Source organism: Actinoplanes sp. NPDC049681 (assembly GCF_044465265.1).
Taxonomy (GTDB): Bacteria; Actinomycetota; Actinomycetes; order Mycobacteriales; family Micromonosporaceae; genus Actinoplanes.
In genome coordinates this window covers 429,862-485,955 of the sequence record NZ_JBITLP010000008.1, presented here as the reverse complement: position 1 = coordinate 485,955, position 56,094 = coordinate 429,862, and the positions used below count along the sequence as shown (strand labels likewise).

Here is a 56,094-nt window from a genome sequence, read left to right as displayed (position 1 = left end):
CCCTTGGTTTTTCAGTTTGTCAGGACAAAGTATTGACGTGGAAGCACTCACGTTATTACATCGAAACCAACCGAGATACCCCCCGCCGGGGTGAGACCCCCGCCTCTCCGTGCTGCCCAGCCTCTCCATCGCTCTCTCCGACCGCTCTTCGCAAGGGGGACGCATGCCCGCAGACGAGGTACTGACGATGGGACGTACCGGTGTTGATCTGTACCCACAACAGGTCGGCGTCTCGCTCCGCGAGGTCCGGACGTTCGAGAAGTTCCTCGGTGGCAGCCCGACCAACGTCGCCGTCGCCGCGGCCCGCTACGGACGCCGCAGCGCGGTGATCACGCGCACCGGTGACGATCCGTTCGGCGCCTGGATCCACGATGCCCTGCGCGGGTTCGGGGTCGACGACCGGTTCGTCAGCCCGGTGAGCGGCCCGCCCACGCCGGTGACCTTCTGCGAGATCTTCCCGCCCGACGACTTCCCCCTGTACTTCTACCGCTATCCGAAGGCGCCCGACCTTGAGATCGCCGCCGCGGATCTGGACCTCGGCTCCGTGCGTACCGCTGAGATCTTCTGGGTGACCGGGACCGGCCTGTGCCAGGAACCGTCGCGGACGGCGACGCTGACCGCCCTGCGGGAACGGGCCAAGGCCGGTATCACGGTGCTGGACCTCGATTACCGGCCGATGTTCTGGGAGTCGCGCGAGGAGGCGCGGCGCTGGGTCCAGGAGGCCCTTCCGTACGCGACGGTCGCGGTCGGCAACCTCGACGAGTGCTTCACGGCCGTCGGCGTTCGCGAACCGCGCAAGGCCGCGGCGGCGCTGCACGACCTGGGCGTCGAGCTGGCCGTGGTCAAGCAGGGCCCCGACGGGGTGCTCGCGTCCCGCGCGGGTGAGGAGGTGGAGGCGCCGCCGATACCCGTCGAGGTCGTCAACGGGCTCGGCGCCGGCGACGCCTTCGGCGGGGCGCTCTGCCACGGCCTGCTCGCGGGCTGGGAGCTGGCGGAGATCATGCGCTTCTGCAACGCCGCCGGTGCGATCGTCGCGTCGCGGATGGCCTGCGCCGACGCGATGCCGACCGAGTCCGAGGTCCGTGCCCTGCTCGCATCGGGAGGCGGCCGTGGTTGACCTGCACGACATCGTGACCGCGCGGGTCGACCGCCCGTACGCGATCGCCTCGGCCGCCAAACGCCGCCGCAAGCCACCGTCCTGGCGCGGGGAGCACGGGCGCCTGATGGTCATCGCCGCCGACCACCCGGCGCGGGGTGCGCTGCGCGCCGGCGACGACCCGCTGGCCATGGGCAACCGGGCCGACCTGCTGCGGCGCATCTGCACCGCGCTGGAACGGCCGGGCGTGAACGGGGTGCTCGGGACTCCGGACATCCTGGAGGACCTGCTGCTGCTCGGCGCGCTCGACGACAAGGTGGTCATCGGGTCGATGAACCGCGGCGGCCTCGCCGGGACCAGCTTCGAGATCGACGACCGGTTCACCGCGTACGACGCGGGCAGCATCGCCGCGTCCGGGTTCGACGGCGGCAAGATGCTGATCCGCATCGACCCGGCCGACGCCGGCACGGTGACCACGTTGGAGAGCTGCGCGCGGGCCGTGGGCGACCTCGCCGGGCGCAAGCTGATGGCGATGGTGGAGCCGTTCATCTCCCACCGGGTCGACGGGCGGGTCCGCAACGAGCTCAGCCCCGAGGCGATGATCCGGGCCATGACCGTGGCCGCCGGGCTCGGCACCACGTCGGCGTACACGTGGCTCAAGGTGCCCGTCGTCGAGGAGATGGAGCGGGTGATGGCGGCGACCACGCTGCCCGCCCTGATCCTCGGCGGCGAGGTGGCCGCGGACGCCGACGCCGCGTACGCCCGATGGGGCAAGGCCCTCACCCTGCCGACCGTGCAGGGCCTGGTGATCGGGCGCAGCCTGCTCTACCCGCCCGGCGGGGACGTGGCGGACGCGGTCGACCGGGCGGTGAGCCTGCTGTGAACCGTCTGCTGCGCCGCGGCCAGACCGCGGTCACACCGTTCGAGCTCGTCGTCACGCCGCAGAACGCGGGCTGGGGCTACAGCGGCCTGCGCGTGCTGGACTTGACGATCGGCCAGCGCGCCAGCTTCACCACCGGCGACGACGAGATGATCGTCCTGCCGCTCTCCGGCGGCTGCGACGTCACCTGCGACGACGAGCGGGTCACGCTGACCGGGCGGCGCTCGGTGTTCTCCCGCGTCACCGACTTCGCGTACCTGCCGATCGGGTCCGCCGTGACCATTCGCGCGGCCAACGGCGGCCGGTTCGCGCTGCCGTCGGCGCGGGCGACGCAGCGGCTGCCGTTCCGCTACGGGCCGGCCGAGAGCGTGCCGGTCGAGTTGCGCGGCGCCGGCCAGGCGAGCCGGCAGGTCAACAACTTCTGCACCCCCGAGTCGTTCGAGGCGGACCGGCTCATCGCCGTCGAGGTGCTCACGCCGGGCGGCAACTGGTCGTCGTACCCGCCGCACAAGCACGACGAGGCGGGCGCGGGGGAGACCGCCCTGGAGGAGATCTACTACTTCGAGGTCGCGGGTTCGCCGACGGGTGCGCCGGGGGCCGGCTTCCAGCGGGTGTACGGCCATCCGGGGTTCGACATCGACGTCTGCGCCGAGGTGCGCAGCGGGGACGTCGTGCTCATCCCGTACGGCTGGCACGGGCCGTCGATGGCCGCGCCCGGATACGACCTCTACTACCTCAACGTCATGGCCGGGGCGGGGGAGCGCAAGTGGCTCTTCTCCGACGACCCGGTGCACGCCTGGGTCCGCGGCTCGTGGGAGCACCAGCAGATGGACCCCCGGCTCCCGCTGACCTCCACCACGGAGAGGAGACGACCGTGAGGCTCACCGTCGCCCAGGCCGTCGTGCGGTTCCTGGCCAACCAGTGGACCGAGCGCGACGGCGTCGAGCAGCGCGCGATCGCGGGCACGTTCGGCATCTTCGGGCACGGCAACGTCGCCGGGGTCGGGCAGGCCCTGCTGCAGGCGCAGCGTACGGGCGAGGCCGACATGCCGTACCACCTGGCCCGCAACGAGCAGGCCATGGTGCACGCCGCGGTCGGCTACGCGAGGATGAAGAACCGCCTGTCCGCGATGGCCTGCACCGCCTCCATCGGTCCTGGCTCCACGAACATGCTCACCGGTGCCGCGCTCGCCACCGTGAACCGCATCCCGGTGCTGCTGCTGCCCAGCGACGTCTTCGCCACCCGCGTGGCCGCGCCGGTGCTGCAGGAGCTGGAGGATCCGCGCTCGTACGACGTGTCGGTCAACGACGCGTTCCGTCCACTGTCGCGCTTCTTCGACCGCGTGTGGCGCCCGGAGCAGCTACCGTCCGCGCTGCTCGCGGCGATGCGGGTGCTGTTCGACCCGGCCGAGACCGGCGCGGTCACGCTGTGCCTGCCGCAGGACGTGCAGGCCGAGGCCCACGATTTCCCGGATGCCCTGTTCGCCAGGCGCGTCTGGCACGTCGCCCGTCCCGTGCCGGAGCCCGCCGCTCTGGCTCGGGCCGCCGAGGTGATCCGCGCCGCCGAGCGTCCCCTGATCATCGCCGGCGGGGGAGCGGTGTACGCGGACGCCTCCGCCGAGCTCGACGCCTTCGCGCGTGCCACGGGCATCCCGGTCGCCGACACCCACGCCGGCAAGGGAGCACTGAGCTGGGACCATCCCAACTCGGTCGGAGGTGTCGGGTCGACGGGCACTCCGGTCGCCAACCGGCTCGCCCGCGAGGCGGATGTCGTCATCGGCGTCGGCACCCGCTACAGCGACTTCACGACCGCCTCGCGGACCGCTTTCGCCGACCCGGACGTGCGATTCGTGAACCTCAACGTCGCCGCGTTCGACGCCCACAAGGAGTCGGCGACGGCCCTCGTGGCCGATGCCCGAGAGGGGCTCGCCGCACTGACCGCGGTGCTTCGCGACAAGCGGTTCGAGCTCGGCTTCGCCGGGGACGTCGCGGCGTGGCAGGCGCGGGTGGACGAGGCGTACCACCTGGGGCACGGCCCACTGCCCGCGCAGAGCGAGGTGATCGGCGCGGTCAACGACGCCTGCGGCGAGCGCGACGTGGTGGTGCAGGCGGCCGGCAGCATGCCCGGCGACCTCCAGCTGCTCTGGCGCGCCCGCGACCCGAAGCAGTACCACGTCGAGTACGGCTACTCCTGCATGGGCTTCGAGATCGCCGGCGCGCTCGGGATCAAGATGGCCGATCCCAGCCGTGAGGTGTACGCGCTGGTCGGCGACGGTTCGTACCTGATGATGGCCCAGGAGATCGTCACCGCCGTCGCCGACGGCATCAAGCTCGTGATCGTCCTCGTGCAGAACCACGGCTTCGCCTCGATCGGCGCCCTCTCCGAGTCGCTCGGCTCGCAGCGTTTCGGTACGAGCTACCGCTACCGCGGCGCGGACGACGACTACGACGGCGGCTACCTGCCCGTCGACCTCGCGGCCAACGCCGAGAGTCTGGGTGCCGCCGTGATCCGGTGCCGCACGATCGCCGACCTGACCGAGGGCCTCAAGCAGGCCCGCGAGGCCGACCGGCTCACCGTCGTGCACATCGAGACCGACCCGCTCTCGCCCGTCCCGTCGTCGGAGTCGTGGTGGGACGTGCCCGTCTGCGAGGTCTCCGAGCTCGACAGCACCCGCGCCGCGCGCGCCACCTACGAGGCCGCCAAGCGCGGCCAGCGCCTGTACCTCTAGAAGGGACCCCCCGAGTGTCAACCATCGAACACTGGATCGGCGGGAGCCTCACCGCGGGCACCGCCACCCGCCGCGGCGCGGTGTTCAATCCCGCGACCGGCCAGCAGCAGCACGAGGTGGTGCTGGCCGAGCCGGCCGACGTCGACGCGGCGGTGGCGGCGGCGAAGAGCGCCTTCGCCTCCTGGAGCCAGGCGTCGCTCAGCGCCCGTACCAAAATCATGTTCAATTTCCGTGAGCTGGTGAACGCCCACGTCAGGGAGCTCGCCGAGATCGTCTCCGACGAGCACGGCAAGGTGCTCAGCGACGCGGCCGGGGAGGTGCAGCGCGGCCTCGAGGTCGTCGAGTTCGCCTGCGGCATCCCGCAGCTGCTCAAGGGCGACTACTCCGACCAGGCCTCCACCGGCGTGGACGTGTTCAGCTTCCGGGAGCCGCTCGGTGTCTGTGCCGGCATCACGCCGTTCAACTTCCCCGTCATGGTGCCGATGTGGATGTACCCGGTGGCGATCGCCTGCGGCAACACGTTCGTGCTCAAGCCGAGCGAGCGGGACCCGTCCGCGTCGAACTTCGTCGCCGACCTGTGGCGCCGCGCCGGCCTGCCCGAGGGCGTCTTCAACGTCGTGCACGGCGACAAGGCCGCGGTCGACGCGCTCCTCGAGCACCCGGACGTCGCCGCGGTGTCGTTCGTCGGATCGACGCCGATCGCCCGCTACATCCACCAGCAGGCGTCCGCGACCGGCAAGCGGGTGCAGGCGCTCGGCGGCGCCAAGAACCACGCCATCATCCTGCCCGACGCCGACCTCGAATACGCCGCCAACCACCTCGCCGCCGCGGCGTTCGGCTCGGCCGGCGAGCGCTGCATGGCCATCTCCGCCGCGGTCGCCGTGGGCGATGCCGGCGACGCGCTGCGCGACATCATGACCCGCAAGGCCCACGACGTCGTGGTCGGTCCCGGCCGGGACCCCAGGAGCGAGATGGGCCCGGTGGTCACCGCGGCGGCCAAGGAACGCATCGAGAGCCTCATCGGTACGGGCGAGCAGCAGGGCGCCGAGCTGCTCGTCGACGGCCGCGGGCTGAAGGTGCCGGGCTACGAGAACGGCTTCTTCGTCGGACCGACCGTCATCGACCGCGTCGAGACCGGCATGGACGTCTACACCGAGGAGATCTTCGGGCCGGTGCTGTCGGTGGTGCGCTCGGACACCGTCGACGCGGCGATCGAGCTGATCAACGCCAACCCCTACGGCAACGGTACGGCCATCTTCACGAACAGCGGTGAGGCGGCACGGCGGTTCCAGCGCGGGGTGAACGTCGGGATGATCGGCATCAACGTGCCGATCCCCGTACCGATGGCCTACTACTCCTTCGGCGGCTGGAAGGACTCGCTCTTCGGCGACAAGCACATCCACGGCCCGGAGGGCGTCTCGTTCTACACGCGCGGCAAGGTCGTCACCTCCCGGTGGCCGCACGTCGAGGCCGCGCACGGCGCCTCCATGCACTTCCCGACGGCGAGCTGAGGCAACCCATGGCATCCCCGATCCGCCGCCTGAAGCTCGGCAGCTGTCCCGACTCGTGGGGCGTCTGGTTCGCCGACGACCCGAAGCAGACGCCGTGGGACCGGTTCCTGGACGAGCTGTCCGGTGCCGGCTACCGCTGGCTGGAGCTGGGTCCGTACGGATATCTGCCGACCGACCCGGCCGAGCTGCGCGACGAGCTCGCCAAGCGCGACCTGACCTGCGCCGGCGGCACCGTCGCCGGCGTCGGCGGCCCGCACAAGGACTTCGACGCGGTGGTGGCCGAGACTCGCAAGGTCGCCGAGCTGACCCGGGCCCTCGGCGCCGAGAACCTGATCTTCGTGCCGGTGCCGGGCTACCGCGACGACGTCACCGGCGCCTACCACGAGCCCGCCGAACTGAGCCCGGAGCGGTGGCGGGCGCTGGTGGGCAACAGCAACACCCTCGGCCGGATCCTCGCCGAGGAGTACGGCCTGAAGATGCAGTTCCACCCGCACGCCGACTACCACGTCGAGACGCAGGAGCAGACCGAGCGCTTCCTGGCCGACACCGACCCGCGCTACGTCTCGCTCTGCCTCGACACCGGCCACCTGGCCTACCGGCGGGCCGACGTGCCGGCGATCATCCGCACATTCCCGGAGCGGATCGGCTACGTCCACATCAAGCAGATGGACCCGGCCGTGGCGGCCCGTGCCGTGGCCCAGGACCTGCCGTTCGGCCAGGCCGTCGCGCAGGGCGCCAGCGTCGAGCCGCCGGCCGGGGAGCCGGACGTCCCGGCGGTGGTCGAGGCGCTGCACGAGCTGGACGCCGACCTCTTCGTCGTCGTCGAGCAGGACATGTACCCGGTCGACTTCGACGTGCCGCTGCCCATCGCGACCCGTACCCGTACCTATCTCCACTCCGTTCTCGACACCCCGGAAAGGGGAGCCTCATGACGACCCGTCGATCCCGTGGCGTACGGCTTGCCGCGCTCGCTGCGGTGGTGGCCCTGGGGGTCACCGCCTGCAGCGGCGGCGGCCGCGAGAAGACCGACGACACCACGAGCGGCGGCGGTAACGCGGCCGGCAGCTCCGGCTACACGATCGCCTTCATCACCCACGAGACGCCCGGCGACACCTTCTGGGACAAGATCAAGGCGGGTGCCCAGCAGGCCGCCAAGGATGAGGGTGTCACGCTCAAGTACTCCAACGACCCGGACGCCTCCAAGCAGGCCGTGCTGATACAGAACGCGGTCGACTCGAAGGTCAGCGGCATAGCCACCACCCTCGTCACCCCCAACGCCCTGGCCGGTGCGGTGAAGTCGGCGACCGACGCGAAGATCCCCGTGGTGGGCCTCAACTCCGGGATCGACCAGTACAAGCAGCTCGGGGCCCTGATGTACTTCGGCTCCGACGAGACGCTCGCCGGGCAGACGGCGGGTCAGCGCATCGCCCAGGCCGGCGGCAAGCACCCGCTCTGCGTCATCCAGCAGGCCGGGTCGGTCGCACTCGAGGCCCGCTGCGCGGGCGTCAAGAGCGCCGTTGCGGGCACCGAGAACATCCAGGTCAACGGCGCCGACGACGCCGCGGTCACCTCGACCCTGCAGGCGAAGCTGTCGCAGGACAAGTCCATCGACTACATCGTCACGCTGGGTGCCCCGCAGGCGATCGACTCGATCAAGGCCATCGACGCTTCCGGCAGCAAGGCCAAGCTCGCCACCTTCGACCTCAACCAGGAGGCCGCCCAGGACATCCAGGACGGCAAGATCGAGTTCTCCATCGACCAGCAGCCGTACGTCCAGGGCTACATGGCCGTCACCTCGCTCTACCTGTATCTGAAGAACGGCAACGACATCGGCGGCGGCAAGGCCGTGCTCACCGGCCCGTCCTTCGTGGACAAGGACAACATCGCCACGATCCTGCCCTTCACCAAGAACAACACACGCTGACCCGGCTTGGCGGGAGGCCGCCGTCCGCTCCTCGGCGGCGGCTCCCGCACTGCATCGATCGGAGTTGTCATGAGCCATAGCGTGCAGGCCGCACCACCCCGTAAGGCACCGTCCGAAGCCTCCAACCGGGTGACCCTCGGCCTGTCCAACCGCGTCCTGGCCCGCCCCGAGGTGGGCGCGCTCTTCGCCGCCATCCTGATCTTCATCTTCTTCCTCGCCGCGGCCCCGGCCTTCCGGTCCGCCGAGTCGTTCTTCACCGTCCTCTACCAGTCGTCCACGATCGGTATCGTCGCGGTCGGTGTCGGCATGCTGATGATCGGCGGCGAGTTCGACCTGTCCGCGGGCGTCATCACCACCACTGCGGGCCTGGTCAACTCCATGTTCTGCTGGTACTTCGGGGTCAACCTGTGGATCGGCGCGCTCCTGTCGCTCGCGTTCTGCCTCTTCGTCGGCTTCGTCAACGGCTATCTGGTGATGAAGACCGGGATCCCCAGCTTCCTGATCACGCTCGGTACCTTCTTCGTCCTGCAAGGCGCCAATCTCGGCGTGACCAAACTGGTCACCGGCTCCGTGTCCAGCACCGACATCAGCCAGATCGACGGGTTCGGCTCGCTCGGCAAGATCTTCTCCTCCAGCTTCAAGATCGGGCCTGTCACCGTGTGGATCACGGTGATCTGGTGGATCCTCTTCGTCGCGCTGGCCGCGTGGATCCTGCAGCGGACCCGGATCGGCAACTGGTTCTTCGCCGTCGGCGGGGCCGTCGACAGCGCCCGGGCAGTCGGTGTGCCGGTGGTCAAGACCAAGATCGGCCTGTTCATGACCGTGTCGTTCCTGGGCTGGTTCGTCGGCATGCACACGCTGTACCGCTTCAACACGCTGCAGGCCGGCAACGGCGTCGGCAACGAGTTCCTCTACATTATCGCCGCGGTGGTCGGCGGCACGCTGCTCACCGGCGGCTTCGGCAACGCGATCGGCGTCGCGATCGGCGCCTTCATCTTCGGCATGACCAGCCTCGGCATCGTCTACGCCGGCTGGGACCCCAACTGGTTCAGGGCCTTCCTCGGCGTCATGCTCCTGCTCGCCGTGCTGGTCAACCTCTACATCAAGCGGATGTCGACCACCCGGAAGGTGGGCTGACCCATGACCGACACCCTCGCGCACCACGCCGACAGCGGCCTGCAGAAGGGCGAACCGCTCATCGAGATGAGCGACGTCGGCAAGTCGTACGGGGCCATCCGGGCCCTGCGCGGCATCGGCCTGCGGGTCAACGCCGGCGAGGTCACCTGCGTGCTCGGCGACAACGGCGCCGGCAAGTCCACCCTTATCAAGATCATGTCCGGGTTGCACCCGCACAACGAGGGCACGCTGCGGGTCGACGGCAAGGAGCTGACCTTCTCGTCCCCCCGCGAGGCCCTGGACCACGGCATCGCGACCGTGTACCAGGACCTCGCGGTGGTGCCGCTCATGGAGGTCTGGCGCAACTTCTTCCTCGGCTCCGAGGTCACCGCCGGCCGGTTCCCGCTGGCCGGGCTGAAGATCAAGGAGATGAAGCGGATCGCCGACGAGGAACTGCGCAAGATGGGCATCGTCGTCAAGGACATCAACCAGCCCATCGGGACCCTCTCCGGCGGCCAGCGGCAGTGCGTCGCGATCGCCCGCGCCGTCTACTTCGGCGCCCGCGTCCTGATCCTCGACGAGCCGACCGCCGCGCTGGGCGTCAAGCAGTCCGGTGTCGTGCTCAAGTACGTCGCCGCGGCCCGCGACGCCGGCCTCGGCGTCGTCTTCATCACCCACAACCCGCACCACGCGTACCTGGTCGGCGACCACTTCGTGATCCTCAAGCTGGGCGCCACCGTGCTCGACAAGACCCGCAAGGAGGTCACGCTCGACGAGCTGACCGCCCAGATGGCCGGCGGCGACGAACTCGCCGAGCTCTCCCACGAACTGGGGCGATGATGCTGAAGGTCGGGGTCGTCGGCACGGGAATGATCGGTCAGGACCACATCCGGCGGATGACCACGGTGCTCGCGGGGGTCGAGGTCGCCGCCGTCACCGACGTGGACATGGAGACCGCCAAGAAGGTCGCGGAGGGTCTGCCCGGCGCGACGGTGCACGGCAGCGGCGAGGACCTCATCGCCGACCCGGAGGTCGAGGCGGTCGTCGTCTGCTCCTGGGGGCCGACGCACGAGCAGTACGTGCTCGCCGCCATCGCCGCCGGCAAGCAGGTCTTCTGCGAGAAGCCGCTCGCCACCACCGAGCAGGCCTGCCGGCGCATCGTCGAGGCCGAGTCCGCCGCCGGCAAGCGGCTGGTCCAGGTCGGCTACATGCGACGGTACGACGAGGCGTACCGCGCGCTGAAGGCGGTGGTCGACAGCGGCCGGATCGGTACGCCGCTGATGATGCACTGCGCCCACCGCAACGCGTCGGTGCCCCCGCACTACGCCGCGGACATGGCGATCACCGACACCGCGGTGCACGAGATCGACATGGTGCGCTGGATGTTCGGCGAGGAGATCGCGGCGGTGCGGGTGCTCGTACCCCGCAAGAGCCGCAACGGCGGCGACCTGCAGGACCCGCTGTTCCTCATCCTCGAGATGGCGGGCGGTGCGCTCGTCGACGTCGAGATCTCGGTGAACATCCGCTACGGCTACGACATCCGCGGCGAGGTGGTCGGCGAGGACGGCACGGCGGCCCTCGGCGAACCGAGCCCGGTCGCGGTCCGCGCGGCCCACCAGCTCACCGCGCCGGTGCCGGCGGACTGGCGCGAACGGTTCCTCCGCGCGTACGACGTCGAGCTGCAGGAGTGGATCGACTCCATCGCTGGGGGCGGCGCACCGGTCGGGCCCAGCGCCTGGGACGGCTACGCGGCCGCGGTCGTGTCCGACGCCGGCGTGGCGGCCCTGCGCGGCGGTACCCGCGTCGAGGTCTCGCTCATGCCCCGCCCCGCCCTCTACGAGGTGTCCCGATGAGGATCGCGCTCGACCCGTACATGCTGCGCAAGGTGCCGCTGCTGGAGCTGCCCCGCCGGGTCGCGGAGCTCGGCTACCACCATATCGAGCTGTCACCCCGCGACGACTTCCTGCCGTTCTTCCTGCACCCGCGGGTGGACGACGCCACGGTCGCGGCATTCAAGCGCGCGCTGGCCGAGGCCGAGGTCTCAGTGACATCGGTGCTGCCGCTCTACAAGTGGTCCGGGCCGGACGAGGACGAACGGCAGGCGGCGGTCCGCTACTGGAAACGAGCCATCCAGATCACCGTCGACCTCGGGGTAAACGTGATGAACTCCGAGTTCAACGGCCGCCCGGAGGCGGCGCCGGCCAGCGAGGCCCAGTTCTGGCGCTCCCTCGAGGAACTCCTGCCCGTCCTCGAACGCGAAGGCGTCCGCCTGGTCCTCGAACCGCACCCGGACGACTTCGTCGAGGACGGCATCGAGGGCGTGAACCTGGTCCGCGGCATCAACTCGGACCTGGTGTCGTTCCTCTACTGCGCCCCGCACACCTTCCACCAGGGCGGCGACCTGGCGGCGGTGATGCGCCACGCGGGGCCGCTGCTGACCCAGGTGCACATCGCGGACTCGTTCGACCATCGCGGCTCGTCCGGGCTGCGCTACATCGTGAACCCGCCGGGCTCCACGGCGCGGATCCACCAGCACCTGGACATCGGGCAGGGGGAGGTGGACTGGGATCTGTTCTTCCGTACGCTGCACGAGGTGCGGTTCGACGGGATCGCCACGGTGTGCGTGTTCGCGTGGGAGGAGCGCGCCGAGGACAGCTGCCGCCACAACCTCGCGCAGATCAACCAGTACGTGGACAAGTACCTTCGCTGACCGTTCAGCCGGCCAGGGGCGGCGGCGAGCAGGACCGTCTCATGAGACCTGCTCACCGCCGCCGGTCATCATCCCAGCAGCTCCGGCCGCCGCCACTGCTCGCCGCGTACGTGGTGTGCCAGGAACGCGAGCACCGTGGCGTACCAGATCTTGGCGTTACCGGGCTTGAGGATCCAGTGGTTCTCGTCCGGGAAATACAGGAACTTGTGGCGGCTCGACCCGTCGTCCTCCTTGGACCGCGACAGCAGGTCCCACCACAGCCGCAGCGCCTCACCGATCGGCACCCGGTAATCCTTGTCGCCGTGGATCACCAGCATCGGCGTCGTGACCGCATCGGCGAACCGGTGCGGCGAGTGCGCCTCCAGCCGCTCCCGCGTCATCTCGCGCGCCCAGTAGTACGGTGCATCGGTGGTGGTCATCATCTGATCGAGCGCCCACAGCGACGCGTGCGTGACGATGGCGGCGAACCGATCGGTGTGCCCGGCGATCCAGTTCGCCATGTAACCACCGAACGAACCACCCATCGCTGCCGTACGTGCCGCATCGATGTCGGCCCGTTCCTCGGCGGCGTCGGTGATCGCCATCAGGTCGGTGTAGGGCGCGTCGCCCCAGGTGCCCCAGCCGCGCTTGATGAACTCGTAGCCGTAGCCGGTGGACAGCGCGGGATCCGGCATCAGCACCGCGTAGCCGTGCGCCACCGCGATCCACGGATTCCAGCGCCACGACCAGGCGTTCCACGAGTGAACCGGTCCTCCGTGAATCCACAGCAGCAGAGGCGCGGGCGCATCCACGGTGGCATCCCGCGGCAACGCCAGCCAGGCCCGCAACGGAGTCCCGTCGACGGCCGTCGCGGTCACCTCCTCCACCCGCCCGGGTACGTCGAGGGCGGCAGCCGGCCCCCGCAGCGGCTCCGGCCCCGCGGACCCGTCCAGCGGCACCCGTACGGGCGCCGGCGGACTGTCGACGGCATTGCGCAACGCGTACACCCACCGGCCGTCCGGCGAAACCCGGATGTCGGTGTACGCGCCGTCGTCCGTCGTGAGCCGGGTGACCTCCCCTGTCGCTGCGTCGACCCGCCACAGCGGCGAGCGTCCGTTGTCGTCGGCCGCCACGACGAGCGCCGCACCGTCCGGCGTCCACCGAACGCCGTTCGGCCAGCGATCCCAGTCGCCGGCCAGGGCCCGCACCGGGCCGCCGGCGAGCGGCACGACGGCCAGCCACGCGTCACCGGGACCCTCCGGAGTGGACCGCTGTCGCACGATGAGCGCCACGCTCGCACCGTCCGGCGAGATCTGCGGCGACATGTAGTCGTGATCGGCGTCGTCCGCGAGAGCACGCCGCTCGCCGGTCGCCACATCGACAGCAGTTACCGTGACCCGCTGCGACCCGCCACGCTCGGCAACCGTCCAGCCGGCGACCACGGTACGACCGTCCGGCGCGATGTCCCAGACGGCATCGTCGTCCAGCGCCCGGCCGACGTGTCCGGTGACGTCCCGGAGCTCGAGCTCGGCATCCCCGAGGGCAACGGCGTCGGTGAGCTCGGCGGACAGCAGGCGGGGCCGTTCCGGTCCCAGGTCGTGATCCCAGAACCGGACGGGATACTCCTCGTGCAGGATCGCCGAAACGCCGGCTTCCTTCCGCCTCTTACGGACGTCCTCGTCGGTGTGCCGGTCGGTCGCCGACGGCAACAGCGCCGAACCGGTCACTACCCTCCCGCTCCGGCTGACCAGGACACTGTGGACGCCGCCGGGCAGCTTCGCAATCACCCGGGCGTCGCCGCTACCGGCCGGCTGCAGCCACAGCGCGGCCCGGGCATCCTTGGACTCGTCCCCGTCCGGGGCCGGCCGCGCCGAGGTGAACAGAAGGTCGCCGGCGGGCGTGAAGGCGGCGGCTGACTCACCCTTGCCGCTGCGGGTGAGGCGTCGTGCCGGCCGTTCTCCGTCGGGGTCGATCTCCCAGAGGGCGGTGCTGTAGCGGGTGTTCTCGCGATCCGGTGTCGCTACGCCGACGACGAGCCTGCGGCCGTCCGGGGAGAGCCAGAGGCCACCGAGTCGGGGGAGGCTGACGTAGGTGTCGAGGTCGAAGAATGGGTCGGGGGTCTGCTCGTCCGAGCCGGTATCGACGGTCACCGAGCCTTTCTACCATTGGATCCGTCAGCGGGGGCGCCCCTCGGTCGTGGCCGACGGGATGGTCCGGGACGGCTTGTGGGTGGTTGCCGCACGGCCACCACGCCCTTGCCGGGTCGCGGGCCGGGACCGCGCCGCATCGCTTCATGACTGCACGGGGTGGTTACCCGGCCTTGTGGCCGGCTCGGCACGGTGGCGTTGCTCTGCGGCCTGCCGCACGGTTGCCGCTGCTGCATAGGCGCTGCACGGCTTCCCGGAGCCGGACAGGTCCGGGTGCCGACGAGGGTGCCCCGCCGTGCGGCGTCGTTGCTGCACGGCTTGTCGTTGCCGCATGGCTTTAACGCGCTGCGGTGGGGGCGCGGCCTCAGCTTCATGCCGCGGGCTCCGGTGGGGTCAGTCGTCACCTCCGAGGCCCGCGCTGCGCGCCGCGGTGAGGAGGTTTTCCGCTGCCAGGCGCAGGCCTTCGATCTGGTCGAACGCCTGGTCCTCGTGTTCGATGTTCACCGCGATGTCCGGGTCGACGGCGTGTAGGGCCTGGAGGAACGGCACCCAGAAGTCCTCGACGCCGTGGCCGCGGCCCACTGCTACGAATTCCCAGGACGGGTTGGCCGGCCATTGGTTGAGGGTGTTCCTGCCGCCGAGGTTGACCGGGTTCCGATCCGGTGGCGTACGCGTGAAGCGGTCGTCCAGCACGCCGTAGAGCCTCGCGTGGGCGGGGTTGATGCGGGTGTCCTTGGCGGCCGCGTGGAAGACGAGGTCGCCGAGGAATTCGACGCAGGCTACCGGGTCCATGCCTTGCCAGAAGAGGTGACTGGGGTCCATCTCGGCGCCGACGTGGGTGGCGTCGGTCTGCTCGACGAGGCGTTGGAGGGTCGGGGGGTTGAAGACGAGGTTGTGGGGATGCATCTCGATGCAGACCTTGATGTCGGCGGCGGCCGCGCGGGCGTTGATGTCTTTCCAGAACGGGACGGCGACGTCGTTCCACTGGTAGTCGAGGACGTCGAGGTATTGGCTGTCCCAGGGGTTGACCACCCAGTTGGCCGTGATGTCGCCGGGGTGGCCGTGCGGCAGGCCGGACATCGTCACGACGCGCCGGACGCCGAGAGCGGCGGCCACGTCGATGGCGCGGCGCAGGTCGGCGGCGTGGCGGGGGCCTACCTGGGGGTCCGGGTTGAGCGGGTTGCCGTTGACGTTGAGACCGGTCAGCGTGATGCCCGACTGGGCGAACCGGCCGAGGTAGTCCTCGCGGGCGCCGGCGCTGGCGAGCAGGTCGTCGATCGGCAGGTGGGGTGCGGGGACGAAACCGCCGGCGTTGATCTCGGCGCCGGTGAGCCCCAGCTCGCCGAGGATCTTGAGGGTTTCGTCGAGGGAGCGGTCGTGGAGGCAGGCGGTGTACGCGCCGAGCTTCATGAGCGGACCTTCCGGGAGGGGCCGGGGCGGGGCGTGGCCGGCGGGGGACCGGTCACAGCTGGACGGGCTTGTCGGTGGCCGAGACCACGGCGTCGAGGACGCGCAGGTTGTGCAGGCCGTGTGCCAGATCGGGGCACGGCGGCAGCTTGTCCTCGCCGGCGATCTGGCCCAGGAACGCGCGGGCCTGATAGACGAAGAAGTCGTTCTGCCCGTGGCCGACCGTGGGGAAGTCCATGGGCAGGCCGCGGGCGACGTACGGATGCCACGGGCCGATGAACACCTGCCGGGCGCCGTTGACGGCCTCGCCGGGTGTGCCGTCGATGATGCTGAACTCGGCGGGACGCGTCATGTCGAACGAAGCGGTGCCGTTCTCGCAGAAGAGGTCGAGCCGCAGGGTGTTCGCATGCCCGTACGCCACCCGCGACAGCGAGAACGTGCCGAGCGTCCCGCCGTCGTAGGCGGCGGTGAACGTACATATGTCCTCGTTGCCGACCGGGACCCGCTCGTCGCTGAGCTGGACCCCGCCGGCGTGCCCCACCGCGACGCCGAGGGGTTTGGGCCGGGAGGTGATGAGCGTGGTCATGGACGTGCCCTGCACGCCGGTGGTCGGGCCGCAGAAGAACTCGGCGAGGTCGACGAGGTGGCTGCCGATGTCGGCGAGCACGCCGGAGCCGGGGCCGCCCTGGTAGCGCCAGCTCATCGGGCGATGGGGGTCGAAGCCGTAGTCGGTCCAGTAGTTGCCGACGATGTGCCGCACGCGGCCGAGGCGGCCGCTGATGATCTCCTCGCGGATGGCGTTGATAGCGGGGGAACGGCGGAACGTGAACCCCACGGCGCCGACCCGGTCCGTGGCCGCGGCGGCGTCCACCATGGCCTGGGCGTCGGCGATGCTGGGTGCGAGCGGCTTCTCGCAGAGCACGTGCTTGCCGGCGGCGAGGGCCGCCTCGGTGATCTCGCGGTGGAGCTCGTTGGCGACGGCGACGCTGACCGCCTGGATGTCGGGGGCGTCGACGACGGCTCGCCAGTCGGTCTCGGCGCGCTCGAAGCCGTAGCGCCGGGCGGCGTCGACGGCGAACGGCTGGTGGACGTCGGCGATGGCGACCAGGCGCACGGCAGGCAGGGTGCTGTCGAAGATGGTGGAGGCGTTGCGGTAGGCGTTGGCGTGGGCGCGGCCGACCATGCCGGCCCCGATCACCGCCACGCCGATGGACGGGTGGGTCATGCGAGGACCTCCGGGAAGGGGTGCCCGGTGCGCTTTTAAAGCGCTTTAATTGCCAGTACTATCCAAGTCGATCTCGATGTCTGTCAAGGGGTGCTGTCAGTGGATCAACGACCACGGCTGGAGGACGTCGCCGCCAGGGTCGGCGTCTCCACGGCATCGGTGTCGCTGGTGCTGCGGGGGGCGCCCGGTCCGAGCGCGGAGACCCGTCGCCGGGTTCTCGAGGCGGCCGCTGAGCTGGGCTATCGGGCCGATCGCACGGCGAGCATGCTGGCCCGCCGCCGGCGTCATCTGCTCGGTGTGATGCTCGACATACGCAACCCCTTCCACGCCGAGCTGGTGGAGGAGATCCAGGCCGAGGCCGACCGGGTGGGATACGAGGTCGTGCTCTCGACGCTGACCCGTCATCGCGGCGAGGAGAAGGCGGTGGAGACGCTGCTCGACTTCCGGTGCGAGGCGGTCCTGTTGCTGGGACCGGATTTCCCGGACAAGCGGCTGGGTGCGCTGGCCGGTCAGGTTCCGGTCGTCACCATCGGCCGCCGGGTGGCGGACCCCGACGTCGACGTGGTGCGTTCGGCGGACCACCTCGGTGTCGCGGAGGCCCTCACCCATCTGATCGAACTGGGACACCGGCGCATCGCGTTCGTCGACGGCGGTCGCGGTGCGGTGGCGGCCGCCCGCCGCCGCGGATACCGCGACGCCATGCGCCGGGCCGGGCTCCAGGACGAGATCAGGATCATTCCCGGCGACCACACGGAGGAGGGCGGCATCCGGGCCGGGCGGCTGCTCGCGGCCGCCGCCGACCGCCCGACGGCGGTCGTGGCGAGCAACGACCGCCTCGCCGTCGGTCTCATGGATGCGTTCGTCCGCGCCGGTGTGGACGTTCCCGGCCGGCTGTCGATAGTCGGGTACGACGACAGCACCCTGGCCCGCCTCGCCCACATCGACCTGACGACGATCAACCAGGACGCACCCGCGCAGGCGAAGTTCGCGGTGAGCGCCGCGGTCCAGCGCCTCGACGAGGAGAGGAAGGAGCGGGTGGAGATGGTGCTCACGCCCCACCTGGTGATCAGGGGCAGCACGGCACCGCCGCCCTGACCGGTCAGTCCTTCGGGCGCTCGTCGACGATCCGCCGCATCTTGCCCATGGACCGCTCCACGCCGTCCGGGTCGATCACCTGGATGCCCACGCTGACCCCGATCGTGTTCTTCACCAGGGTGGCCAGCTCGCGTCCCGCCGCCTCGGCCGCCTCCTGGCCGACCCCGTGGCGGCGCTCCACCTTGACCGTCAGCGTGTCGAGGCGCCCCGAGCGGCTCAGCACGCATTGGAAGTGGGGCGCCAGCTGGGGCGTACGCAGAATCAGCTCTTCGATCTGGGTCGGGAAGAGGTTGACCCCGCGCAGGATGATCATGTCGTCGGTGCGGCCGGTGATCTTCTCGATCCGCCGCATCGGGCGAGCCGTGCCGGGCAGCAGCCGCGTCAGGTCACGGGTGCGGTAACGCACGACGGGCATCGCCTCCTTGGTCAGCGAGGTGAGGACCAGCTCGCCGACCTCGCCGTCCGGCAGCACCTCGCCGGTGGCCGGATCGATGATCTCCGGATAGAAGTGGTCCTCCCAGACGTGCAAGCCGTCCTTCGTCTCCACGCACTCCGTCGCCACCCCGGGACCCATCACCTCGGACAGCCCGTAGATGTCCAGCGCGTGGATGTCGAGCTGCTCCTCTATCTCCGTACGCAGATCCTGCGTCCACGGCTCCGCGCCGAAGATGCCCACCGCGAGCGACGTGCCGCGCGGGTCGACGCCCTGGCGGCGCATCTCGTCCACGATGGCGAGCATGTAGCTGGGCGTCACCATGATGATGTCGGGCTTGAAGTCGTTGATCAGCATCACCTGGCGCTCCGTCATGCCGCCGGACACCGGGATCACCGTGCAGCCGAGTTCCTCCGCGCCGTAGTGCGCGCCGAGGCCGCCGGTGAACAGGCCGTATCCGTACGCGACGTGCACGCGATCTCCCGGGCGCCCGCCGGACGCGCGGATGGAGCGCGCCATCAACCGGGCCCAGGTCCTGAGGTCTTCACGGGTGTAGCCGACGACGGTCGGGCGGCCGGTCGTCCCGGACGACGCGTGCAGGCGGGAGATCCGCTCGCGGGGCACCGCGAACATGTCGAACGGGTAGTTGGCCCGCAGGACCGCCTTGTCGGTGAACGGGAACGTGGCCAGGTCGGCGAGCTCGCGCAGCTCCTCGGGGTGGACCTGGCGCTCGTCGAACATCTTGCGGTACTGCGGGACGTTCTCGTACGCGTGCCGCACCGACCATTGCAGCCGCTGGAGCTGCAAGGCGCGGAGTTCGTCGATGGAGGCGCGCTCGACGGGGTCGAGGTCCTCGGGACGGGGGGAGCGGTCCTGCATCGCTGCTTCTCCTAACGGAACCTCACTGCCGCGTGCGCAGGCCGTGGAAGGCGAGCGCGCTGACCGTGACGGCCAGCTCGTGGGCGCCGCCGCGCTCCGGGCTGTACCACTCGATGAGTGAGTTGACCATGCCGAAGACCAGGCGGGCGGCGGTCGGCGGATCCACGTCGGCGCGGATCGACCCCTCGGCCTGGGCCTGTTTGACGAGCGCCGTCACCTGCTGGTCGAAGAGCCGGCGGCGGAACAGCGCCTCGGTCTCGACGTCGGTGTTGCCGCGCACGCGCAGGAGCAGCGTCACGTACGGCAGGCGCTGGGCCAGCACCACCACGCTCTGCTCGATCAACGCCTCCAGGCGCTCGAGAGCGGTGGCCTCGGTCATGGCCTGGACCCGCGCCATGGCCTCGTCGAGCCCGTCGAGCGCGTGATCGACGGCGAGCCGCAGCAGCTCCTGCTTGCTGCGGACGTGGTGGTAGACGCTGGACTTCGTGATCTTGAGCCGTTTGGCCAGGTCGTCCATGCTGGTGGCGTCGTACCCGCGCTCGTTGAAGAGCTCGACGGCGGCGGTCAGCACGGCCTCCAGGTCGTGACCGGGCCGGCCACGGCGGGTCCGGGCGGCCTGCTCGATCAGCTGCCCGAATTCCTCCTCCATGCTCATTGCGGCCGTCCCGGGTTGATCATGCGGCTGCGCCCCCGGAACTCCGCCACCACGTCGCCGTCCCGGGTCACGGTGACGTCGTAGATCCCGCTGCGGCCGCTGGTGGAGCGTTCCCGCGCCTGCGCCTCCAGGCGGTCGCCGGCAGCCGTCGGCCGCAGGAAGGTCACGTCGGCGCCGGCCGCGACGGTCACCGGTCCGCGGCTGTTGCAGGCACACGCGAAGGCCGTGTCGGCCAGCGCGAAGACAAAACCCCCGTGGGTCATGCCATGACCGTTCACCATTGAGTCCGTGACCGTCATCCGTACGACCGCGGCGCCGTCACCTGCCGAAACGAGCTCCATGCCGAGCTGCTGGGAGGCCTGGTCCCGGGCAAACATCTCATGCGCCGCCGTCTGTGCCATCACGCTCCGCTCCTGATAACAGCCTGATCTTGACCCGGGGCTTGATAACCGACCGAATGGACGGTAAATATTATGCACACCCAATCGCAAAGGAGCGCCGGTGACAACCCCCGCCGAGTTCTACGAGACGCACCGCGAGCTGCTCGACAAGGCGATCGAGGCAGCCGGTGCGCGTGATCACTGGTCGGCCTATCCCGAGTCGCCGAGCAAGTCCGTCTACGGGGAGGACGCCGCCGGCGCCGGCGAGCAGGCCTTCCAGGCGCTGCTGGGCAAGGACTTCCCGATCGAGGTGCCCGGCGCCACCACGTCCGTCGCCACGGAGCGGTCTCCGTACGGTATCGACCTGGGCATCCGGTATCCCAAGGGTGAGCCGGGCGACCTGATCGCCGCGGCCCGCGCGGCCCTCCCGGGCTGGCGGGCCGTCGGACCGCAGGGGCGCGCCGGTGTGGCCGCGGAGATCCTCAAGCGCATCAACGCACGCATTTTCGAGATGGCGCACGCGGTGCAGCACACGTCGGGCCAGGCGTTCGTCATGGCGTTCCAGGCCGGAGGCGCGCACGCGCAGGATCGCGGGCTCGAGGCCGTCGCGGTCGCTCTCGCCGAGTCGACGCGGATTCCCGCCACCGCCACCTGGACGAAGCCCCAGCGCGGCGACGCCCTGCGGCTCGAGAAGACCAGCACCGTGGTCGGCCGTGGGGTCGCGTTGGTCATCGGCTGCAACACCTTCCCCACCTGGAACGGTTACCCGGGGCTGTTCGCGAGCCTCGTGACCGGCAACCCGGTCATCGTCAAGCCGCACCCGGGCGCGGTGCTGCCGCTCGCGATCACCGTCCAGATCGCGCGGGAGGTGCTCGCCGAGGCCGGGCTGGACCCGAACGTGGTCACGCTCGCCGTCGAGGAACCGGGCGACGGCATCGCCGCGACCCTGGCGACCCACCCCGACGTGCGCATCGTCGACTTCACCGGCTCCAGCGAGTTCGGCAACTGGCTCGAGGTCAACGCCAGGCAGGCCGTCGTGTACACCGAGAAGGCGGGCCTCAACACGGTCATCGTCGACTCCACCGACGACTACCAGGGGATGCTGCGCAACCTGGCCTTCTCGCTGTCGCTCTACAGCGGCCAGATGTGCACCACCCCGCAGAACCTGCTCGTTCCCGCGGGCGGCATCGAGACCGACACCGGGCACCGCAGCCCCGACGAGTTCGCCGCCGACCTCGGTGCCGCGCTCGACAAGTTGCTCGGCGACCCGAAGCGGGCCGCCGGCACGCTCGGCGCCATCGTCAACGACGGCGTCCTGGCGCGCCTGACCGAGGCCGGCTCCCTGCCGAGCGTCGTCCACGGCTCCACCGAGGTAGCCGACGAGCAGTTCCCGGGCGCGACGATCCGCACGCCGGTGATCGCCCGTCTGGACGCCGCGGACGAGAAGGCGTACACGCGGGAGTGGTTCGGGCCGATCTCCTTCGTGATCACGACCGAGTCCACCGAGCACAGCCTGCGCCTGTTCACCGAGACGGTGAGCCACCACGGCGCCCTCACCGCCTCGGTCTACTCGACGTCCGACGAGGTCCTCGCCGCCGCGCGGGAGGCCGCCCTGGACGCCGGGGTCCACCTGTCGCAGAACCTCACCGGCGGTGTCTTCGTCAATCAGACCGCGGCCTTCAGCGACCTGCACGGCACCCCGGCCAACCCCGCAGCGACCGCGGCGCTCAGCGATGCCGCGTTCGTGACCGGCCGCTTCTTCACCCTGCAGTCGCGGCGCCACGTCAGCGAGGAGAGCAATGCCTGAGGCGTTCCTGGTCGGCGGCGTCCGCACCCCTCAGGGCAAGTACGGCGGCGCGCTGTCCGGCGTGCGCCCGGACGACCTCGCCGCGCTGGTGGTCGGCGAGGCCGTCCGCCGCGCGGGCGTCGCCGCCGAGGCGATCGACGAGGTGATCCTCGGCGCCGCCAACCAGGCCGGTGAGGACAACCGCAACGTCGCCCGGATGGCCGTGCTGCTGGCGGGCCTGCCGGAGACGGTGCCCGGCTACACGGTCAACCGGCTCTGCGCCAGTGGCCTGACCGCGATCGTCTCCGCTTCCCGCGCCATCCGCAGCGGCGAGGCCGACGTCGTGGTCGCCGGCGGGGTCGAGTCGATGACGCGGGCCCCGTGGGTGATGGCCAAGCCCGGCACCCCGTGGGCGCGGCCCGGGGAGATCTTCGACAGCTCGCTCGGCTGGCGCTTCACCAACCCGAGGTTCAGCGCGCAGCAGACGCTGTCCATGGGGGAGACCGCGGAGGAGGTCGCCGCCCTCGACGGCATCACCCGCGCGGACAGCGACGCGTTCGCCCTGCGCAGCCACGAACGGGCGGTCGCGGCGATCGACGCGGGACGCTTCGACGCCGAAATCGTCCCGGTCCCCGTCAAGGACGGCGAGGTCACCCGGGACGAGGGCCCGCGCCGCGGCAGCACCCTCGAGCGCCTCGGCGCGCTCAAGCCGGTCTTCCGCAAGGACGGTCTGGTCACGGCCGGATCGTCGTCACCGCTGTCGGACGGCGCGGCGGCGATCCTCGTGGCCAGCGGCGAGGCCGTCGAACGGTACGGCCTGACGCCTCGTGCCCGCATCGTCGTGTCGGCGAGTGCGGGCGTGTCCCCGCACATCATGGGCCTGGGGCCGGTGCCCGCCACCGAGAAGGCCCTGGCCCGCGCCGGATGGGGCGTCGGTGACCTGGACGCCGTCGAGCTCAACGAGGCCTTCGCCGCGCAGTCGCTCGCGGTCATCCGCCGGCTCAAGCTCGACGACGACCGCGTCAACGCCGACGGTGGCGCGATCGCGCTCGGGCACCCGCTCGGCTGCTCCGGGGCGCGCCTTGCCGTCACGCTGCTCGGCCGGATGGAGCGCGAGGACGCCCGCCGCGGCCTCGCCAGCCTCTGCGTCGGCGTCGGGCAGGGCGTGTCCATGCTGGTGGAGCGCGTCTGATGACGGACACCCTGCAGATCGAGGAGCTCGACGACCGGGTCGTCGTGACGCTGCGGCGCCCCGGGTCGCACAACGCGATCAACGCGGCCATGGTGCGGGAGCTGCACGACGTGTGCGGGATGCTGGAGGAGCGGCCGCGGCTCCTGCTGCTCACCGGCGACGGTGGCACCTTCGCCGCCGGGGCGGACATCGCCGAGCTGCGGGAGCGCGGCCGGGAGCAGGCGCTGCAGGGCATCAACAGCCGGCTGTTCGACCGCATCGCACGGCTGCCGCTGCCCACGCTCGCCGCGGTCGACGGGTGGGCGCTGGGCGGCGGTGCCGAGCTGGCGTACGCGTGCGACCTGCGGATCGCCTCGCCGACCGCGGTGTTCGGCAACCCGGAGCCCGGGCTCGGCATCCTCGCCGCGGCGGGAGCCTGCTGGCGGCTGCGCGACCTCGTCGGCGCCTCCGTGGCCAAGCAGGTGCTCCTCGCCGGCCGCCGGCTCGACGCCGAGGACGCGTGCCGGCTCGGCCTGGTCGCCGAGGTGGTGCCCGCCGGTGACCTGCTCAAGCGGGCCCATGCGCTGCTCGACCGGATGGCCCGCTCCGGGCCCCTGGCCCTGCGGCTCACCAAGCTCGTGGCAGACGCGCCGGGCGGGCATCCCGTCACCGACGACCTGGCACAGGCGATCCTCTTCGAGTCCGACGACAAGCGTTCGCGGATGGACGCCTTCCTGGCAGGAGAACGGCGATGAGCGGGGTGCCCAAGCGGGTCGGCGTCATCGGCGGCGGGCGGATGGGCGCCGGGATCGCCCAGGTCTTCGCCGCGGCCGGTGCCGTCGTCACGGTCGTGGAACGCGACCCCGCAGCTGCCGCCGCCGCGCGGGAGCGGGTCGCGATCGGCCTGCGGCGGGCCGCCGAGCGCGGCAAGCTCGCCGAGGACGCCGCGGTGGTGCTCGAGCGCGTCGAGCTGTCCGGTGAGCTGCCGGGCGACGCCGGCCTCGTCGTCGAGGCCGTTCCGGAGGATGCGGCGCTCAAGGTCCAGGTGCTGGCCGCCGCGGAGACCGCCGTCGGCGAGGGAGCGGTTCTCGCCACGAACACCAGTTCACTGTCCATCGCCGGGCTGGCCGAGGGGCTGCGCCGGCCGGAGCGGTTCGTCGGCATGCACTTCTTCAACCCGGTGCCGGCCAGCAGCCTGGTCGAGATCGTCGTCGGCCCGCAGACCGGGGAGGCCGTGCGGGACGCGGCGGCGTCGTGGGCGGCCGAGCTCGGCAAGACCGCCGTGGTCGTACGGGACTCGCCGGGGTTCGCCACCAGCCGCCTGGGCGTGCTGCTGGGCCTGGAGGCGATCCGGATGCTCGAGGAGGGGGTGGCCGACGCCGCGTCGATCGACCGCGCGATGGAGCTCGGCTACCGCCACCCCATGGGACCGCTGCGCTCCACCGACCTCGTCGGCCTCGACGTGCGGCTGGCCATCGCCGAGCACCTGCACCGCGAGCTGGGCGAGCGGTTCGCGCCACCGCGGCTGCTGCGGGAGAAGGTCGCCCGCGGCGAGCTGGGCCGCAAGACCGGGCAGGGCTTCTACGGCTGGGAGGCGTCATGAACGACGAACAGGTCTTCGCCGACACCATCGCGAAGGACCAGCGGGTCGAGCCTCGCGACTGGATGCCGGACGGCTACCGCAAGACGATGATCCGGCAGATCGCCCAGCACGCGCACTCCGAGATCATCGGCATGCAGCCCGAGGGCGAGTGGATCACGCGGGCGCCGTCGCTGCGCCGCAAGGCGATCCTGCTGGCCAAGGTCCAGGACGAGGCGGGGCACGGGCTCTACCTGTACTCGGCCGCCGAGACGCTGGGCGCCGACCGCGGCGACCTCACCCGGCGCCTCATCGAGGGCCGGCAGAAGTACTCGTCGATCTTCAACTATCCGACGCTGTCGTTCGCGGACGTCGGCGTCATCGGGTGGCTCGTCGACGGCGCGGCCATCTGCAACCAGGTGCCGCTGTGCCGCAGCTCGTACGGGCCGTACGGGCGGGCCATGATCCGTATCTGCAAGGAGGAGTCCTTCCACCAGCGGCAGGGCTACGAGCTGCTGATGACCATGATGCGTGGCACGCCGGCCCAGCGGGAGCTGGTGCAGGACGCCGTGAACCGCTGGTGGTGGCCCTCGCTGATGATGTTCGGGCCGCCCGACGACCAGTCGCCCAACTCGGCGCAGTCGATGGCCTGGAAGATCAAGCGGCACAGCAACGACGAGCTGCGCCAGCGCTTCGTCGACATGTCCGTGCCCCAGGCGGAGGCGCTGGGCGTCACGCTGCCCGATCCGGAGCTGGCCTGGAACACCGAGCGCGGCCACTACGACTTCGGGACGCCGGACTGGGACGAGCTCAAGCGGGTGATCTCCGGGGACGGGCCGTGCAACGCCCAGCGGATCGCCCACCGGCGCAAGGCGGACGAGGACGGCGCCTGGGTGCGCGAGGCAGCCGCGGCGCACGCGGCGAAGAGAGCGGGAGTGCCGGCATGAGCGGCGAGATCAAGCACGAGTGGCCGTTGTTCGAGGTGTTCGTGCGGGCCAAGCGAGGGCTCAACCACGTCCACGTCGGATCGCTGCGCGCCGCCGACCACGAGATGGCGCTGCACCACGCGCGCGACCTCTACACCCGGCGCAACGAGGGCGTGAGCATCTGGGTCGTGCGCTCCGACGACGTGGTCGCTTCCGGCCCCGGCGACAAGGAAGCGTTCTTCGCTCCGAGCGGCGACAAGATGTACCGCCATCCGACGTACTACGCGATCCCCGAGTCCGTACCGCACATCTGAGGGGATCACCATGTCCTTCGACGCCGCCTACGAGGCGCTGACCGACCACGACGACGATGCGCGGTGGGCGTACGGCACCGGGTTCGCCGACCCGCTCGCCGGGGTGGACACGGCCGTGCCCGCCGGCGTGGACCGGGCCGAGCTGGCCGCGTACTGCGTGATGCTCGGCGACGACGCGCTGATCATGTCCCACCGACTGCAGCAGTGGATCACGCGCTCGCCCGAGCTCGAGGACGAGCTGGCGATCGCCAACATCGGCCTGGACCTGCTGGGCCAGGCCCGGCTCCTGCTCAGCCGCGCCGCCGAGGTGGAGGGCGCCGGCCGCGACGAGGACGCGCTCGCCTACCTGCGCGACGAGGGCGAGTTCCGCAACGTACGGCTGACCGAGCGCGCGGACGCCGACTTCGCCCATCTGGTCGCCCGCCTGCTCGCCTTCGCCACGTGGCGCCTCGCGCTGCTCGACCGGCTCACCGCCTCGCTGGACCCGGTGCTCGCGGCGATCGCGGCCAAGGGCGTCAAGGAGGTGACCTACCACCGTGACTACGCGGCGCAGTGGGTCGTCCGCCTGGGCGACGGCACGGATCTCTCCCATGAGCGCATGCAGGCGGCCATGGACGCGGTGGTGCCGCTGCTCGGCGAGCTGTTCGTGGCGCACGAGACCGAGCTGCGACTGGCGGAGGCCGGGGTCGCGGTGGACCCGTCGGGGCTGCGCGAGGAGTTCGATGCCGTGTGGGCGCAGGTGATCGAGGCCGCGAAGCTGCGCCCCGCCGGAGCGGCCGGGATGGGGCCCGCTGCGGCAGAAGCGGGAGCGGCAGCGGATGTGGCGGCGCCCGGCACCGGATCGGAGAAGGGCGGCCGGCACGGGCTGCACACGCCGGGCCTGGCGGAGATCCTCACCGAGCTCCAGGCGATCGCCCGCTCACTACCCGGAGGCTCGTGGTGACCCCGGCCCCCGCGTCCGCCGCGACCAGCGCCCGTGAGGTCGCCGGCCGCGTCGCCGACCCCGAGTTGCCGATGCTCACACTCGCCGACCTCGGGATCCTGCGCCACGTCGAGGAGACCGCGGACGGCGTCGTCGTCACCATCACGCCGACCTACTCCGGGTGTCCCGCCATGGATGCGATCCGGGACGACCTCACCGCCGCCCTGCGCGGGGCCGGGTATGCGCGGGTCGACGTGCGTACCGTGCTGACCCCGGCCTGGACCACCGACTGGATCACCGCTGCCGGGCGGGAGAAGCTCGCCGCCGCCGGGATCTCGCCGCCCGGGCCTGCGCCGCGCCGGGCGGGCGGGCCGGTGCCGCTGACGCTCGGGGCGCCGCGGCGGTCCGTGCCGTGCCCCCGGTGCGGGCACCCCGGCAGCGAGGAGATCGCCGCGTTCAGCGCCACCGCCTGCCGTGCCCTGCGGCGGTGTCCCGCCTGCCGGGAGCCGTTCGAGCACGTGAAGGAGATCTGACCGTGGTGGTGCGGGAGTTTCATCCGCTGCGGGTCGCGGCCGTGGAGCGGCTCTGCGAGGACGCCGTCGCCGTCACCTTCGACGTGCCTGGGGGTCTCGCCGAGCGGTACGCGTTCCGGCCGGGGCAGTCGCTGACCGTGCGGCGTACCGGTGAAGGGGTGGACGAACGGCGTACCTATTCGATCTGCGCGCCCGCGGGGGGCCGGCCGCGGATCGGGGTGCGCGAGGTGCCGGGTGGGGCGGTGTCCTCGTGGCTCGTGCGCGAGGTGCGCCCCGGCGACGAGGTGGAGGTGGCGCCGCCCAGCGGGACGTTCACCCCGGACCTCGAGGCCGGCGGGCGGCACGTGCTCATCGCCGCCGGCTCGGGGATCACCCCGGTGCTGTCGATCGCCACGTCGCTGCTGCAGCGGCCCGGCGCCCAGGTCACCATCCTGTACGGCAACCGCCGCGCCGACACCGTCATGTTCGCCGAGGATCTTGCCGACCTGAAGGACGCGTACCCGTCGCGGCTGGAGCTCGTGCACCTGCTCTCGCGGGAGCCGCGTGAGGTCGAGCTGCTGACCGGGCGGCTGGACGCCGGCAAACTCCGTACGCTGCTGCCGCTGCTGATCGACGTGCCGGCCGTGGACCACTGGTGGTTGTGCGGACCGTTCGGCATGGTCACCGACGCCACCGAAGTGCTGGGCGGGTTCGGCGTGGCGCCCGAGCGGATCCACCGGGAACTGTTCTGGGTCGACGAGGCCCCGCCCGAGCCGCTGCGCGACGAGCGCGAGCCGTCCGGCCCGAGCAGCGACGTGACGGTCGTCCTCGACGGGCGGTCGACGACGGCGGCGGTGCCGGAGGGCCAGACCATCCTCGAGGGCGCCCAGCGCTCCCGGCCCGACCTTCCGTTCGCGTGCAAGGGCGGGGTGTGCGGCACGTGCCGGGCGAGGGTCGTCGAGGGCGACGTGCGGATGCGGCGCAACTTCGCCCTCGAACCGGCCGAGGTGGCCGCGGGGTTCGTGCTCACGTGCCAGTCCGTGCCGGTGTCCGCCAAGGTGGTCGTGGACTTCGACGACTGAGGCGGGTGGGACAGCATGCTGCCGAGCACGGGGGTGCGGTAACTCAGGGACAGCCGCGCGCTTTAGCTGCACGGATCCCGCAACGCCATGTGATCGACCGCATACCCGGGGTGCCGAAGTTCTCACACCCCGGCGGCAACCGCCGATGGTGCAGGGCGTGCAACGGGTCGAGATCGACGACCACACCGTGGAGTACTGGGCGCGCCAGATCCGGATAGGCGCGTTCATCGCCGCCGGTGTGACGCTGCTGGGCAGCATCCGCGTTGCGGCGTCCTGGCCGCCGCAGGCGCGGTGGTGGATGCTGCCGTTGATCGTGGCCGCCGTGGTGCAGGCCGGGGCGGTGGGCCTGCCGTGGGCCAGGTACGTGCGTAGCAGCCGTACCCGCCGGTGGCTGGTGCTCTGGTGGGTCGCCGAGCTGCCCGCCATCTGGCTGTTCGGGGCGACCGACGCCGAGGGCCCGATGGCCTACCTGCCGTGCGTGGCCCTGGTGCTCGTCACCTCCGCGGCGCTCTACAAGCCGCGGGTCGTCGTGGGGCTGGGCGTGGCGTCCGTCGGCGGGTATCTGGTGCTGCTACCGCTGCGTACCCAGGTCGACCTCATCGCGATGGTGATCTTCACGGCGATCATGGCCAGCGTCGCGGCCGTGTGCGCGGTCAACGCGCAGAGCCGGCGGCGGCTGGACGCCCGGCGGCGGTCCAGCGAGCGCCGCACGGAGCTGCTCCTCGAGGCGTCGTCGGACGCCGTCTTCGCCGTCGACGTGCACAACAAGGTGCGCTTCGCCAGCAGCTCGGTGCGGTCGATCCTCGGCCTGGCGCCGGGCGAGCTCACCGGGCCGATGCTCGGTGAGCTCCTCCATCCGGACGACCTGCCCGGTGCCCGGGCGTGGCTGCACGCGCTGTTCGCCGCGCCGGCCGGGCACACGTCGCGCACCGAGGTGCGCATGCGGAGCGCCGACGGGGCGTGGGTCTACCTCGACGTCATCGGGACGAACCGGATCCACGATCCGGACCTGCGGTCGGCGGTCATCAGCCTGCGCGACATCGGTACGCGCCGCGCGCTCGAGGAGCAGCTGACCCGCCAGGCGTTCACCGACTCGCTGACCGGGCTGCCCAACCGGGCGCTCTTCCGCGACCGGCTCGAGCAGGCGGTGGCCCGGGTACGCGGCACCGACGTGGCCGTCCTGCTCATCGACCTGGACGACTTCAAGCTGGTCAACGACGACCTCGGGCACAGCCTCGGCGACGAGTTCCTGGTCGCCCTCGCCACCCGGCTGCGGCGTGAGATGCGGCCCGGCGACACCCTGGCCCGGCTCGGCGGCGACGAGTTCGCCGTGCTGCTCGAGGACATCGACGAGCCGTCGGCGGTCAGGCTGGCCGAACGCCTGCTGCGGGCCGGCCGGGACCAGGTCCGGCTGGGCAGCCGGGAGGTGAGCTGCTCGCTGAGCATCGGCATCTCGGGTGGTACCCGCCCCGCCGAGCAGCTCCTGCGCGACGCCGACCTCGCCATGTACGCCGCCAAGCGCGCCGGCCGCAACGGCTACGCCGTGTTCGACCCGTCGATGTCGCGCTCGGTGCTGGAGGAGGCGCAGCAGCGGGTCGACATGGAACGCGGGCTTGCCGAGAACCAGTTCCTCGTGCTCTACCAGCCCGTCGTCGACATGCGGACGCAGCAGCTCACCGGTGTGGAAGCCCTGGTGCGGTGGGAGCATCCGGAGCGGGGTCTGCTGGGTCCGTACCAATTCATCGCGAACGCCGAGGCGAACGGCCTGATCGTGCCGCTCGGCCGGTGGGTCCTGCGGCAGGCCTGCGCGCAGCTGGCGCGCTGGCGCCGGGAGACGCCGGCGGCGGCCGATCTGCGCGTCAACGTCAACCTGTCGGCCCGGCAGTTCCAGTACGAGGGCCTGGTGGACGACGTGGCCGCGGCCCTGGCCGACGCGGGGATCCCGGCGAGCTCGCTCACCCTGGAGATCACCGAGTCGATGCTGATGGAGGACGTGGCCGCGGCGATCGAGACGCTCGGCGCGCTGCGGCGCCTCGGCGTGCGCCTGGCCATCGACGATTTCGGTACGGGCTACAGCTCCCTCAACTACCTCAAGCAGCTGCCGGTCGACATCATCAAGATCGACCGTACGTTCGTGGAGCAGGTCGACACCGACGCGGACGACGTGGCGCTGGTGGACGCGGTGGTGGGCCTGGGCCAGGCGTTGCGGCTGCAGACGGTGGCCGAGGGCATCGAGACGGACGGCCAGTGGGAGATGCTGCGCCGGATCGGGTGCGACCAGGGCCAGGGATACCTGTTCGGCCGGCCCGGCGATCCGGCCTCGGTGAGCGCGCTGCTCGCTCGGCAGACCGGCGTCGCGGCCCTCAGCTGAAAGCCCGCCTCACTCCGGGCGGCGGGCGAGGACGAAGATCTGGCTCTCCGGCGGGCCGCCCGCCGGGGTGAAGTCGACCGTCTCGGCGCTCTCGACCACGAGACCCGCCTCGGTGACCCGGGCCGCCAGCTCGTCCTGGGGATATCCGGAAACGGTGACCGGCACGCCGAGGAACTCGATGGGAAGGCTGTCGGCGTCCAGGTTGACCATGCCGAGGCCGAAGTAGCCGCCCGGCTCGAGCCAGCCGGCGATCTTCGCCAGGGTCCGTTGGATGTCCGCGCGACTGAGCATGAGCAGCGAGAAGAAGGCGGTCACGGCGCCGTACGTGCCGAAGTCGCCGGGCAGCTCCCGCACGTCGGCCTTCACGAACTCGGCCGCCGGCACCTGGTCGCGGGCCAGCTTCAGCATGCCCTCGGAGATGTCCACGCCCACCACCCGGTGGCCGGACTCGGTGAAGATCTTGGCGGTGGGGACTCCGGTGCCGCAGCCCAGGTCGAGGATCGCGGCCGCCGCGGGCACGAGCGAGTCGATCCGCTCGATCAGCGCGGCCTGGTACGGGTTGTGGCTGTGCTCGCCCTGGTAGAGCTCGGCGAGCTGGTCGAATGCCTCCATGGGGCGCAACCTACCGGGTCGCCCGGACGGGAACCATGGTCCCCCTGTCCTCTTCGGACGGCCGTCCGGCGTACCGGGGGAGCGAAACGGCCGGACCTGCCCCCGAGGGGCGCGGCCCGGCCGTCTCGTGCGTACGGTGATCCCGGTCAGTCCTCGCGCATCTCCGCCCGGCGCTTGCGCGTCGCGCTGAGGGCGAGCAGGCCGGCGAGGATGAGCACCGCCCCGCCGAGGCCGACCGTCATCACGTTGGCGCCGGTCAGCGCCAGCCGGTTGCCGCCGGACGCCTGGACGTCGCGGACCTCGGTGGTCTCGGTCGCCTCCGGCTCGTCGGGAGCGCCGGTGTCCTCCTCCTCGTCGCCCGCGGCGGTCGCCGCCTGCGAGGACTTGGCCGGCTTGGGGGCGGCGGTCTTGCCGGACTCGTTGCGCACCGGGGAAGCGTCCGAGCCGGACTCCTCGTCGTCCGCGTCCGCCGGGGCGGTCGTGGTCTTCGCCGGCTTCGGTGCCTTGGTCGGCTCGTCGTCCTTCTTCGGCGGGATGGTCACGGTCGGGGCCTTGGGCGGGGTGGTGCCCGTCTCGGTCTTGGGCGGGGTGGTGGCACCACCGTTGCCGTTGTCGCCCTGGCCGCCACCGTTGTCGCCCTGGTCGCCGTTGTCGGCCGGCGGGGTCGTGGGCTGATCCTGGCCGCCGCCGTTGTTGCCGCCCTGGTCGCCGCCGTTGTTGTCGCCGTTGTTGCCACCCTGGTCGCCGTTGTCGGCCGGCGGGGTCGTGGGCTGATCCTGGCCGCCGCCGTTGTTCCCGCCCTGGTCGCCGCCGTTGTTGTCGCCGTTGCCGCCGCCGTTGTTGTCCCCGCCGTTGTTGTCGCCGCCCTCGACGAGGACGCGGACCGCGTCGATCGCCGGGGTCTGGTTGGCGCGCTGCATCATCGGGACCCGGTGCGATCCGTCACCGGCCCAGGACGCGCACTGGGCGACGCCCGCCTGCGGCATCCCCGGCACCTGGATCGTCACCGTGTCCGGCTGGGCGCCACCCTTCTTGTCCTCGGTGGCCACGAAGAACGCGGGCACGGGAGCCGGGTCCACCGCCTCCTTCGTGCTCTGCAGCATCCGGCAGGCGGTGTGGAAGTGGCCGCGGACCAGGCCCTGGTCGGTGAGGACCGAGCTCTCCACGTAGTAGCCGCCCTGCCCGGCCGCGAGGAAGCGGTCCCGGACGAGGTTGCGGGTGCTCACCTTCAGCGTGAAGGGCTCGCCGACCTTGACCTGCCGCGGGAACTCGGTGATCAGCAGGGTCGGGTTCTTCGCCGCCTCGCCCACCTCGCCGAACTCCGTGGACACGCAGCGGTTGCCGTTCTGGAAGCCGTCGTGCGGGGTGAGGCGGCTGTCCGCGCACGTGTTGGTGGTGATCTCGAGGCCGTTGACGGTCTTCTTGACGGTGTTGCCGTCCTTGCACTCGCCGGCCGGCTCGGGCGCGCCGGCTTGTTCGCCCTTGGCGAGCTGGCCGTCGCCCTTGTGCTGGACATCGCCGTCCTTGTCCGTGTAGGTGCCGACCCTCGGGTCGGTCGCCGCCTTCGAACCGGTGGGTGCCGCGGTGCCGGCGGCGGGCGCGCAGGCCGCGACCTTGTTCTCGCCGGCGTTCGAGATCTGGGTGATGCCGATGACACCACCGAAGGCGACGAGGACCGCCACCGCGGCGATGACACGACGGTCGGGGCCCCGGCGGGTAGCGGCCCGGCGGTAAGACGACCTTCGCATGGGTGATACCTCTTCTGTAGTCTCACGCTCATCGTCAGCAACCATTCGCATGACTGCCGACGCCGTTTCCGGCCCCCTTCTGAGCTGGCCCCCAGACGGTAAGTTCCGAGGCATCGGAAAGCCATTTGCGGCCATATTTTTCAGGCATTCTTAGGGACGAATTAAAGAAGAAATATGGGGTCGTCCCAGAACCGGGGGCATCATCCGAACGGATGATGCCGGGGGGTTCAAACCCGGGCCGACTTTTTTCGCGGATTCGCCGGCCACCAGAAGCGGTCACCCAGGAGGGTGGCCAGGGCCGGGACCAGGAGGGTACGCACGAGCAGCGTGTCCAGCAGCACCCCGAGGCCGACGATGACTCCGATCTGGGTCAGCGTGATGATCGGCAGAACGCCGAGCACCGCGAACACCGCCGCGAGCAGGATTCCCGCACTGGTGATGACCGCGCCGGTCGCCGAGAGGGCGTGAATCATGCCGTCCCGGGTGCCGCGGTCGGCCGCCTCCTCGCGGGCGCGCGTGACCAGGAAGATGTTGTAGTCGACGCCGAGCGCCACCAGGAACAGGAAGGCGAACAACGGCACCTGGTTGTCGAGGCCGTCGCGGAACAGCAGGGACCCCGCGCCGAGCGCCGCCGCGAAGCTCGCGATGACGGTGGTGATCAGCAGCAGCGCCGCGACCGCCGCGCGGAGCAGCAGGCCGAGCACGAGCAGGACGACGAGCAGGATGGCGGGCACGATGACGGCGAGGTCGTGCCGGGACGCGTCGCGGTTGTCCAGGTCCGTCGCCACGCTTCCGCCGACCAGGGTTCCGGGTACGGCGTGGACGGTGCTGCGCAGCGTACGGACGGCGGTGTAGCTCTCGGGCGTGCCCGGCGCCGCCGTGAGCACCGCGTCGATCCGGACCACCGACGGGGTCTGCTCGGCGATGCGGGACTGGGCCACGCCGGGCGTGGAGGCGACCGCCGCCTGCACCTCCCGGGCCCGCTCCGGGGGCGTCAGGACGACGACCGGGCTCGCGGCGCCGGCCGGGAAGGAGCGGCTGAGGGTGCCGAGGCCGTCCACCGATTCCGCCTCGACGCGGAACTGTTCCGTCTGGGACAGGCCGAGGCTCGTGCCGGGGATGCCCGCCGCCAGGGCGCCCAGGACCACGATGGACACCACCGTCACCAGGCCCGGACGGCGGGCGACCGCGGTGCCGGCGCGCGACCAGAGGCCGTGCGAGAGCGGTGTGCCGGTGCGGGGGACGAAGGGCCAGAACAGTCCGCGGCCGCACACCACGAGCGCCGGGGGCAGCACGATCAAGGCGAAGAGCGCCGCCACGCCGATGCCGAGCGCCGCGGTGACGCCCAGCGCGACCGTGTCGCCCAGGCGCGCCAGCAGCAGGGTGAGCAGGCTGAGCACGACCGTCGCCGCGCTCGCCGCGACGGCGGGACCGGCGCCGCGCAGAGCCCGCCGCATCGCCTCGCGGCGGTCCTCGTGCCGGTGGAGCTCCTCGCGGTAGCGGGAGATCAGCAGCAGGGCGTAGTCCGTGCCGGCGCCGAAGACGAGCACGGTCACGATGCCCACCGTGGAGTCGCCGATGGTCAGGCCGGTGTGCCGGGACAGCACCGCGACCAGGCCGCTGCTCACCTGGTCGGCCAGGCCCACCACGGCGAGCGGTACGAGCCACAGCACCGGGCTGCGGTACGTGACGAGCAGCAGCACGGCCACCACGACCACGGTGACGATCAGCAGGTTGGTGTTGGCGCCGGTGAAGCTGTCGGCGATGTCCGCCGCGAATCCCGCCCCTCCGGTGACCTGCGCGGTCAGGCCCGCGGGCAGGCCGGCCTTCGCCGTCTGCCGCAGGGCGCCGACCTCGGCGATGAGCTTGTCGGCGGCCAGGTCGGCCGGCAACGGTACGGCGATCAGCGCCGCGTCCCGGCCCGGCGAGAACACCGGCGGGGAGGAGGCGCGCAGGGCGCTCGCGTCCGCGGTGATCTTCCGCGTGTCCGCCTCGGTCAGGGCCGCGCCGCCGCGGCTGTAGACGATCAGCGCCGGGTTGCTCTGCCCCGACGGCAGCTGGCGTTGCAGGGCGGCGACCCGGGTGGACTCGGCCCCGGCGGGCAGGGTGGCGGTCGGGTCGTGGGACGTACGGACGTCCCCGGCGAGACCGATCACCGCCCCGGCGGCCAGCACGGCGACCAGCAGCACGAGCCAGGCCGTCAGGCGGCCGGTGAGCGTACGCAGCACGGTAAATCCCTCCACCACAAAGTATCTCGACAATCGAGATTCTCCGCGACGGAGCCCGGATCTGCAACACTGGCGGTGTGTACCGAGCGAGAGAATCGGAGCGCGACCGGCTCCGGGAGGAGATCGTCACCCTGCTGCGGTCGTACAGCGTCGAGGCGCAGCAGGTCGGGCATGCCTTCGCCCAGCGGCACGGGCTGCATCCGACTGACCTGCAGGCGCTCATCGCGGTGATGCACGCCGAGGGGCGTGGCGATCCGCTGACGCCGGGGCGGCTGGGCGAGGAGATCGGGCTGTCCTCGGGCGCGACCACGGCGGCGATCGACCGCCTCGAGCGCTCCGGGCACCTGCGGCGCAGCCGGGAGAGCACGGACCGCCGGGTGGTGCACCTGCGCTACGGCGAACCCGGGATGGCGCTCGCGACGGCGTTCTTCGGCCCGCTGGGGCAGCGTACGGATGAGGTCATGGCCGGATTCGACGATGCGGAACTGACCACGGTGCACCGCTTCCTCGCCGCCATGAACGAGGCGCTGGCGGCACACCACCACGAGGTACGCCAGGCCGGCTGACCCCTCAGTCCAGGACCTCATCCAGCGGCCGCCGCGGCGTGACCCGCCCCGCCTGCCCGAAGCCGATCCGCAGCGCGATCTGCGGGATGCCCGTGCGGCCCAGCGACCGCCGCAGCTGTTCGCGCGCCGCGGGCACCTCGATCGGCTGGGAGATCATGGAGGTCGCCAGCCCGGCGTCGGTCGCGGTGAGCAGCACCCGCTGCAGTGCCTGGCCCGCCGCCACCTGATCCACCGGCCGGTCCGCGGCCGTGCCCAGCACGGCCAGCAGTGGCTCGGGCTCGAAGTCCCGGCCGGCCGCCCGCCGGCGCTCGGAGTACGGGCGCTGCGGCAGCAGGTCGTGCGACTCGACGGCCGGCGCGCCCGCGGTCACCGGCACGCCGTCATGGGCGGCGTCGGCGTGCGCCCAGGCGAAGAACTCGGCCTGGTAGTGCGGATCCCGGCGCAGCACCCGGTCGGCGCTGCGCGCGATCTCGCCGAACGCCGTCAGCGCGGTCCCGCCCACCAGGAGGTCCAGCCACGCCGCCTCGGCGCGGGCCGCCTCGATCAGCCGTACCCGGATCTCGGACGGCACCGCGTCCGGCCAGAAGGGACGCCGGTTGCTGAAGCGCCGCGGGATCGCCGCCGCGAGATCGGCCTCCGGGTAGGTCGCGGGCCGCGGCGTGGCCGGCGTGAGCCGGGCGATGAGATCGCCGTGCGGGTGCAGCAGGACCTCCGCGGGGCGGCCGGCCACCACCAGCGCCATCCGGGCGTTGAAGGTCGCCGCGCCGCAGGCGATACGCACCGCCCAGCCGGTCGAGTCGGCGACGGTCAGCTGCCGCGAGCGGTCCGCCAGTACCTCGATCACCCCGTCGTGCAGCCGGAACCGCCAGGGCTGCGAGTTGTGCAACGAGGGTGCGCGGACCGCTGCCGCGGCGGCGGTGCGCAGGTCGTCGGCGGTGTATCCGGTCATGGCCGTACTTTCTCGATCACGTCGGACGGCTCGCGCCGCGGCGCGGCGGGCGGCGGCGTGGGGGACTCGGCATAGCCGATCCGGACGCCGATGTAGGGCTCGCCGATGCCGGCGAGCAGGCCGCGCAGCAGCTGCCGAGGCCATTCGACCTCCACCGCGTCGCTGAGCGGGGACGTCGCCAGGCCGTCGGCGGTGGCGGCCAGCAGCAGCGCCGACATGGCCTCGCCGCCGCGCAGGACGTCGGCGGGCCGGTCGGTGAGGCCGAAGATGATCACGTACGCGGTGCCGGCGTCGTACCCGGTGCCCGCCTCCAGCCCCGCTTCGCCGTCCGGCACGAAGTCGCGCACCGGGACGCGCCGCAGCGCGGGCCGCACCGCCGTGGCGGCGGGCACCCCGTCGCCGGAGCCCTGCGGCCGGTTCGTCCAGTGCCGCAACTCCTCCCGGTACGCGGGGTCCAGCTCCTCGGCGTCCCCGGCCAGCTGGGCGGAGATCGCCAGCATCGGCATCTGGTCGCGGCGCACGACGTGCAGGTACGCGGCCTCGGCCTCCACGGCCCGGCGGAGCGTGGTGAGCTGGGCGTCGGTGACGGGGCGGTCGGCATACGCACGCCGGTCGGTGCGCCGCCGGGGGGCCGCGTCCCTGAGCCGGGCAGCCACCGGGTCGGCGGGCTGCTCGCCGGTGACGGTGATCCGGGCGAGCAGGTCCGGCTCGCCGGGGTCGCAGAGGCGCTCGACCCGCACCCGGTGCCCTGCCGCCGCGAGGGCGACCCGGGCGTGGTGCAGGGCGGCGCCGCAGCTCAGCAGCAGGAGGCGGCCGTCCGGGTCGGTGGCCGCCAGCGCGCGGGAGCGGTCGGCGTACAGGGTCATCGTGTCGCCGCTGATCCGCCACTTCCACGGCTGGGTGTTGAACACCGAGGGGGCGTAGAGCGAGATACGGGCGGCTGCTTCGAGGTCGGTCACCCCACCACGATCCGGCCTGGGGCACCGGGCCGTTCAGGGCCGAAGGTCCCGACCTCAGGCCCCCAACGGCACGCGCCAGCTCAGCACGGTGCCGCCGGCCGGTCCCGGACCGATCTCGAAGGTGCCGCCCAGGTCGCGGGCGCGCTCACCCATGTTGACCAGGCCGCCGCGGGCGGCCGCCGGGTCGGTGCCGACGCCGTCGTCCTCGATGCGGATCGCCACCTCGCCGTCGGCGGTGCGCACCGACACGCGTACGGCGGAAGCCTGGGCGTGCCGCGCGACGTTCGACAGCGCCTCCCGCACCACGGCGAGCAGCTCGGGCACCACGTCGTCGGGCACCGCGCTGTCGACCGGGCCGGACACGTCGAGCGCCGGGCGGAAGCCGAGGGCGGCCGAGGCGGCCTCGACCGCGTCCCGCAGCTCGGTCCGCAGCGACGCCCCGACCGGCGCGCGCAGTTCGAAGATCGACCGGCGGATGTCCCGGATGGTCGCGTCGAGGTCGTCGACCGCGGCGTTGATGCGCTTGGCCGCCTCGGGGCGCAGCGCGTGCGGCGCCACGCCCTGCAGCTGCATGCCGGTGGCGAACAGCCGCTGGATGACGACGTCGTGCAGGTCCCGGGCGATGCGTTCGCGGTCCTCGAGCACCACGAGCTGCTCGCGTTCCTCCTGGGCGCGGGCACGCTCCAGGGCGAGCGCCGCCTGCCCGGCGAAACTGGACAGCAGCGCCGTGTCGTCGACCCCGCCGATCGCGGCCCCGGCGACGATGAGCACGCCCTGCGGCATGTCCGCGCCCGCCAGCGGCGCGGCGGTGGCCGGGCCCTGCGGCACCGGCCCGGGCCAGTCGGCGACGTCGGCGAGGCTCGTCCCCTCCGAGCCGAGAGCCTCGAGGTCCACGGAGAGTGTCTTGCCGACCATCGCGTCCGCGCCGTCGGCGACCTCGATGGTGTAGCGCGCACCGTCGGCGTCGGCCAGCAGCACGAGCACCAGCTCCGCCTCGGCGATCTCGCGGGCCCGGCGCGCGATGAGCTGGAGGGCCTCCTTGCGGCGTACGGTGCCGAGCAGCACGGAGGTGATCTCGGCGGCGGCGGCGAGCCAGCGTTCGCGGCGTCGCGCCAGGGCGAAGAGGCGGGCGTTGTCGATGGCCACGCCCGCGGCGGCGGCGAGGGCGACCACGATCTCCTCGTCGTCGTCGGTGAACTCGTCGGCGCCCTGTTTCTCGGCGAGGTAGAGGTTGCCGAAGATCTGGTCCCGGGTGCGTACGGGTACACCGAGGAAGCTGTGCATGGGCGGGTGGTGGGGCGGGAAGCCGTACGAGCGCGGGTGCTGGGTGATGTCGGGCAGGCGTACCGGGTGGGGGTCGGTGATGAGCAACCCGAGCACGCCGCGGCCGTGGGGCAGGTCGCCGATCTTCGCGTGGGCGGCGGGGTCGATGCCGTGGGTGATGAAGTCGGACAGCTCCCGGCGGTCGGGCGCCAGCACACCGAGGGCGCCGTAGCGGGCGCCGACGAGCGCGCAGGCGGACTGGACGATGCGCTGCAGGGTGCTGCGCAGGTCGAGGTCGGTGCTGATGCCGACGACGGCGTCGAGCAGGGCGCGCAGGCGCTCGCGGCTGGTGACGACCTCGCCGACGCGGTCGAGCATCTCCTGCAGCAGCTCGTCCAGGCGGACCCGGGACAGGGGGGTGAGCCCGAGCGACGGCGGCTCCTTCATGACCCGATGCTATCGAGGGGTCGCGGGGCGGTCCGCCTGCCACGCTCGATCAGCACGGGGCATCCGGCGTGGTGGGGCTTCTCCTGCCACGGCGCGAGCCCGTGCTCCAGGCGGTCGCGTTCGTGTTCCTCCGCCGCCGCCGGCGGAGGACGACCACCGGACCCTCCGCACGGGTGGCGACGCGCTGGCTCACCGAGCCGAGCAGCAGGCTCGCGAAGCCGCGGCCCTGCGCCCGCGCCGCGTCCAGCGGACGGCGGCCTCGCCCGGTGTGGTGCCGCCGGTGCCGACGACGATCGGTGACGTTCTCATGCCTCGATCGTCGCGGGCGCCGTTCCCGCGCGGCAGGGCTGCGAGGCCCCGCGACACGGGACCTAGGACCCTTGGTGGCCGGGACCCGTGGCGGGTAGGAAGGAGACATGATCCGTGTCTTCCTGCTCGACGACCACGAGGTGGTCCGCCGCGGCCTCGCCGACCTGTTGCACGCCGCCGGGGACATCGAGGTGGTGGGCGAGTCGGGCTCGGCGCAGGAGGCGACCCGGCGGATTCCCGCGCTCCGGCCCGACGTCGCGGTGCTCGACGCCCGGCTGCCCGACGGCAACGGCATCGACGTGTGCCGGGACGTGCGCGCCGTCGACTCGTCGATCAAGGGACTGATCCTCACCTCGTACGAGGACGACGAGGCGTTGTTCGCCGCCATCATGGCCGGGGCTTCCGGGTACGTGCTCAAGCAGATCCGCGGCACCGACCTGGTCGACGCCGTACGCCGGGTCGCGGGCGGCCAGTCGCTGCTGGACCCGGCGGTGACCCAGCGGGTGCTGGAGCGCATCCGGCACGGCGTGGAGCAGCCCCGCGAGCTGGCCTCGCTCACCGACCAGGAGCGGCGCATCCTCGAGTACGTGGCGGAGGGGCTCACCAACCGCGAGATCGCGGGACGGATGTTCCTCGCCGAGAAGACGGTGAAGAACTACGTCTCCAGCCTGCTCGCGAAGCTGGGCCTGGAACGCCGGACCCAGGCCGCCGTCCTCGCCACCCGGCTGCTGGGCGAGCACCCGCGCTGAGGTCAGCTCCCGGCGAGGATCAGCCGGCGCAGCGCCGGACCGGCCGGCTCGGTGAGCGACAGGACGACCCGGGTGCGCGGCGCCGCGTCGGGGTCCTCGGCCACCTTGCCGCGCAGCGACTCCGCATCCACCCGCAGCCCCAGCAGCGGCGCGTCGGCGGGCGTCACCGCTCCGGTCAGCACGGCGGCGGCGAGTGGGTCGTGCAGCGGCACCCGCCGCTCACCGAGCACGGGCTCGTAGTAGTCGAAGTACGCCGTCAGCATTTCCGCCAGCGCGGTGCCGAGCGGCGTGCCGTGGGCCCGCAGCGCCTCCTGGTCCTCGGGGACGAAGCAGTGCTGCATCGTGACGTCGAGCGGCACCAGGGTCACCGGCCAGCCCGCGGCGAGCACCTCGGCCGCGGCCTCCGGGTCGGTGGCGATGTTGGCCTCGCCGTGGCCCGTCACGTTGCCCGGCACCCGGACGGCGCCGCCCATCACGGTCACGTCCCGGACCAGCTCCGGCAGACGCGGCTCACGGCGTACGGCGATCGCCAGGTTGGTCAGCGGCCCGGTGGCCAGCACCCGCAGCGCGCCGGGGCGGGCGCGGGCCAGCGTGATCAGCAGGTCCGCCGCGGCGACCGGGACGGGGTCGGCGGCGGCGCGGGGCAGCACGACCCCGCCGATCCCGTTGCCGCCGTGCACGCGGTCGGCGCCGCCGCCGAAGAGGCCTCGCAGGGGATGCCGGGCGCCGGCCGCCACCGGTACGTCCCCCCGCCCGGCCAGGGCCAGCAGGTCCAGCGTGTTGCGCGCCGCCTGGTCGGCGCCGGTGTTCCCGCTGACCGTGCCCACGCCGAGCAGGTCGGTGGTGCCGAGCAGCAGGGCCAGCGCGAGGGCGTCGTCGACGCCGGTGTCGCAGTCGAGGTAGACGGGTCCGGTCATGGCGTCACGCCGTTCCGGAGAGGCTGTTGTAGTCGGGTGCACGCTCCTGGCCGGACAGCGCGGCGATGGCATCCATGATCTGGTCGGTGGCCTCGCGCCGCGCCCGGCCCGGGCTGCCCGCGGGCGGGCCGAAGCGGATCGGCTCGCCGAACCGGACGGTCACCCGGCCGGGCCGCGGCAGCCGTGCGCCGATCGGCTGCACCCGGTCGGTGCCGATCACCGCCACGGGCACGACCGGTGCGCCGGACGCCAGCGCCAGCCAGGCCACCCCGGTGCGCCCGCGGTAGAGCCGGCCGTCCCGCGACCGGCTGCCCTCCGGATGGATGCCGAACGCGTGCCCGTCCTTGAGCACGGTCAGGGCCGTCTCCAGCGACTCCTGTGCCGCCCGGTGGGTGCCGCGCGGTACGGGGATGGCGTTGACGGCGGTCAGGGTGGTGCGGCTGAGGAAGCCGCGTATGCCCGTACCGGTGAAGTATTCGGCCTTGGCCAGGAACGCGACCGGGCGCGGTGCCATCAGGGGGATGAGGAAGCTGTCCAGGAAGGACAGATGGTTTGCGGCGAGGATGACCGGCCCGTCGCCGGGGATGTGATCTCGGCCCTCGACGACCGGGCGGAACATGAGCCGCGAGACGGGGACGAGCATGGCGCGGGCCAGGCGGGGCAGCAGCATCAGGCCTCCAGATAGGCGTCGACGGCCGTCCGCAGCAGGAGGTCGGCGTCGTCGGTCCCGACCACCTCGAGGCTGCCCCAGAGCGAGAGCTGCGCGATGCCGTGCAGGTTGGCCCAGAAGGCGCCCGCCGCGGCCGGCTCGCCGGAGCCGAGCAGTCCGGCGAGGACCGCGAACAGCGGCCTGCTGGCCTCGCGCAGTCCCTCCCTGTTCCCGCTGAGCAGCTCGTGGCGGAACATCAATTCGAACATCCCGCGTTCGGTACGGGCGAACTCCAGGTACAGCCGGCCGAGGGCGAGCAGGCCGTCGCGCGGGGCGCCGCCCAGGTCGAGGGCCGCGACCCTGGCGGAGAACCGGTCGTAGCCGACCCGCGCCACGGCGGCGAGCAGGTCGCGATGGGTCGCGAACCAGCGTCGCGGCGCACCGTGGGAGACCCCGGCGCGGCGGGCGATCTCGCGCAGGGACAGGGCGCCGGTGCCGCGTTCGGCGACGAGTTCCACGCCGGCGGCAACCAGGCGGGCGCGCAGGTCGTCGGGCATAGACAGTGTCTACCAGGGTGCGTAGACAGTGTCTATGCCGTTCTCACCGGTCGAGCAGCTGGGCCAGGTGCAGTGCGGGCCGCTCCCGCAGGTCGGCGACCTGGGTGCGGCAGGAGAACCCGTCGGCGAGCACGATCGCGTCCGGAGCGGCGTCGAGGGCCGGCAGCAGGTTCTGCCCGGCCACGGCCACGGAGACCTCGTAGTGGCCGATCTCGACGCCGAAGTTGCCCGCCAGGCCGCAGCATCCGGCCAGCCGCCGTACCCGGGCGCCGGCCGTCTCGAGCAGGTCGGCGTCGGCCTTCCAGCCGAGCACGGCGTGCTGGTGGCAGTGGGGCTGCGCGACCACGTCCACACCGGACAGGTCGGGCGGCGTCCAGCCGGGCGTCTGCGAGAGCAGCTCGGCCAGCGTGCGTATCGCCCCGGCGACAGCCGCCGCGTCCTCGTCGCCGGGAAGCAGCTCGTGGACGTCGGAGCGCAGCACCGCCGTGCAGGACGGCTCGATACCGACGATCGGGACGCCCTCCCGCGCGTCAGGGGCAAGAGCCGCGACGGTACGGGAAAGGATGCCCTTCGCCGAGTCGAGCTGTCCCGTGGTGATCCAGGTCAGGCCGCAGCACACCGACCCGGACGGCAGCCTCGGCTCGTACCCGGCGGCGCGCAGGACCCGTACCGTCGCCTCGGCCACCTCGGGTGAGAAGGCGTCGGAGAAGGAGTCGGCGAAGAGGATCACCGGCTTGCCGCCGGGCGCCGGGCGGAAGGTACGCCGGAACGGGCGCCGCGCGAAGGCCGGCACGGACCGGCGCCGGTCCACCCCGGCCAGCCGCAGGAGGAGGCCGCCGAGCACGGGCAGGCGGACGCTCAGGTTCGCCAGCCGCGGCGTCCATCCGGCCAGGCGCGCCCAGAACGGCAGCCTGCCCAGCGTGTAGTGCGAGCGCGGCCGCAGCCGTCCGCGATAGGTCTGGTGCAGCACCTCGGACTTGTACGTCGCCATGTCGATGCCGGTCGGGCAGTCCGAGGCGCAGCCCTTGCAGGACAGGCACAGGTCCAGGGCGTCGTGCACCGCCGGGTCGGACCAGTCCAGCTCGCCGCGGACGACCTCCTGCAGCACCCGGGCACGTCCCCGGGTGGAGTCCTTCTCCTCGCGCGTCGCCAGGTACGAGGGGCACATGACGCCACCGGCCGCGGAGTTGTCGGCGCGGCACTTGCCCACCCCGGTGCACCGGTGCACGGCCTGCGCCAGGTCGCCGTCGTCGTGCGGGTACGCCAGGGCCAGGCCCTTGAGCGGGAAGCGGCCGGCGGGCCGGACGTCGGCGTCGACCGGATCCGGGTCGACCAGCACGCCGGGGTTGAGCAGGTTGCCCGGGTCGAAGGCGTGCTTGATCCCGCGGAACAGCGCGATCGCGTCGGGGGAGTACATGTGCGGCAGCAGCTCGGAACGGGCGCGGCCGTCGCCGTGCTCACCGGAGAGCGAGCCGCCGAACTCGCCCACGAGCCGGGCGGCGTCGGTGAGGAAGTCGCGCATCACCTTCGTGCCGCCCGGCTGATCCAGCGGGTAGTCGAGGCGTACGTGCATGCAGCCGTCGCCGAAGTGGCCGAAGGGTGCCGAGGTCATCCCGTACGCGGAGACGAGCTCGTCGAACCGGGCCAGGTAGGCGCCGAGCTTCTCCGGCGGGACGGCGGCGTCCTCCCAGCCCGGCCAGGCCGGCCGGTCCGACGGGGCGCGACCGGCCAGGCCGGCGCCGTCCTCGCGGATCCGCCACAGCCGGGCCTGGGTGGCGGGGTCGGCGACGACCAGCGCGTCCTCGCCGATGCCGTCCGCGGCGAGCCCCCGAGCCCGGGACTCGACCTCGGCGGCGTCGTCCCCGGCGAGCTCGACGAAGAGCCAGGCCCTGCCGCGCGGCAGGGGCGGGACCGCGTCCGGGCCGCGACGGGCGCGCAGCACGTCGAGCAGGCGGGAGTCGAGGCCCTCGCAGGAGGTCGGGCCGTGCGCGACCACCGCCGGGGCCGCCTCGCCGGCGGCCACGATGTCGCGGAAGCCGAGGACCACCACGACGCGTACGGGTGAGTCGACGACCAGCTTGACGGTCGCCCGCGTGATGACCGCGAGCGTGCCCTCCGAGCCGACCAGCGCCTGCGTGAGGTCGAACCGCTCCGGCAGCAGGTGCTGGACGGCGTAGCCGGAGACCTGACGGCCGAACCGGTCGAACTCGGTGCGAGCCGTGGCCAGGTGTTCGCCGACGACCGCGCGTACGGCGTCGACGACCGGCCCGGCGCCCCGCACGCCCTGCGGCCCGGTGGTGAGCTTGTCGCCGGCCGCGGTCAGGAGCTCCAGCCCGGCCACGTTGTCGGACGTCCGGCCGTACGCCAGGGAGCGCGAGCCGCAGGCGTTGTTGCCGATCATCCCGCCGATGGTGCAGCGCGGGTGGGTCGACGGATCGGGCCCGAAACGGACGCCGTGCGGCGTGACGGCCTTCTGCAGGACGGCGTGCACCGTCCCGGGCTCCACCACCGCGGTCCGGGCCTCCGGGTCCACCTCGAGGACCCGGTTCAGGTGGCGGGAGAAGTCCAGCACGATGCCCCGCCCGACCGCGTTCCCGGCCACCGAGGTTCCGGCGCCGCGGGAGGTCAGCGGTACGCCGGTCTCACGGGCGACGGTGAGTGCCGCGGCCACCTCGTCGGCGTGCCGTGGCCGCACCACCGCCAGCGGGGGGATCCGGTACAGCGAGGCGTCGGACGCGTACATGCCGCGGGTGCCCGCGTCGGCGCGCACCTCGAGCCCGGCCGCTTCGAGGGCCGCCACCACTCCCTGTTCCATGAGTAACATGTTACTCATGCGCGCGCTCAGTATGCCCGCCGAGGCGCCCTCGCTCGCCGACGCCGTCGCCCAGGCGGTGCGGGACGGCGTCGCGGCCGGTGAGCTGGTGCCCGAGCGGACGTACTCGGTCTATCAGCTGGCCGACCAGCTCGGCGTCTCCCGCAGCCCGGTCCGGGAGGCGATGCTCCGGCTGGCCGAGGCGGGGCTGGTGGAGATCCGGCGCAACCGTGGCTTCCGGGTCCTGCCGCCCCGCGCGCACGACGTCGAGGAGATCATCGAGATCCGCCTGGCCCTGGAACCGGCCGCCGCACGTAAGGCGGCTCTCCGCGGCACCGACGCCCAGCACGCCGAGATCCGGTCGGCCCTGGACGCCATGGCGGCCGCGGCCGCCCGCGGTGACGACGCGTCGTTCTGGCCCGCCGACCGGACCCTGCACGACCTGCTGCTGCGGGCCTCCGGCAACGCCCGTGCCGCCGCGGTCGTCGACCGGTTGCGCTCGGCGACCGCCCTGCTGGGCCCGCCGACCACGGCCCGCGGCCGCACCCTGACCGAGATCCACGCCGAGCACGAGGTGGTGGTCGCCGCGGTCCTGGCCCGCGACGGCACCGCGGCGGAGGCGGCCATGCGTGCCCACCTGGAGGCCACCGGACGGCTACTGATCGCCCACCTGCGGCCATGACGGTTCTGGCACTCGGTGCCATACTGGCGGCATGACCCTGCGGGAACGTACGCGTCAGGCCGTCCAGGCCGACATCGCCGCGACCGCGATGCGGCTGTTCCTCGACCGCGGGTTCGACGCGACGACGATGGAGCAGATCGCCACCGAGGTCGGCATCTCCCGCCGGTCGCTCTTCCGCTACTTCGCCACCAAGGAGGACATCGTCGTCGGCGACCTGGTCGAGCGGGGCCGCCGGGTGCAGGCGGCCCTCGAGTCCCGGCCGCCGGACGAGGGTCCGTGGGAGGCGCTGCGCGCGGGGCTGGAAACCCTGGCGCGCGACCCGGCGTACTCGACGGAGTGGGCGAGCAAGGTGTTCAGGATGCTGGCCGAGACCCCGTCGCTGCGCGCCCGCCAGCTGGAGAAGCGGCTGCAGTGGCTGGAGATGCTCGTGCCGGACATCGAGCGCCGGCTGGGCGTGGCGCCCGGCAGCCCCGGCGACCCGCGGGCGGCAGCGATCGTCTCCAGCGCGCTCGCCTGCCTGGACGTGGCCGTGGAGGCCTGGACCCGCGGCAGCGGCGAGAGCTCGATCGAGGACCTCTACGACGCCGCGGTCGCCGCCGTGCGCGGCTGAAGGTCGAGCTGGTAGAGCACCGAGCGGTGGGTGGGGACGTACCCCAGGACCTCGTTGATGCGCCGCATCGCCACGTTGTTGTCGGCGGTGTCCGTGAGCAGGCCGGCGATCTGCGGGTGAGCCTCGTGGACGTGCAGGATCGCCGCCGCCTTCATCCAGCGGGCGAGGCCCCGGCCGCGGTGCTCGGGCAGGACCCCGGTGCCGTAGTGCTGGGCGTCACCGCCCTTCCCGCACGGCACGACCAGCTCGGTGAATCCCGCCACCGAGCCGTCCGTCTCGCTCACCGCGGCGACCGTGCAGAGCAGGTCGCCGCGCTTGTCCACGGCGGCCGCGATGGCGCGGACCCGGTCCACGTCCCAGGTCTCGGCCGCGACGTCGGCCTCGTCCATCGGCATGTCGTCCATCGCCCGCCGGGAGGCGGCGAAGCTCGGCGCGAGATCGCCGGCGACCGTACCCTCCCAGCTGATCAGCCGGTAGCCGGGATGCGCCTGCTCGACGAGGGCGGTCATCCGGGGCACGTCCGTCTCGGCCACCGGGAGCCGCGCGAAGGTCAGGTGCAGCACCGGCCGGAGCCCGAGACTCACCAGGAAGGGTGAACCGCCGGCTACCGGCCCGGCCGTCACGGACCGGCGGCCGAGCTCCCGCGCCGCTCCCACCGCGGCTTCGAACAGCGCCGTGCCGATACCCCGGCGGCGCTCCGCGGGATGCACGCGCACGTCGGCCTCGGCCCGGTGGGTCGCGCCGGGCGCGGTGAAGACCCGCAGGTAGGCGACGCCGAGCGGGTCGCCCTCAGCGCCCGTGGCGATCCAGGACAAGCGGTAGGACGACGATCCGGGCTCGGGCTCCCGCCACGGCGTGATCAGCACCGTCCCATTATCCGACGGGCGGGGCCCACCCCGGACGCCGGATCAGGCAGAAGGGGTGCCCGGCCGGATCGGCGAAGACGTCGCCGCCGAGCGGGCGGGCCCCCAGGGCGACCACCGCCCCGGCCGCGGCCGCCGGGTCGTCGACCATCACGTCGAGGTGCATCTGCTGCGGCGTCGCCGGGTCGGGCCAGGTGGGCGCCCGGTGGTCCGGCGCGCGCTGGAACGCGATGCCCGAGGTGCGCTCGTCCGCCGAGACGACCACGAAGTCCTCGTCGCGGTAGGTGATCGGCCGGTCGAGCAGGCGGCTGTAGAACGCCGCCAGCGCCTCGGGGTCCGGGCAGTCCAGGATCAGATGGTGCAGACGACCGATGGCCATGCGGGGGATTATGCCGGGCCGGCCGGTCGGATCATCACCCCTCCGGGTGCGGCGAGAGATCCGGGCCGTGCTCGCCACGGCGCCGGCCGGGCCGTTCACGGGTCCTCAGCATGTGCGCCGGCCAGGGCCGGGACGTGATCGGAGCGCTGACCGGTCATCCCCGGGCCACCGACCTGCGGGCGCGGCTGGTCGAGCTCGATCCGGATGATGTGGACCGGGCGCGGCGACGATCGACGCCTGCGCGGCACTGTGCCGGGTGACCGTGGCCGGCGAGAGCTTAGGGGCCGGCGTCCACCAATGCGAGCAGGACCCTCCACCCCGGATGATGTCCGCCTGCTCGCCTTCGACATAGCGTCGCGGCCACACCTCGGGCGAGGAGAGCCGCAGATGAGGTCCTGGCGCCACCACTGCCGGACGGGTGTCGCCGCCGTCCTGGCAGGGTTTCTGGTCGGCGCCGTCGTGGGGTTGGCCGCCTGCGACGGCGGCGAGAGCGCCTCCGCCCCGCCCACGGCCCGGTCCTCGGAACGGTCCACCGGCCGGGCCGCGTCGGGCGAGCCGGCGGCCACGCGGTCACCGCAGTCCGGCCGGACGACCTCACCGACACCCGGCCAGGCGAGGACGCGGGAATCGTCGCAGGAGCCTGCCCGGGCGACGTCACCGGAGTCTCAGCGGACGACGGAGCCGGCCGGGGCGGCGACCGGGTCGCCGACGAAGACCGCCGTCGTGGCGCCTCCGCCGGCCCGCACCACCACACCGGCCGCGACGACGCCCGCTGCTTCGGCTTCCGCTGCGGGGGCAACCACCGGACCGTCGCACGTCGGGCCGTTCGGATGGGTCCTGCTGATCACGTTGACCGCCGCGGCGGTCATCGGCGGAATACTGGTCCACCGGTCGCACCAGCGGTCGGTATGGGACACCGAGGCCCGGGCCCTGGAGTCCGAGACCCGCGGCTTCACGATCACCAGGCTCGCGCCGGTGCTGAGCACGACGACCACCGGCCGCAGGGGCCTGGCCTGGCCTCCGGTGCGGGCCGGCCTGGCCGATCTCGTAGTGCGCTGGACCGCCCTGGCCGCCCGGGCTTCCGGCGAGGACCGGAGAAGCTGGTCGCTGCGCGTCGAGGCACTGCTGGAGGACCTGATCGCGGCAGTGGACGCCGAGAACGAGGCGCTGGCGGCAGGGCGTGACTGGATGCTCCTGCGTACCCGGGTCGATCGGGCCGAACAGGCTCTGGTCGCGGTTCTCTCGGGACAACCGCAGCCCGAACCACCCGCGGCGGGGGAGCCGGGGCCGTCGGCGTTCCCGACGTGACGACCCCGATCAGGAACCCGGTGCGTCCGCCCACCGCTGGTCGGCGACGCGGGGCGTACCCACTCCGGCCATCCGCAGGGCCGAGTACGCCCCAGCCACTTCGGCCGGCACGTCCACGTGGGCGATGAAGCCCCGCCCCGCCGGCCCGTACCCGTCCCGGTCGTCGGTGAGCCGGGGAATCTCGCCCATCAGCAGGGAGACGTAACGATCCAGCGGCCACATGCCCTCGGGCGGCGACCGGAAGCCCAGCTCGCCGTCGATCAGGTCGACGTACGTGCGGTGCGCGGCGAAGTTCACCACCCGCGCGGCGGGAGCGAGCAGGCGGAAGCCGGCGTCCATACGCCGCTGCATCGAGGCGTCCTGAATGATCAGGATCCGCCGGTGCGGCACCCCTGCGGCGGCGAGCAGGTCCAATGTGTGCCGTACGTTGCTGCCACAGTTCGTCGACTCGTGTTCCAGCAGGTCGACGTGGATGTCGTACCGCTCACGGAGGTAACGGTCGAAGAGGGCCGCCTCGGTCCGGCCCGCCACGTCGTTCCAGCCCATGCGGCGTCGCATCGCCGCACGCAGCACGTCGGTGGAGTGGCCCTGACCGCCGACGATCATGAAGCGGGCGGCGATGTCGTCGGCGACGGCCCGGGCGAACAGGTCGCCCCCGGCGAGGATGCTGCCGCCGAACAGGACGGCCACCTCCACCCGGCCGCCGGCGGCTTCCTCGACCGCGTCGCGGCTGAGCACTGCGGCATCGCGCTGCGCGCAGAAGTCGACGAGGATGTTCAGGTCCGCGGCGATGTCCGTTCCGGTCACGGACCAGAGGCTAGCCGCGGCCGGCCGGCAAGAGGGACGGATCGACGGAGGAGCGGAGCATCGATGCGCGCCATCTGGATCACCAAGGCGGGCGGGACCGAGGTCCTGGAGGTACGCGAGACCCCCGACCCGCAGCCCGGCCGGGGAGAGGTGCGCATCGCGGTCCGCGCCGCGGGGCTGAACTTCGCGGAGGTCATGGCCCGGCAGGGCCTCTACCCGGACGCGCCCAAGCCGCCGTGTGTCGTCGGCTACGAGGTGGCCGGCGTCGTCGATGCCCTCGGGGCGGAGGTCAGCGGCCTCGAGATCGGTCAGCGGGTGCTCGCCCTCGTGCGGTTCGGCGGTCACGCCGACACCGTGTGCGCGCCCGCCGAGCGGGTGCTGCCGATGCCCGACGACCTCAGCTTCACGGAGGGGGCGGCGCTGCCGGTCAACTACCTCACGGCGTACCACATGCTGTTCCGCGTGGCGAACCTTCGCCCCCGGGACCGGGTGGTGGTGCACATGGCGGCCGGAGGCGTCGGGATCGCGCTGCTCCAGCTGTGCCGGACCGTCCCGGACGTCGTCACGTTCGGCACGGCGTCCGCCGGCAAGCACGACGTCCTGCGCGAGGAGGGCTGCACCCATCCCATCGACTACCGCACCGAGGACTACGTGAAGCGGGTGCGCGAGCTCACCGGCGGTGAAGGCGTCGACCTCGTCCTCGACGCGCTCGGCGGCCGGGACTGGAAGCGGGGGTTGCGGCTGCTGCGCCCGGTCGGCCAGCTCGTCGCGTACGGCTTCGCCAACCTCAGCGGCGGTGAGCGGCGCAGCGTCCGCCGGCTGGTCGGTCAGCTCAGCGGCGTGCCGCTGCTGACGCCGTTCGGGATGATGGACCGCAACCACACCGTCAGCGGCGTCAATCTCGGGCACCTGTGGGACCGCTCCGACCTGCTGCGCGAGGAACTGGCGGCCCTGCTCGACCTGTGGCGCAAGGGCGCCGTCCGGCCGCGCGTCGACGGGGTGTACCCGTTCGAGGAGGCCGCCGCGGCGCACCGGCGGATCGGCGAGCGCCGCAACATCGGCAAGGTCGTCCTGGTTCCCTGACGCGGCTAAGGTCCGGAGCCCGGCGCGCCCGCAGGAGTACGCCGGGGCCGACGGGCCTTCTGTTCGTAGAGGCGCGCGTCCGCGTGGCCGTACAGGGTGTCGAAGTCGTCGCCGTGCCGGCCGAACGCCGCGGTTCCCACGCTGGCCGGAGTGCGCCGGGCCAGCGCCCGGCGCAGATCCTCTGCCGTCGGCTCGGCGCCGCCGTCCGGGTCGGCGCCGGTCAGGACCACGAATTCGTCGCCGCCGAGCCGGCCGACGAGGTCGTGCCGTCGTACGCCGGCCTGCAACGTCGCGCCGACCCAGCGCAGCAGGTCGTCGCCCTCGGCGTGCCCGGCCGTGTCGTTGAGCTGCTTGAACCCGTCTAGATCGAAGATCATCAGGGTGGGGCGGGAGCCGGCCCGGTGGGCGTCGCCGATCGCGGCCGTGAAGCGTTCGGTGAAGCCGCGCCGGTTCAGGCAGCCGGTGAGGGCGTCGCGTTCCGACAGGCGGGTCACCAGCGCCCGCTGCCGGGCGGCGGCGAGGCCCTGGGCCGCGCAGGCCGCCGACACCACCACCATGCTCATCAGGTGGATGACGACGTACCAGGTGCTGGGCGCGCCCTGGACGACGGCCATCACGACATACGCCACGCAGACGGAGAGGAAGATCGGCAGGGCGGCGCGCAGCCTCGTCCCGAGCATGATCAGGGGGATGGAGCACAGGAGCCCGGCGGCGAGCGGGGAGCCGACGCCTCCGTCCAGCGCCGCGACCGCCGCGGCACTGCCGTACCAGCACAGCGCCAGGCCGGTCATCACCGCACGGGCCCGTCCCGACCGGCTCAGCCGGTCCGCCAGAGCGACGGCCAGGACACCCAGGATGATCCCGTCCAGGGCCAGCGCCGCAATGGCCACCTGGTGAGGATGCTGCGGCGCGAAGACGAGCAGGTAACTCATGGCGACGGCACCCTTGAGGGCCGACACCAGCCCGGTGTCGGCGATCGAGTGCCGGCGACGCTCGAGCCGGGACACGCTGGCCGGCGTCTGCACGGGCAGACGGGCGCATGCTTCGGCCACGGCCCCCGCGGTCGGCGTCCGGCGCTCGCGGACGGCCTTGTCGCGGTAGAGGCGCACGTCGGCGAGGCGGGTGAGGTCCGCGGCCGTGACCCCGTCGGCCGGCGCGGCCGCGATCCCGATACTCGCCGGCGCCGCGACGCCGAGCGCGGCACGCAACCGCCGGACGACGACGGCCGCGTCCTCCGGCGCCGTGTCCGGCAGCAGGACGGCGAACTCGTCGCCACCCAGACGGCCCACCACGTCGCGCCGGCGCACCCCCTGACGCAGCGTGTGCCCGACCCAGGTGAGCAGGTCGTCGCCGGTGCGGTGCCCGTACGAGTCGTTGATCTCCTTGAACAGGTCGAGGTCCACGAGCACCAGCGTGAGCGGCGTTCCGGCAAGGTCGGCGGCTGCGAGTTCCTCGGCGAACCGCCGGTCGAAGCCCCGACGGTTCAGGCACCCGGTCAGGGCGTCCGTCCGCGAGATCTCCGCCAGCCGGCGTCGCAGCGAGGCCAGGGCCCCGGCATGGCGCAGGGCCAGCAGCGCCACGCCGGCGAACGCGATGCTGCAGAGGACGGGATACGCGGGTGGGACGGGCCGCCCGGTGCCGGCCACCACCGCGTATGCGGCGAGGTCGAGAGCGCCCGCCACGAAGAAGACCCGGGGCGGGACCAGAACTGCCAGGTAGATGAGGTAGAACGGCAGCAGTTCCCCGAGCGGTGTGCCGGCACCTCCGTCCAGCACGCCGAGCGCCGCGAGCCCGGCGATCGTCGCGACGATGCCGAGCACCTGCGCCGGGAGGCGCCACCGCGAGGGGGCGATGACCCGGGCGGCCCACCAGCCGACCGCCAGCACGGCGAGCATGCCGCCGATGACCGCGAGCATGGCCGACCGATGGCGGTGCTCGGGGCTCGCCAGCAGGTACGCCGCGGCCATGAGCGGCCCGGCCGCGCCGAGCAGGGCGCTCGTGCGGATCGCGCGCGAGCGGCCGGGGCCCGGCGCCGACAGGGCGGGGCTCGACAGGGTGGTCATGTCAGACGCTCACGGGCTCCTCTTGGCGGTCCTCCTCTCATCGGCGGGGTCCTGCGGGAGATGAGAGAAGGGCGCAGTCAGGCGAGCCGGGCGAGAATGTGCGCGCCGTGCAGCTGGGCAGTGCCTTCCGCGGGGCGGCCGTGATGGGCCGCCCACAGGGCGGACTCCACCTTGCGGGCCACGCACCAGGCCGCGATCCGCGCCGGATCGAGGTCGAGCTCACCGGCCAGCAGCGCGATCCGGTCGCGCAGGATCCGGGCCGGATCCGGGTACGCGTACGGGTCGTCGACCTGGTCCAGCAGCGGCCACAGGTCGTACGCCGGATCACCGATCATCGGCTTCGGGTCGATCGCCAGCCAGCCGCCGCCCGTGGCCAGGATGTTGCCGGGGTTGAAGTCGCCGTGCACCACCACCTCGTGCGGCGCGGACGCCGGCAGGTCGTGCAGCAGGCGGGCGCCCTCGGCGACGAGGCCGGGGTCGTAGCCGGGACGCAGCCGCGCCATGCGTTCCTCGACCAGGTCCGCCCAGTCCGCGGTCACGTCGACCAGCGACTCGATCGGGTCGGCGGGGGAGGCCTCCGGCAGTCCCGCCGACCACAGCAGGCGCAGCAACCCGGCGCCGACGCGCAGGCGCTCGGACGCCGGCCGGGCGTCGTCGGCGAGGCGGCCGCCCGGGTCGCAGCGCTGCAGGATCAGGGCGTGGCGGCCGGGGTCGTGGCCCAGCAGGCGGACCGCGCCGCGGCCCGCCCACAGACGCAGGGCGGCGGGCTCGGCGTACATCTCGCGGTGCGGCCAGCCGATCTTGACGATCGCCGGGGTGCCGTCGGGCAGGGTCGCCGGCGCCACCCAGCTGCAGCTGCCGCCGTCCAGGGCGGCACCGAGGGTCAGGCCGAAACGGTCGCGTACCTCGTCGATGAGCCCGGGCAGGGCGGCCAGCCAGCGCCGGGCCTCGGGGTTGCGGGACAGCTCCCGCACCACCGGCAGATCCGGGGGGACGGTCACCATGCGATCGGCGCGTAGTCCTTGAGGAAGCAGCCGTACAGGTCCTCGCCACGCTCGCCGCGGACGACCGGGTCGTACACCCGGGCGGCGCCGTCGACCAGGTCCAGCGGGGCGTGGAAGCCCTCGTCGGCGAGGCGCATCTTGGTCGGGTGCGGGCGCTCGTCGGTGATCCAGCCGGTGTCGACGCTGGTCATCAGGATGCCGTCGGCGAACATGTCCTCGGCGCTCGTACGCGTCAGCATGTTCAGCGACGCCTTCGCCATGTTGGTGTGCGGGTGCCCCGCGCCCTTGTAGCCGCGGTTGAACACGCCCTCCATCGCCGACACGTTCACCACGTACCGGCGGGGGAACGGGGAGCGGGTCATCGCCGCGCGCAGGCGGCTCACCAGGATGAACGGGGCGGTGACGTTGCAGAGCTGCACCTCCAGCAGCTCCAGCGGGTCGACCTCGTGCACCCGGTCGCTCCAGCTGTTGGTGGGGGCCAGGTCGGGCACGAGCCCACCGGCGTCCACGGCGGTGGCGGCCGCGATGCGCTCGGGGCTGGCCGAGCCCCCGGTCAGGGCGAGCGCCGTCAACGCGTGCGGGCTGAAGGTGGCCTGATCGACGGCGCCGGTGAGCGCCTTGGGGTGCAGCGCCGGGTCGTGGCCGCCCAGGTACTCCAGCTCCGGCAGCGGGCCGCCGGGCAGCGGCGCCGACTCGGCCGCCACCAGGGCACCGTACGAGCCGGGCGAACGCCGTACCGTCTGGGCCGCGTTGTTGATCAGAATGTCGAGCGGGCCGCGGGCCGCGACCGCATCGGCCAGGGCGACCACCTGGGCGGGGTCCCGCAGGTCGATGCCGACCACCCGCAGCCGGTGCAGCCAGTCGGCGCTGTCGGGCATGGCCGCGAACCGGCGGACCGCGTCGTTGGGAAAGCGCGTGGTGATCGTCGTGTGGGCGCCGTCGCGCAGCAGCCGCAGCGCGATGTACATGCCGATCTTCGCGCGGCCGCCGGTGAGCAGCGCCCGCCGCCCGGTCAGGTCGGTCCGCGCGTCGCGCCGCGCGTGGTTGAGCTCCGCGCAGGCCGGGCAGAGCTGGTGGTAGAAGGCGTCGACCTGGGTGTACCGCTGCTTGCAGATGTAGCAGCCGCGCGGCTGCTTGAGCGTGCCGGCGACGCGGCCGGTGGTCGCGGTCGTCAGTGCCAGACCCGCGGTCTCGTCGTCGATCCGGGTGGGTGCGCCGGTCGCGGTCGCGGCGGTGACGGCCCGGTCGTTCGCGAGTACGGCGTCCCGGCGGTCCCGGCGGCGGCGCAGCTTCACCGTCTTGAACAGGCCGGCGGTGGCCCGGCGTACGGCGACGGCGTCGGGGTGCTCGGGATCCAGCGCCTCCGCCTCGGCGATCACGGCGAGGCAGTCCGCGAGGCGCGCGGGGTCGATGCCGGGCGCGCGCTCGTCTCCCGCGGCGTGCGGCGGCGCGGCTTCGGCGCGTCCGCTGGAGGCAGCGGTCTCGTCAACTGTCGCGGTCATGCTCATCCCGTTCGGTAGTACCCCAACACTCGCAGGGCACTGTACTGACCCGGCCGCCCGAACGGCTCCTCGGTGGGGGAGGAATGGTGCCTTTCCGCCCGTATCGACCGGACTGCGGGTCAGGGTGCGGGGTCACGGTGGTCGGCGAGATCGGCGGTACGGCCCTGTCCGCCGGTCCCGGACGTCTCCGGCGCCGTGGC

General features: G+C 72.5%; 50 protein-coding genes. 28 read left to right on the top strand and 22 right to left on the bottom strand.

The genetic code is table 11. The features are described 5' to 3' along the window. Window positions 1–163: 163 nt before the first annotated feature. The 11 genes from iolC (at window position 164) to ACIBO8_RS29770 (ending at window position 11,965) form a co-directional block, all read left to right on the top strand. Window positions 164–1,117 carry a 5-dehydro-2-deoxygluconokinase gene (gene iolC, locus ACIBO8_RS29820; protein WP_396118668.1) on the top strand — a complete coding sequence of 318 codons (954 nt, stop codon included), beginning with the start codon at window positions 164–166 and terminating at the stop codon, window positions 1,115–1,117. Continuing rightward, the gene (locus ACIBO8_RS29815; protein ID WP_396118667.1) at window positions 1,110–1,979 is read left to right on the top strand and encodes an aldolase; all 870 of its coding nucleotides are present in this window, start codon (window positions 1,110–1,112) and stop codon (window positions 1,977–1,979) included. The genes iolC and ACIBO8_RS29815 overlap by 8 nt, the downstream gene beginning before the upstream one ends. Then, window positions 1,976–2,854: a 5-deoxy-glucuronate isomerase gene (gene iolB / locus ACIBO8_RS29810; protein WP_396118666.1), complete on the top strand. Its 879-nt coding sequence runs from the start codon at window positions 1,976–1,978 to the stop codon at window positions 2,852–2,854. Before ACIBO8_RS29815 ends, iolB begins: the two co-directional genes overlap by 4 nt. Beyond that, window positions 2,851–4,704 carry a 3D-(3,5/4)-trihydroxycyclohexane-1,2-dione acylhydrolase (decyclizing) gene (gene iolD, locus ACIBO8_RS29805; RefSeq protein ID WP_396118665.1) on the top strand — a complete coding sequence of 618 codons (1,854 nt, stop codon included), beginning with the start codon at window positions 2,851–2,853 and terminating at the stop codon, window positions 4,702–4,704. The genes iolB and iolD overlap by 4 nt, the downstream gene beginning before the upstream one ends. A gap of 14 nt (window positions 4,705–4,718) precedes the next feature. After that, the gene (locus ACIBO8_RS29800; protein WP_396118664.1) at window positions 4,719–6,215 is read left to right on the top strand and encodes a CoA-acylating methylmalonate-semialdehyde dehydrogenase; all 1,497 of its coding nucleotides are present in this window, start codon (window positions 4,719–4,721) and stop codon (window positions 6,213–6,215) included. 8 nt (window positions 6,216–6,223) lie between these two features. After that, window positions 6,224–7,147, top strand: a complete 924-nt coding sequence (locus ACIBO8_RS29795; protein WP_396118663.1) for a TIM barrel protein — start codon at window positions 6,224–6,226, stop codon at window positions 7,145–7,147. After that, entirely contained in the window at window positions 7,144–8,139 is a 996-nt protein-coding gene (locus ACIBO8_RS29790) for a sugar ABC transporter substrate-binding protein (RefSeq protein ID WP_396118662.1), read from the top strand. The genes ACIBO8_RS29795 and ACIBO8_RS29790 overlap by 4 nt, the downstream gene beginning before the upstream one ends. Window positions 8,140–8,208: 69 nt before the next feature. Further along, on the top strand, window positions 8,209–9,276 hold the full coding sequence (locus ACIBO8_RS29785; protein ID WP_396118661.1) for an ABC transporter permease: 1,068 nt from the start codon (window positions 8,209–8,211) through the stop codon (window positions 9,274–9,276). A gap of 3 nt (window positions 9,277–9,279) precedes the next feature. Next, window positions 9,280–10,095 carry an ATP-binding cassette domain-containing protein gene (locus tag ACIBO8_RS29780; RefSeq protein ID WP_396118660.1) on the top strand — a complete coding sequence of 272 codons (816 nt, stop codon included), beginning with the start codon at window positions 9,280–9,282 and terminating at the stop codon, window positions 10,093–10,095. Further along, the gene (locus ACIBO8_RS29775; RefSeq protein ID WP_396118659.1) at window positions 10,092–11,108 is read left to right on the top strand and encodes a Gfo/Idh/MocA family oxidoreductase; all 1,017 of its coding nucleotides are present in this window, start codon (window positions 10,092–10,094) and stop codon (window positions 11,106–11,108) included. The genes ACIBO8_RS29780 and ACIBO8_RS29775 overlap by 4 nt, the downstream gene beginning before the upstream one ends. Further along, the gene (locus ACIBO8_RS29770; RefSeq protein WP_396118658.1) at window positions 11,105–11,965 is read left to right on the top strand and encodes a sugar phosphate isomerase/epimerase family protein; all 861 of its coding nucleotides are present in this window, start codon (window positions 11,105–11,107) and stop codon (window positions 11,963–11,965) included. Before ACIBO8_RS29775 ends, ACIBO8_RS29770 begins: the two co-directional genes overlap by 4 nt. 68 nt (window positions 11,966–12,033) lie before the next feature. Here ACIBO8_RS29770 and ACIBO8_RS29765 read toward each other — a convergent pair whose 3' ends face one another. The 3 genes from ACIBO8_RS29765 to ACIBO8_RS29755 all read right to left on the bottom strand — a co-directional run bounded on the left by ACIBO8_RS29765 (window position 12,034) and on the right by ACIBO8_RS29755 (window position 16,723). Continuing rightward, a complete protein-coding gene (locus ACIBO8_RS29765) occupies window positions 12,034–14,094 on the bottom strand; it encodes a prolyl oligopeptidase family serine peptidase (protein WP_396118657.1) in 2,061 nt (686 codons plus the stop codon). 390 nt (window positions 14,095–14,484) lie between these two features. Continuing rightward, window positions 14,485–15,501, bottom strand: coding sequence for a sugar phosphate isomerase/epimerase family protein (locus tag ACIBO8_RS29760; RefSeq protein ID WP_396118656.1), 1,017 nt, complete (start codon window positions 15,499–15,501; stop codon window positions 14,485–14,487). A 52-nt stretch (window positions 15,502–15,553) separates the two neighbouring features. After that, a complete protein-coding gene (locus ACIBO8_RS29755) occupies window positions 15,554–16,723 on the bottom strand; it encodes a Gfo/Idh/MocA family protein (protein WP_396118655.1) in 1,170 nt (389 codons plus the stop codon). A gap of 99 nt (window positions 16,724–16,822) precedes the next feature. On the opposite strand from ACIBO8_RS29755, the gene ACIBO8_RS29750 reads away from it, so the two are divergent. Further along, on the top strand, window positions 16,823–17,818 hold the full coding sequence (locus tag ACIBO8_RS29750) for a LacI family DNA-binding transcriptional regulator (RefSeq protein WP_396118654.1): 996 nt from the start codon (window positions 16,823–16,825) through the stop codon (window positions 17,816–17,818). A gap of 4 nt (window positions 17,819–17,822) precedes the next feature. Here ACIBO8_RS29750 and paaK read toward each other — a convergent pair whose 3' ends face one another. The 3 genes from paaK to paaI are packed head-to-tail and all read right to left on the bottom strand — an operon-like array spanning window position 17,823 to window position 20,186. After that, window positions 17,823–19,130, bottom strand: a complete 1,308-nt coding sequence (gene paaK, locus ACIBO8_RS29745; protein ID WP_396118653.1) for a phenylacetate--CoA ligase PaaK — start codon at window positions 19,128–19,130, stop codon at window positions 17,823–17,825. 22 nt (window positions 19,131–19,152) lie between these two features. Further along, a complete protein-coding gene (locus tag ACIBO8_RS29740) occupies window positions 19,153–19,785 on the bottom strand; it encodes a TetR/AcrR family transcriptional regulator (protein WP_396118651.1) in 633 nt (210 codons plus the stop codon). Next, window positions 19,782–20,186, bottom strand: a complete 405-nt coding sequence (gene paaI, locus ACIBO8_RS29735) for a hydroxyphenylacetyl-CoA thioesterase PaaI (RefSeq protein WP_396118726.1) — start codon at window positions 20,184–20,186, stop codon at window positions 19,782–19,784. The genes ACIBO8_RS29740 and paaI overlap by 4 nt, the downstream gene beginning before the upstream one ends. A 100-nt stretch (window positions 20,187–20,286) precedes the next feature. Here paaI and paaN point away from each other — a divergent pair, with 100 nt between their 5' ends. The 10 genes from paaN to ACIBO8_RS29685 all read left to right on the top strand — a co-directional run bounded on the left by paaN (window position 20,287) and on the right by ACIBO8_RS29685 (window position 30,828). After that, complete coding sequence (paaN, locus tag ACIBO8_RS29730) at window positions 20,287–21,972, top strand: phenylacetic acid degradation protein PaaN (protein WP_396118649.1); 1,686 nt, start codon at window positions 20,287–20,289, stop codon at window positions 21,970–21,972. Further along, entirely contained in the window at window positions 21,965–23,143 is a 1,179-nt protein-coding gene (locus tag ACIBO8_RS29725) for a thiolase family protein (protein WP_396118648.1), read from the top strand. The genes paaN and ACIBO8_RS29725 overlap by 8 nt, the downstream gene beginning before the upstream one ends. Next, window positions 23,143–23,877: an enoyl-CoA hydratase/isomerase family protein gene (locus ACIBO8_RS29720; RefSeq protein ID WP_396118647.1), complete on the top strand. Its 735-nt coding sequence runs from the start codon at window positions 23,143–23,145 to the stop codon at window positions 23,875–23,877. Before ACIBO8_RS29725 ends, ACIBO8_RS29720 begins: the two co-directional genes overlap by 1 nt. A gap of 5 nt (window positions 23,878–23,882) precedes the next feature. After that, entirely contained in the window at window positions 23,883–24,725 is an 843-nt protein-coding gene (locus ACIBO8_RS29715) for a 3-hydroxyacyl-CoA dehydrogenase family protein (protein WP_396118725.1), read from the top strand. Beyond that, window positions 24,722–25,648, top strand: coding sequence for a 1,2-phenylacetyl-CoA epoxidase subunit PaaA (gene paaA / locus ACIBO8_RS29710; RefSeq protein WP_396118646.1), 927 nt, complete (start codon window positions 24,722–24,724; stop codon window positions 25,646–25,648). The genes ACIBO8_RS29715 and paaA overlap by 4 nt, the downstream gene beginning before the upstream one ends. Continuing rightward, window positions 25,645–25,941, top strand: coding sequence for a 1,2-phenylacetyl-CoA epoxidase subunit PaaB (paaB, locus tag ACIBO8_RS29705; protein ID WP_396118645.1), 297 nt, complete (start codon window positions 25,645–25,647; stop codon window positions 25,939–25,941). Before paaA ends, paaB begins: the two co-directional genes overlap by 4 nt. A gap of 10 nt (window positions 25,942–25,951) precedes the next feature. After that, entirely contained in the window at window positions 25,952–26,884 is a 933-nt protein-coding gene (paaC, locus tag ACIBO8_RS29700) for a 1,2-phenylacetyl-CoA epoxidase subunit PaaC (protein WP_396118644.1), read from the top strand. Continuing rightward, window positions 26,881–27,396 (top strand): 1,2-phenylacetyl-CoA epoxidase subunit PaaD, encoded by a 516-nt coding sequence (gene paaD, locus ACIBO8_RS29695; RefSeq protein ID WP_396118724.1) that lies wholly within the window; start codon window positions 26,881–26,883, stop codon window positions 27,394–27,396. Before paaC ends, paaD begins: the two co-directional genes overlap by 4 nt. Window positions 27,397–27,398: 2 nt before the next feature. Beyond that, a complete protein-coding gene (paaE, locus tag ACIBO8_RS29690; protein ID WP_396118643.1) occupies window positions 27,399–28,457 on the top strand; it encodes a 1,2-phenylacetyl-CoA epoxidase subunit PaaE in 1,059 nt (352 codons plus the stop codon). Between the two features lie 157 nt (window positions 28,458–28,614). Next, a complete protein-coding gene (locus ACIBO8_RS29685) occupies window positions 28,615–30,828 on the top strand; it encodes a putative bifunctional diguanylate cyclase/phosphodiesterase (protein ID WP_396118642.1) in 2,214 nt (737 codons plus the stop codon). A gap of 9 nt (window positions 30,829–30,837) precedes the next feature. On the opposite strand, the gene ACIBO8_RS29680 is transcribed toward ACIBO8_RS29685, so the two are convergent. The 3 genes from ACIBO8_RS29680 to ACIBO8_RS29670 form a co-directional block, all read right to left on the bottom strand. Beyond that, the gene (locus tag ACIBO8_RS29680) at window positions 30,838–31,440 is read right to left on the bottom strand and encodes a class I SAM-dependent methyltransferase (RefSeq protein ID WP_396118641.1); all 603 of its coding nucleotides are present in this window, start codon (window positions 31,438–31,440) and stop codon (window positions 30,838–30,840) included. Between the two features lie 146 nt (window positions 31,441–31,586). Beyond that, the gene (locus ACIBO8_RS29675; RefSeq protein ID WP_396118640.1) at window positions 31,587–33,188 is read right to left on the bottom strand and encodes a hypothetical protein; all 1,602 of its coding nucleotides are present in this window, start codon (window positions 33,186–33,188) and stop codon (window positions 31,587–31,589) included. 227 nt (window positions 33,189–33,415) lie between these two features. Beyond that, a complete protein-coding gene (locus ACIBO8_RS29670) occupies window positions 33,416–35,416 on the bottom strand; it encodes an MMPL family transporter (protein ID WP_396118639.1) in 2,001 nt (666 codons plus the stop codon). A gap of 77 nt (window positions 35,417–35,493) precedes the next feature. Between ACIBO8_RS29670 and ACIBO8_RS29665 the strand changes: the two genes are divergently transcribed. After that, on the top strand, window positions 35,494–35,982 hold the full coding sequence (locus ACIBO8_RS29665; protein WP_396118638.1) for a MarR family winged helix-turn-helix transcriptional regulator: 489 nt from the start codon (window positions 35,494–35,496) through the stop codon (window positions 35,980–35,982). Window positions 35,983–35,986: 4 nt separating this feature from the next. Here ACIBO8_RS29665 and ACIBO8_RS29660 read toward each other — a convergent pair whose 3' ends face one another. Genes ACIBO8_RS29660 through ACIBO8_RS29650 form a run of 3 tightly spaced genes read right to left on the bottom strand, consistent with a single transcriptional unit; the run spans window position 35,987 to window position 39,600 of the window. Then, on the bottom strand, window positions 35,987–36,931 hold the full coding sequence (locus tag ACIBO8_RS29660; protein ID WP_396118637.1) for an Acg family FMN-binding oxidoreductase: 945 nt from the start codon (window positions 36,929–36,931) through the stop codon (window positions 35,987–35,989). Further along, window positions 36,928–37,890, bottom strand: a complete 963-nt coding sequence (locus ACIBO8_RS29655) for an Acg family FMN-binding oxidoreductase (protein ID WP_396118636.1) — start codon at window positions 37,888–37,890, stop codon at window positions 36,928–36,930. The genes ACIBO8_RS29660 and ACIBO8_RS29655 overlap by 4 nt, the downstream gene beginning before the upstream one ends. A 54-nt stretch (window positions 37,891–37,944) precedes the next feature. Then, a complete protein-coding gene (locus tag ACIBO8_RS29650; protein WP_396118635.1) occupies window positions 37,945–39,600 on the bottom strand; it encodes a GAF domain-containing protein in 1,656 nt (551 codons plus the stop codon). Between the two features lie 416 nt (window positions 39,601–40,016). On the opposite strand from ACIBO8_RS29650, the gene ACIBO8_RS29645 reads away from it, so the two are divergent. After that, window positions 40,017–40,658 carry a response regulator gene (locus tag ACIBO8_RS29645; protein WP_396118634.1) on the top strand — a complete coding sequence of 214 codons (642 nt, stop codon included), beginning with the start codon at window positions 40,017–40,019 and terminating at the stop codon, window positions 40,656–40,658. A gap of 2 nt (window positions 40,659–40,660) precedes the next feature. Here the strand turns inward: ACIBO8_RS29645 and ACIBO8_RS29640 are convergent, their stop codons facing one another. Genes ACIBO8_RS29640 through ACIBO8_RS29625 form a run of 4 tightly spaced genes read right to left on the bottom strand, consistent with a single transcriptional unit; the run spans window position 40,661 to window position 45,614 of the window. Further along, window positions 40,661–41,575 carry a nucleoside hydrolase gene (locus tag ACIBO8_RS29640; protein WP_396118632.1) on the bottom strand — a complete coding sequence of 305 codons (915 nt, stop codon included), beginning with the start codon at window positions 41,573–41,575 and terminating at the stop codon, window positions 40,661–40,663. 4 nt (window positions 41,576–41,579) lie between these two features. Further along, window positions 41,580–42,245 (bottom strand): lysophospholipid acyltransferase family protein, encoded by a 666-nt coding sequence (locus ACIBO8_RS29635; RefSeq protein ID WP_396118631.1) that lies wholly within the window; start codon window positions 42,243–42,245, stop codon window positions 41,580–41,582. Further along, window positions 42,245–42,781 carry a TetR/AcrR family transcriptional regulator gene (locus ACIBO8_RS29630; protein WP_396118630.1) on the bottom strand — a complete coding sequence of 179 codons (537 nt, stop codon included), beginning with the start codon at window positions 42,779–42,781 and terminating at the stop codon, window positions 42,245–42,247. The genes ACIBO8_RS29635 and ACIBO8_RS29630 overlap by 1 nt, the downstream gene beginning before the upstream one ends. A gap of 43 nt (window positions 42,782–42,824) precedes the next feature. Beyond that, window positions 42,825–45,614 carry an FAD-binding and (Fe-S)-binding domain-containing protein gene (locus tag ACIBO8_RS29625; protein ID WP_396118629.1) on the bottom strand — a complete coding sequence of 930 codons (2,790 nt, stop codon included), beginning with the start codon at window positions 45,612–45,614 and terminating at the stop codon, window positions 42,825–42,827. Here ACIBO8_RS29625 and ACIBO8_RS29620 point away from each other — a divergent pair. Both ACIBO8_RS29620 and ACIBO8_RS29615 read left to right on the top strand, forming a co-directional pair. Then, window positions 45,613–46,275, top strand: coding sequence for a GntR family transcriptional regulator (locus tag ACIBO8_RS29620; RefSeq protein ID WP_396118628.1), 663 nt, complete (start codon window positions 45,613–45,615; stop codon window positions 46,273–46,275). The two genes, ACIBO8_RS29625 and ACIBO8_RS29620, sit on opposite strands and share 2 nt — an antisense overlap. Before the next feature lie 31 nt (window positions 46,276–46,306). Beyond that, complete coding sequence (locus ACIBO8_RS29615; protein WP_396118627.1) at window positions 46,307–46,885, top strand: TetR family transcriptional regulator; 579 nt, start codon at window positions 46,307–46,309, stop codon at window positions 46,883–46,885. Here ACIBO8_RS29615 and ACIBO8_RS29610 read toward each other — a convergent pair. Next, entirely contained in the window at window positions 46,852–47,751 is a 900-nt protein-coding gene (locus ACIBO8_RS29610) for a GNAT family N-acetyltransferase (RefSeq protein WP_396118626.1), read from the bottom strand. The two genes, ACIBO8_RS29615 and ACIBO8_RS29610, sit on opposite strands and share 34 nt — an antisense overlap. A gap of 7 nt (window positions 47,752–47,758) precedes the next feature. After that, window positions 47,759–48,127 carry a VOC family protein gene (locus tag ACIBO8_RS29605; protein ID WP_396118625.1) on the bottom strand — a complete coding sequence of 123 codons (369 nt, stop codon included), beginning with the start codon at window positions 48,125–48,127 and terminating at the stop codon, window positions 47,759–47,761. A 387-nt stretch (window positions 48,128–48,514) separates the two neighbouring features. Between ACIBO8_RS29605 and ACIBO8_RS29600 the strand changes: the two genes are divergently transcribed. Then, window positions 48,515–49,435 carry a hypothetical protein gene (locus ACIBO8_RS29600; protein WP_396118624.1) on the top strand — a complete coding sequence of 307 codons (921 nt, stop codon included), beginning with the start codon at window positions 48,515–48,517 and terminating at the stop codon, window positions 49,433–49,435. 9 nt (window positions 49,436–49,444) lie between these two features. Here the strand turns inward: ACIBO8_RS29600 and ACIBO8_RS29595 are convergent, their stop codons facing one another. Beyond that, on the bottom strand, window positions 49,445–50,242 hold the full coding sequence (locus ACIBO8_RS29595) for an ElyC/SanA/YdcF family protein (protein WP_396118623.1): 798 nt from the start codon (window positions 50,240–50,242) through the stop codon (window positions 49,445–49,447). A gap of 63 nt (window positions 50,243–50,305) precedes the next feature. On the opposite strand from ACIBO8_RS29595, the gene ACIBO8_RS29590 reads away from it, so the two are divergent. Then, complete coding sequence (locus tag ACIBO8_RS29590; protein WP_396118621.1) at window positions 50,306–51,325, top strand: medium chain dehydrogenase/reductase family protein; 1,020 nt, start codon at window positions 50,306–50,308, stop codon at window positions 51,323–51,325. A gap of 5 nt (window positions 51,326–51,330) precedes the next feature. On the opposite strand, the gene ACIBO8_RS29585 is transcribed toward ACIBO8_RS29590, so the two are convergent. The 3 genes from ACIBO8_RS29585 to ACIBO8_RS29575 all read right to left on the bottom strand — a co-directional run bounded on the left by ACIBO8_RS29585 (window position 51,331) and on the right by ACIBO8_RS29575 (window position 55,894). Further along, window positions 51,331–53,388, bottom strand: a complete 2,058-nt coding sequence (locus ACIBO8_RS29585; protein ID WP_396118620.1) for a diguanylate cyclase — start codon at window positions 53,386–53,388, stop codon at window positions 51,331–51,333. 77 nt (window positions 53,389–53,465) lie between these two features. After that, the gene (locus ACIBO8_RS29580) at window positions 53,466–54,392 is read right to left on the bottom strand and encodes an aminoglycoside phosphotransferase family protein (protein WP_396118619.1); all 927 of its coding nucleotides are present in this window, start codon (window positions 54,390–54,392) and stop codon (window positions 53,466–53,468) included. Beyond that, window positions 54,386–55,894, bottom strand: coding sequence for an SDR family NAD(P)-dependent oxidoreductase (locus ACIBO8_RS29575; protein WP_396118618.1), 1,509 nt, complete (start codon window positions 55,892–55,894; stop codon window positions 54,386–54,388). Before ACIBO8_RS29575 ends, ACIBO8_RS29580 begins: the two co-directional genes overlap by 7 nt. Window positions 55,895–56,094 lie beyond the last annotated feature (200 nt).

What these genes read in the sequence shown, in the direction of transcription:
- paaB (WP_396118645.1), top strand. Translation starts at nt 25,645, where the DNA reads ATGAGCGGCGAGATCAAGCACGAGTGGCCGTTGTTCGAGGTGTTCGTG.
- paaI (WP_396118726.1), bottom strand. Translation starts at nt 20,186, where the DNA reads ATGGCACAGACGGCGGCGCATGAGATGTTTGCCCGGGACCAGGCCTCC.
- ACIBO8_RS29630 (WP_396118630.1), bottom strand. Translation starts at nt 42,781, where the DNA reads ATGCCCGACGACCTGCGCGCCCGCCTGGTTGCCGCCGGCGTGGAACTC.
- paaK (WP_396118653.1), bottom strand. Translation starts at nt 19,130, where the DNA reads ATGCAGGACCGCTCCCCCCGTCCCGAGGACCTCGACCCCGTCGAGCGC.
- ACIBO8_RS29650 (WP_396118635.1), bottom strand. Translation starts at nt 39,600, where the DNA reads ATGAAGGAGCCGCCGTCGCTCGGGCTCACCCCCCTGTCCCGGGTCCGC.
- ACIBO8_RS29625 (WP_396118629.1), bottom strand. Translation starts at nt 45,614, where the DNA reads ATGAGTAACATGTTACTCATGGAACAGGGAGTGGTGGCGGCCCTCGAA.
- ACIBO8_RS29575 (WP_396118618.1), bottom strand. Translation starts at nt 55,894, where the DNA reads ATGACCGCGACAGTTGACGAGACCGCTGCCTCCAGCGGACGCGCCGAA.
- ACIBO8_RS29740 (WP_396118651.1), bottom strand. Translation starts at nt 19,785, where the DNA reads ATGAGCATGGAGGAGGAATTCGGGCAGCTGATCGAGCAGGCCGCCCGG.
- ACIBO8_RS29635 (WP_396118631.1), bottom strand. Translation starts at nt 42,245, where the DNA reads ATGCTGCTGCCCCGCCTGGCCCGCGCCATGCTCGTCCCCGTCTCGCGG.
- ACIBO8_RS29590 (WP_396118621.1), top strand. Translation starts at nt 50,306, where the DNA reads ATGCGCGCCATCTGGATCACCAAGGCGGGCGGGACCGAGGTCCTGGAG.
- ACIBO8_RS29780 (WP_396118660.1), top strand. Translation starts at nt 9,280, where the DNA reads ATGACCGACACCCTCGCGCACCACGCCGACAGCGGCCTGCAGAAGGGC.
- ACIBO8_RS29615 (WP_396118627.1), top strand. Translation starts at nt 46,307, where the DNA reads ATGACCCTGCGGGAACGTACGCGTCAGGCCGTCCAGGCCGACATCGCC.
- ACIBO8_RS29675 (WP_396118640.1), bottom strand. Translation starts at nt 33,188, where the DNA reads ATGCGAAGGTCGTCTTACCGCCGGGCCGCTACCCGCCGGGGCCCCGAC.
- ACIBO8_RS29605 (WP_396118625.1), bottom strand. Translation starts at nt 48,127, where the DNA reads ATGGCCATCGGTCGTCTGCACCATCTGATCCTGGACTGCCCGGACCCC.
- ACIBO8_RS29790 (WP_396118662.1), top strand. Translation starts at nt 7,144, where the DNA reads ATGACGACCCGTCGATCCCGTGGCGTACGGCTTGCCGCGCTCGCTGCG.
- ACIBO8_RS29720 (WP_396118647.1), top strand. Translation starts at nt 23,143, where the DNA reads ATGACGGACACCCTGCAGATCGAGGAGCTCGACGACCGGGTCGTCGTG.
- ACIBO8_RS29755 (WP_396118655.1), bottom strand. Translation starts at nt 16,723, where the DNA reads ATGACCCACCCGTCCATCGGCGTGGCGGTGATCGGGGCCGGCATGGTC.
- ACIBO8_RS29760 (WP_396118656.1), bottom strand. Translation starts at nt 15,501, where the DNA reads ATGAAGCTCGGCGCGTACACCGCCTGCCTCCACGACCGCTCCCTCGAC.
- ACIBO8_RS29680 (WP_396118641.1), bottom strand. Translation starts at nt 31,440, where the DNA reads ATGGAGGCATTCGACCAGCTCGCCGAGCTCTACCAGGGCGAGCACAGC.
- ACIBO8_RS29620 (WP_396118628.1), top strand. Translation starts at nt 45,613, where the DNA reads ATGCGCGCGCTCAGTATGCCCGCCGAGGCGCCCTCGCTCGCCGACGCC.
- ACIBO8_RS29660 (WP_396118637.1), bottom strand. Translation starts at nt 36,931, where the DNA reads ATGACCGGATACACCGCCGACGACCTGCGCACCGCCGCCGCGGCAGCG.
- ACIBO8_RS29785 (WP_396118661.1), top strand. Translation starts at nt 8,209, where the DNA reads ATGAGCCATAGCGTGCAGGCCGCACCACCCCGTAAGGCACCGTCCGAA.
- ACIBO8_RS29770 (WP_396118658.1), top strand. Translation starts at nt 11,105, where the DNA reads ATGAGGATCGCGCTCGACCCGTACATGCTGCGCAAGGTGCCGCTGCTG.
- ACIBO8_RS29725 (WP_396118648.1), top strand. Translation starts at nt 21,965, where the DNA reads ATGCCTGAGGCGTTCCTGGTCGGCGGCGTCCGCACCCCTCAGGGCAAG.
- ACIBO8_RS29580 (WP_396118619.1), bottom strand. Translation starts at nt 54,392, where the DNA reads ATGGTGACCGTCCCCCCGGATCTGCCGGTGGTGCGGGAGCTGTCCCGC.
- ACIBO8_RS29645 (WP_396118634.1), top strand. Translation starts at nt 40,017, where the DNA reads ATGATCCGTGTCTTCCTGCTCGACGACCACGAGGTGGTCCGCCGCGGC.
- ACIBO8_RS29640 (WP_396118632.1), bottom strand. Translation starts at nt 41,575, where the DNA reads ATGACCGGACCCGTCTACCTCGACTGCGACACCGGCGTCGACGACGCC.
- ACIBO8_RS29585 (WP_396118620.1), bottom strand. Translation starts at nt 53,388, where the DNA reads ATGACCACCCTGTCGAGCCCCGCCCTGTCGGCGCCGGGCCCCGGCCGC.
- ACIBO8_RS29795 (WP_396118663.1), top strand. Translation starts at nt 6,224, where the DNA reads ATGGCATCCCCGATCCGCCGCCTGAAGCTCGGCAGCTGTCCCGACTCG.
- ACIBO8_RS29600 (WP_396118624.1), top strand. Translation starts at nt 48,515, where the DNA reads ATGAGGTCCTGGCGCCACCACTGCCGGACGGGTGTCGCCGCCGTCCTG.
- iolC (WP_396118668.1), top strand. Translation starts at nt 164, where the DNA reads ATGCCCGCAGACGAGGTACTGACGATGGGACGTACCGGTGTTGATCTG.
- ACIBO8_RS29775 (WP_396118659.1), top strand. Translation starts at nt 10,092, where the DNA reads ATGATGCTGAAGGTCGGGGTCGTCGGCACGGGAATGATCGGTCAGGAC.
- paaC (WP_396118644.1), top strand. Translation starts at nt 25,952, where the DNA reads ATGTCCTTCGACGCCGCCTACGAGGCGCTGACCGACCACGACGACGAT.
- paaA (WP_396118646.1), top strand. Translation starts at nt 24,722, where the DNA reads ATGAACGACGAACAGGTCTTCGCCGACACCATCGCGAAGGACCAGCGG.